Source organism: Rhizobium sp. SRI_017 (assembly GCF_057586295.1).
This window is the reverse complement of record NZ_JBYCZP010000016.1, coordinates 56,277-107,139: the sequence shown is the minus strand read 5'-3', so window position 1 is coordinate 107,139 and position 50,863 is coordinate 56,277. Positions and strand designations below refer to the sequence as shown.

The following is a 50,863-nucleotide window of genomic DNA, read 5'->3' as shown; positions in this document are numbered from 1 at the left end:
CGCCCTCAGGTGAGCGCATGGTTGTCATGTCGGAGGCGAACTATTCCGCTCTGATCGAGAGGCTCGAAGATGCGGAGGATATCGCGTCTGCCACCGCCGTCCTGGAACGGATCAAACGTGGCGATGAAGAGCTTGTGCCGGCCGATGTCGTCAAGAGGCTGCTTGGGGGCGAAAGCCCGATCACGGTCTGGCGAGAGCATCGCGGCATGACGCTCTCGGCGCTCGCAGTAAGGGCTGGACTATCGCAGTCCTATCTGTCGCAGATCGAGTCCGGGAAGCGGGAGGGCAAGGTTGGTATTCTTGCGAGCCTCGCGCGCGCTCTGTCCGTCGATCTCGATGACCTGGTCACCAGCGACGCCAAATGAAAGGGCCGGTCGAGCCGGCCCTTGTAAAGCTTGCCGCAGCGCTGACGCTTACTTGCAGTTCTCGATCTTCTTCAGCGCGGCCGAGATGCCCTGGAGCGAGAAGACGTAGCCGGTCTTGGTGCCCTTCTTGGAAACGGCGCCCATGCTCATCGCCTTGCCCGAGCGCATGGAGGCGACCAATGCAGGTTCTTCGGCGGCGTTTTCCAGCCAGGCGGACCTGCCCTTGGTGAACATCACGAACGGCCGGCCGTCAATTGTAACGGTCACCTTGGAGCCCGCCTGCAGCTCGTAGCCGAGCATTGCCTGCGGCTCATAGGAGATATTCTGGCCCGGACGCTGCGTCACGAGAAAGAACACGTCGCCGTGGTCGACCTTGGCCGGGGTGAGCTGCTTGGGATCCGGAACGGTCAGCACGTAGCAGACCTTGCCGGCGCCGGCGGTATAAAAATACGCGCCCCATGCCTTGAACTGTTCGATACGGGTCGGGGATTGCGCATATGCCGACGTAGCAAAAGCCGAGACGGCCAGAAGGGCGGCAGCCAGTTTCTTCGCGAACATGTTTTCCTTCCGGTTTTCCATAAGACCGCGCGCGCTGGGTTTAGCAGAACTTGGGCGCAGCATGAGTTTGCATTCATTCTGACTTAATTCAGGTTACCAAAGTGTCAACGTGGTTTCCTACCGCGACAATATTGCCCCATTCCGGAACGGAGAAACATCGGCTGTCAGGTGTCAAGAGATTTTCCGACGCCTGTCAAGCAATTGATGGATTCTATGGAAAGATAAATCAGGCAGCATTGGGGCGTTGCAGATACGGCATTTTCAAAATACCGGCAACGCCTCCTGCCGCGAGCCCGGCCAAGGCCGGATATTAACCGGCGGTGTCGGTATCGGCGAGCGCCTTGTCCGCACGCTCGTAGTGTCGGGGTTCGAGATGCACCCGCACCGCGCTGATCGCCGCGGCGAGCACTGCAATATCATCCGAAAAGCCGACAAACGCCAGCAGATCGGGGACGACATCGAAGGGCAGAATGAAATAAGCGAGTGCCGCCAGCAATATGCCCCTTACACGGCGCGGAGATGCCGGGTCGATCGCGCAGTAGTAGCCGGCGACCACGTCGCGCGAAAAAGGAAGCTGCCGGACGGCCCGGCGGAAGGTCGGCCAGAAGCCGGCCTCAACCTTGCGGGCGCGCTTTTCCTGTTCGGATTCTTCGCCCGGCAGAAGAATTTCGCCAATCTTGACGTCGTCCATCATTCTCCAACGCTCCATCGCCACATCACGATATGGTGAGGCTCAACAGCATTTCAATGCTTGGAGGCCTTCTCCATCTTCTTGGCCAGGTTGAAATCCAATTCGGTCAGGCCCTTGGCGGAATGCGTCGTCAGCTTGACCTCGACCGTCTTATAGACGTTCGACCATTCCGGATGATGGTCGAGCTTTTCGGCCTGGATCGCGCACTCGGTCATGAAGCCGAAGGCCTCGACAAAGTTCCCGAACTTGAAGGTCTTGTTGATCGAAAGCGCGTCATCCGAAAGGATCCAGCCATCGAGTTCTTGAAGCCGCTTCGCGATCTCTGTAGTGGGAAGTTTCTCTGCTGCCATCCGGTTCCTCCTTTTTGCGACTCAAATCTTAGCATGGAAAAACGACGAATCCTCTTCGTCTGCCTCGGCAATATCTGCCGCTCCCCTCTTGGCGAGGGCTTGCTGCGGTATCATGCCGCCGAGCGTGGCTTGTCGCATCTGATCGAGACCGCTTCGGCGGGAACCGGAGGATGGCATCATGGCCATCCCCCCGACCATCGTTCGATCGCCGTCGCACGCGGCTACGGCGTCAATATTTCCGCCCAGCGCGCACGACAACTGACCGAGGACGATTTCAACAGTTTCGACCTGATCTTTGCGATGGACCGGAGCAATTTGCGGGACATCGTAAGGCGCGCGCCGCACAATTCCTCGGCCGACATCCATCTCTTCATGGATTTCGTCGGCGGTACATCACGTGACGTTCCCGATCCCTATTATGGCGATGCAGGCGATTTCGAGAATGTCTATGCGATGCTGGATGAAGGATGCCGCAAACTGCTCGACATCCTTTTCCGAAAGCAAGTATCGGCGGGTTGATCAGCCGGCAGCACAGCTCTTGGACTGGTAGGCGGAATTGATCGCCTGGATCTCGCCCTTGACGCGCGCGATTTCCGGCTCCTTGTCGTTACCCGACATCGAGCCGACGGGAACGTGAATCACTGCCATTGCCGCTGCGTCCTGGTCGGCCGTCTCTTTCTGCTCTTTGGCGAGGTTGGAGAGTTCCATGTCTTTCTGCGTCTTCAGATGCGCGAGCTGCGGGCACTGCATCTGCATATAGGTGTCGACGGGGACAGCGCTTGCAGCGATTTCTTCCGGCCGCTTGGCACAGCCGGCGGCAAGCAGCATTGCCGCACAAATGATGATCTTCTTCATGTTACCTACCAGCCTGGATCGCAGCCTCTTTTGGGCCGCTTTTTGAACGCTTGCCATATGCCTTCAAAGGTTCATTCGAGGCAAGGGCTCTTGCATATACGCAGCCATGACCCCGCAAGTTTTGCCGCAGGCGTAACAATTTCCACGCAATGGCGGATGTCAGGGTCGGAGTTTAGGGGCGAAGTTCGGCGGGCGTAATGCGCGTGGGCGCCGGCTGCAGCAGGGGATATTCCTCCTCTACCACGTAAGGACCGCCGCCGACGGAGTCGCGGGACGACATCAGCACGAACTTGGTGACGGGGAAGGGCAGCGCCTGAAAGTCTCCACGCCCGGTCAGATAGTGCACGACGTCGTCGACGCGGGCATTCTTAAGGCGGGCAAGCGTCACATGCGGGGTGAATTTCCGCGGCTCCGCCGGCAGGCCCATGCGCTGGCAGGCCCGTTCGAGATCGGCTTGCAGCGTATTGAGTTCTGCGACAGGCTGGACGCCGGCCCAGATCGAATGCGGCTTCTTGTTGCCGAAGAAGCCGGTACCGGACAGCGTGAGCATGAATTGCTGACGGCGTACCCTGTCGAGCGCTTCGACGACCTCGTCCGCCGTCCTATGATCGACGTCACCGATAAAGCGCAGGGTAATGTGGAAATTCTCGCGGTCGATCCACCTCGCCCCGGGGACGCCGCCGCGCAGAAGCGAAAGGCTAAGCGCCGCGCTCTGCGGGATTTCGAGGGCAGTGAAAAGTCTCGGCATGGCGAGCTCCCCGAATCGAACTTACAGCTTCAACGAATCATCGATCAGTCAGTGCTGCAATCCCCAAATATTGTTATCCCATATTGCATAACAAATTATTGCGGCAGGGTTTTGAGGAATTTTTCGAAGGCGGGGAAGAACTTTTCCGCCATCACTTTTGTGCCTGCACCATTTGGGTGCATGCCATCTTCGAGCTTGAGGTTGCTGTCGAGAACCACGCCATCGAGCAGGAAGGGGTAGAGCGGGACGGTGTATTTCTTGGCGAGTTCGCCATAGATCGCGTTGAAGCGGGCTTCGTAATCTCCACCCATATTGGGCGGTGCCAGAATGCCGGTCAGCACGACGGCGATCTTGCGCTCCTTCAACCGCGCGAGCATGGCATCGAGGTTTTTTGCGCTGTCTTCGGGTGACAATCCCCGCAATGCGTCGTTCGCGCCAAGTGCCAGTATCACACCATCAGTGCCGTCGGGAATCGACCAGTCGAGGCGGGCGAGACCGTCGGCGGTGGTGTCGCCGGAGACGCCGGCATTGGTGATCGCAACTTCGAGACCCTTCGATTTGGAGAGCGTTTCGAGCTGCGCGGGGAAGGCCTCGTTCGGCGGCAGCTGATAGCCGGCCGTCAGCGAATCGCCAAAGGCGACGATGTTGAAAGTGCGGGCCTGGGAGGCGGAGACAGATAAAAATAGCGTGAAGGCGGCACATAAAGCAGTTGCGAGAGCTTTAAATGTCATCCGGAGCCTCCTAAGTTGCAGCCGGCGCGTAGAACCGGTGGGCGAGATATAGGATCCGTTATTCGTGGATGAAACCATCATTGAACTGAAAAAGGCCGATCTCACGCTCGGCCAGGGTGCAAGCGCTGTCCATGTCCTCAAATCCATAGACCTCAATGTCGAAAAAGGCTCCTCAAACGGCATAACCGGCCCGTCCGGGTCGGGCAAGTCGACGCTGCTGATGGTGCTGGCCGGCCTCGAGCGGCTCGATCGTGGTGAGATTCGCATTGCCAATACGCCGCTGCATGATGCGGATGAAGACAGCCTCGCCGCTTTCCGTGGGCGCAATATCGGCATCGTCTTCCAGTCTTTCCATCTCATTCCGAACATGACGGCGCTCGAAAATGTCGCAGTGCCGCTGGAGCTCGCCGGCAACCGCGACGCCTTCAGGATAGCCGAAAAGGAACTCGTCGCCGTCGGGCTGGGGGAGCGTATGAGTCACTATCCGGGCCAGCTCTCGGGCGGCGAGCAGCAGCGCGTGGCCATCGCGCGGGCGCTTGCGCCGCAACCGAAGCTACTCATCGCCGACGAACCGACCGGCAATCTCGATGCGGAGACCGGGCGGCATATTGCCGACCTGCTCTTCGCCGAACAGGCCGGGCGCGGCATGACGCTTCTGCTGGTCACCCATGATTCGTCGCTTGCGGCGCGCTGCGGCCGGCAGATCAAGATCAGGTCCGGCGAAATCATCGATACGGGGCTCTGATATGCGGAGCGCCCGGGTTTTCTTCGGCCATCTGCCGCTGGCCTTTCGTCTTGCGCTGCGCGAAATGCGCGGCGGCTTGCGCGGCTTCTACATTTTCATGCTTTGCATCCTGCTCGGCACGGCGGCGATCGCAGGCGTGAATTCGGTCGCGCGTTCGATGACCAGTGCGATCGACGCCCAGGGCCGCGACATTCTCGCCGCCGACATCCGCTTCGGGCTGAAGAACCGCGAGGCGAGCGCCGAGGAACGCGCCTATATGCAGAGCCTTGGCACGGTGCAGCTCTCGACCAACCTGCGCTCGATGATCCGCAGCGAGGACAAGTCGGTGCAGGCGCTGGCGGAACTCAAGGCGGTCGATGGCGGCTATCCGCTTTATGGTACCTTCACCGCAGAGCCTCCTCAGCCAATTCAGCAACTGCTCGCCGAGAAGGACGGCAGTTTCGGCGCGATCGCGGCGCCCTTGCTGCTCGACCGGCTGGGGCTGAAGGTCGGCGACACGATCCTGCTTTCGGAGATGCCGCTGACGATCCGGGCAACCATTGTCAGCGAGCCGGATGCCCTCTCCGACGGATTCTCCTTCGCGCCGCGGCTGATCGTGTCGCATGACGCGCTCGTCAAGAGCGGGCTGATCAAGATCGGCAGCCTGGTCGACAATTTCTATCGGGTAAAGCTCAACGATGCCTCGCTCGGCCGCCGCGAGTTGCGCAAGGAGGCGGAGGAAAAGTTTCCGCAGGCCGGGTGGTCCGTGCGCGGTGCGTCCAATGCCGCGCCGGGGCTGACCGAGAATATCGAGCGCTTCTCCGAATTCCTTATGCTTGTCGGCCTCGCGGCGCTTGCTGCAGGCGGCGTGGGCGTGGCCAATGCAGTCAGCGCCTTCCTCGACCAGAAGCGCCAGGTGATCGCGAGCTTCAAGGGCCTCGGCGCGCCGGGGCATCTGATCGTGATGATCTACATGATCCAGATCCTTGCGATCGCGGCCGTCGCCATCCTCGGAGGCCTGATCATCGGCGCGGCGGTGACGCCGATCGCGGCGCATTTTCTCGAAGGCTATGTACCGGTACCCAAGGGTTTCCATCTCTATCCCGACGCCCTCGGCATCGCAGCCTTGTTCGGGCTGCTCACGACGGTCGCCTTCTCCATCCTGCCGCTCGGCCGCTCGCGGCTGATCCGGGCGACGGAACTGTTCCGTTCGCAATCCTATGATGGCTGGCGGCTGGTGCCGTGGCGCTACTATGTCGCGGCGGTGCTGGCTTTTCTCGCCGTGGCATTGCTCGCCGTTTTCTCCTCGGAGAACCGCTTCATCGCCTTCGTCTTCATCGTGGCCACGGCTGGCGCCTTTCTCGTGCTCCGGCTGGTCGCAGCGGGCGTCGCCGCACTTGCCAGACGGGCGCCGAAAGTCAACTCGCCGGCGCTGCGGCTCGCCATCGGCAATATCCATCGGCCGGGTGCGCTGACCTCGTCGGTGGTGCTGTCGCTTGGCCTCGGCCTGACACTGCTTGCGACACTCGCGCTGATCGAGGGCAATCTGCGCAGCAACCTTTCAGGCGCCATGGCCGAGAAAGCGCCGAACTTCTTCTTCATCGACATCCAGGGCCGCGACCTTGAGAGCTTCCGCACCGTGCTGAAACAAACCGCGCCCAAGGGCGCCGTTGTCGAGGTGCCGATGCTGCGCGGCCGCATCCTCGAGTTCAATGGCGAGGATGTGCAGAAGCGCGAGATCGATCCCAATGCGAAATGGGTGCTGCAGGGTGATCGCGGCATCACCTATGCGGAGGCAACGCCCGCCAATTCGTCGATCAAGGAAGGCAAATGGTGGCCGAAGGACTATTCCGGCGAACCGCTCGTGTCCTTCTCGGCGGAAGAGGGTGCTGAGCTTCGGCTCAAGCTCGGCGATACCGTGACGGTCAATGTGCTCGGCCGCAACATCACCGCCCGTATCGCGAATTTCCGCACCGTCGAATGGCGGTCGATGTCGATCAATTTCGTCATGGTCTTCTCACCCAACACGTTCAAGGGCGCGCCACATGCCTGGCTCGCGACGCTCACCGATCCTGGCGCCTCGCTGGCGGAGGATGCCAGGGTGATGCGCGATGTGACGAATGCCTTTCCCGGCATCACCTCGGTGCGGATCAAGGATGCACTCGACGTCGCCTCCGCCATCGTCGCGCAGATCGCGGTGGCGATCCGCGCGGCCGCCTCGATCGCCATCGTTGTGTCGGTTTTGGTGCTCGCCGGTGCAATCGCCGCTGGCAACCGGGCCCGCATCCATGATGCCGTGGTGCTCAAGACTTTGGGCGCACGGCGGATGATGCTGGCGCGCGCCTATCTCTACGAATATTTCCTGCTCGGCGTGTCGGCTTCCGTCTTCGCGCTCGCGGCGGCGACGGCGGCCGCGTGGTATGTGATGATCGAGATCATGGACCTGCCATTCCAATTCCTGCCCGGCACGGCCGTTTCGACCGTCATCGTAGCGCTGCTGGTCACCGCCGGAACGGGTCTGATCGGCACATGGTCCGTTCTGGGACAGAAGGCGGCGCCGGTGCTCAGGGAGCTTTGAAAAAGGTGACCGCATTTCACATTTGCGATGCTCACGAGGTCGTGATGACGCAAAAGTCATCGCAGACCCTCTTGCCTCCGATTGAAAGGTTCCCCATATTCTCTGTTAGCTTGCTGAAGCTCCGCAGCGGCGCACGGGCAATGACCGCTCTTTCGGCCTATGGTCCGACACCGTGATTTTCCAAAAAAACCGGAGCTTTGATAGAGGAAACTATGTCTGACATCAGAGACTTTCAAACCCGAACGGCGAGTGTCGCCGGCGTCCGTACCGATGCCGACATCGACCAGGGCCTCCGCGCATATATGCTCAAGGTGTACAACCTTATGGCATTGGGTGTCGCGCTCACGGGTCTCGTCGCCTACTTCGTGGCGGAAGCCGCCTTCACCAACGGCCAGATCAACGGCCTCGGCCAGGCGATCTACGCCAGCCCGCTCCGCTGGGTCGTGATCCTTGCTCCCCTTGCTCCGGTGCTCTTCCTGAGCTTCGGCATCGAGCGGATGAGCGCGTTCACCGCGCAGTTGCTGTTCTGGGTCTATGCCGGCCTCGTTGGCCTGTCGCTGTCGACCGTGTTCGTCGTCTATACGAACGCGTCGATCGTGCAGACTTTCGCGGTGACCGCCGCATCCTTTGCCGCCCTCTCGCTCTACGGCTACACGACGAAGCGCAGCCTGTCGGCAATGGGTTCGTTCATGATGATGGGCCTGTTCGGCCTGATCATCGCCTCGCTGGTGAACCTGTTCCTGCAGTCTTCAGCCCTTGACTTCGCCATCTCGGCGATCGGCGTTCTGGTCTTCGCCGGCCTGACCGCCTGGGACACACAGAAGATCAAGGAAATGTACCTCGAAAGCGCCGGCGGTGAAGCCATCAACAAGATGGCGATCATGGGTGCGTTGAACCTGTACATGGACTTCATCAACCTGTTCCTGTTCCTGCTCCGTTTCATGGGCAATCGCGAATAGAACTGGTTTCTGATAGTGATACGAGGGCGGCTTTCGAGCCGCCCTTTTTCTTTGTCTTGATACCGAGAGCCTGAGATGAAAATCCGCATTCGCGATGCCGTTGCCACCGATCTTCCCGTCATCATCGAGATCTACCGCGAGTCCGTTCTGACCGGAACGTCGAGCTACGAGCTTGAGCCGCCGTCGGATGAGGAAATGGCGTCCCGTTTCGCCACCATCACCGGCCAGAACTATCCCTACATCATTGCCGAGGACGAGAAGGGGAGGGTGCTCGGCTATGCCTATGCCTCCGCCTTCCGGACACGGCCGGCCTACCGATATCTCGCCGAGGATTCGGTCTATGTCGCGCCGGACGCGCGCGGCATGGGCGTCGGTGGCACGTTGCTCGATGCGCTGATGAGCGCCACGGCGAGCATCGGCATCCGTCAGATGGTGGCCGTCATCGGCGGCGCCAGCCCTGCCTCGATCGCGGTGCACGAGAAGGCCGGCTTCAAGCATGTCGGCCGCCTCCCGGCGAGCGGTTTCAAGTTTGGGAAGTGGCTAGATACGGTGCTGATGCAGATCGACCTCGGCGAAGGCGCCGATACGGTGCCGACCGCGGAGCCGGGGTTGAAGAAGTTGGCGTAGAGGTATGTAGCCAAGACCCCTCCCCATCCCTCCCCACAAGGGGGAGGGCTAATTTGGGGCGCCCGAGCCAGCCTGTGGAAGCGCTGCTGCAAGTGGCGCCTGTCCGATCAAGCCAAGTGCGGGTCAGCACGTTAAGCCCTCCCCCTTGTGGGGAGGGTTTGGGAGGGGTCCTACTAAGTTGGTGCCTACTGCTCGCCCAGCTTCATCTCCGGATCGTAGTCCTTCCCCGGCACTTCCTTGACCACTGCCTGACCTGCGATCACAACGCCTGTTTGCCCGTTGAAAGTCAGCGAGGGCGAGCCATGCAGGTCCCAGCCTTTGTTGAGCGCTGCGGTGACGCGATGGCAGAAGGCTGCGTCGTCGGGGCCGGTGATGAAGCGATAGACCTTCATTTTATTGTTCTTTCCTTGATCATGCTGGCGCGGGCGGCGAGCCGTCCGGCCTGTTCCAAATGCAGCCGCTCCACCATGCGGCCATTGATGCTGATGGCGTTTCGGCCCGCTGTGTCCGGCGCGGAGAAGGCGGCGATGATCTCCTCTGCCTCGGCGATCTCGGCCGCCGAGGGCGCGTAAGCGCGGTTTGCGCCGTCGATCTGTGCCGGATGGATCAGCATCTTGCCGTCGAAGCCCATGGCGCGGCCCTGCAGGCATTCGGCCTCGAAGCCCTGGAGCTCGCGGAATTCATTCGAGACGGAGTCGATGACGGAGAGGCCGAAGGCGCGTGCCGCCAGCACGACCTGCATCATCCAAGGGACGAGATAGGTTCGCGCAGGATCGAAGGGCACGCCGGCATCCTTGCGGAGATCATTGAGGCCGATCACGAAGCAGTCGAGGCGTCCGCCATGGGTGCGTCCGACCTCGGCGATCGAGCCGGCGTTCAGGATGGCGAGCGGCGTCTCGATCATCGCCCAGATGCGGATTCCATCCGGTGCGTCGCTTTCCGAAAGCTGCGTCGCAAGATCGAGAACATCGTCCTGCGCCCGCACCTTCGGCAGCAGCACGGCATCCGGTTCGCATTCGAGAACCAGCGCGATATCCTCGGCGAAATGGGACGAGCTTGTCTCATTGACGCGGATCACGACCTCGCGGCCGGGCGTGCGGTCGCCGGCGAGATAGGCGCGGATATTGTCGCGCGCTTCCTGCTTCATTTCCTCGGCCACGGCGTCCTCGAGATCGAGGATCACGACATCCGCATCGAGGCTCGCGAGCTTGTCGATCGCCCGCCGGTTGGAGGCCGGAAGGCAGAGGACGGATCGCCGGAGATGGGTCGGATGGTGATCGAAGGACAGGCTCATCGCGCTTCTATGGCCCGAATTCAGCCCCGTTTCAAGGATATGTGAGTCCTTGATGTGCTCGAACCTCTTGCATTTGACGGGTTCCTGCCCCACATTGTCTTTAAAGGACGGTGACCATCATGCGAAGCATTCGCGCATTCTTCATCACTCTGGCTGGGCTCACTTTCGTGGCCATCATTACGGTGTTTACCGCGTCGATCGGTATTGCGCTGGCCGGCGTGGCGACGGTGCTTCTGTTTGGCCAATGGTTGTCCTCGGTCCTTTCCAGCCACGAGCGTCAGCCGCAACCGGCACGAGCCTATACCCGCGCCGAGCAGCGCGCGAAGGAACAGCGTGATCGCGAGATGCGCGTCTGGAACGACGGCAAGGGCACCATTATCGACATGTGACGGCACGGCCGGGCGACGCGCCACGGCCGAAGCAAGGCGGACGATTTCGTGCCGCCTTTTTTGTTGTCTTGAGTTCGGGAAGTGACGGACGGGCATGCAGTTCACGGGTACGGATCATTACATCGCCGACAAGGACCTGATGGTCGCGGTCAATGCCGCGATCCGTCTGGAAAGGCCATTGCTCGTCAAGGGCGAGCCCGGCACCGGCAAGACCGAACTTGCACGCCAGGTCGCCCGTAGCCTGGGCCTCGATCTCATTGAATGGAACGTGAAGTCTACCACCAAGGCGCAGCAGGGGCTCTACGAGTATGATGCAGTCTCGCGCCTGCGCGACAGCCAGCTCGGCGACATCAGGGTGCACGACATCAAGAACTATATCCGCAAGGGCAAGCTCTGGAATGCCTTTGAGGCCGGCCAGAAAGTCGGGGGCCGGAAGGTCGTGCTGTTGATCGACGAGATCGACAAGGCCGATATAGAGTTCCCCAACGACCTCCTGCAGGAACTCGACCGCATGGAGTTCCATGTCTACGAGACCGACGAGACGATCCGCGCCTCGGTCCGGCCAATCGTCATCATCACCTCGAACAACGAGAAGGAACTGCCGGACGCCTTCCTGCGACGCTGCTTCTTTCACTATATCCGCTTCCCCGATGCCGACACTTTGGCTGCGATTGTCGAGGTCCATTATCCCGGCATCAAGAAGAAGCTTCTGTCGGAGGCGCTGACGCGTTTCTTCGAAATCCGCGAGACGCCGGGGCTCAAGAAGAAGCCTTCGACCTCGGAGGCGCTCGACTGGATCCGCCTGCTGGTGACCGACGATGTCGAGCCCGAGACGCTGGCAGCAAGCGACAAGAACGCCCTGCCGAAACTCCACGGCGCGCTGCTCAAGAACGAGCAGGACGTGCATCTCTTCGAACGGCTGGCCTTCATGGCCAGACGCGAGATGCGATAGGGCGCTTGGCCCGCCGTCAGGCTGCTCTGCGCCCGCCAAAAACAACCGAATTTCCACCCGATTGAAAATCTGCGTCGCCCGGTATAAGAGAAAACCGTGGTGATTTGCCGGCCGGCTTGCAGCCACGTTAAACAACTCGCTAAACAGGGCCACCCGCACTCGGGGACCGTCAGCGATTGTTTATCCGCCGGCGTTAGGAGTGCCCGAAAATGCCGATCAAGATTCCAGACCAGTTGCCTGCCTTCCAGACCCTCGTTCAGGAGGGTGTCTCGGTGATGTCGGATTCCGCCGCCATCCGGCAGGATATCCGCCCGCTGCAGATCGGCCTGCTCAACCTGATGCCCAACAAGATCAAGACCGAGCTGCAGATCGCCCGTCTGGTAGGCGCTTCGCCGCTGCAGGTAGAATTCTCTCTGGTCCGGATCGGCAATCACAAGTCCAAGAACACGTCCGAGGACCATCTGCTCGCCTTCTACAACACCTGGGACGAGATCAAGCACCGCAAGTTCGACGGTTTCATCATCACCGGCGCGCCGGTCGAGATGCTTGACTACGAGGACGTGACCTATTGGGACGAGATGAAGGCGATCCTCGACTGGACCGAGACCAATGTCCATTCGACGCTCAACATCTGCTGGGGCGCGATGGCGGCGATCTATCACTTCCACAAGGTGCCGAAATATATCCTGGCCGAAAAGGCCTTCGGCGTGTACCAGCACCGCAATCTCAATCCGTCCTCGCCCTACCTGCTCGGCTTTTCGGATGACTTTGCCGTGCCCGTATCGCGCTGGACCGAGGTGCTGCAGAAGGACATCGACCCATCTTCCGGCCTCGAAGCGCTGATGACCTCGCCCGACGCCGGCCTTTGCCTCGTTGCCGAGAAGCGGGGCAACCGGCTCTACATGTTCAACCATGTGGAATATGACTCGACGTCACTCGCCGACGAATATTTCCGCGACCAGGCGGCCGGAATCCCGATCAAGATGCCCGCCAACTATTTTGCCCATAACGACCCGACCCAGGTGCCGCTCAACCGCTGGCGCAGCCATGCGCATCTGCTGTTCGGCAACTGGATCAACCAGGTCTACCAGACGACGGAATTCGATCTCTCCAAGGTCGGGATTCCGGCCAGGGTGCTGGAGGAGGCGTAAGGCGCAGTGTTCATTCCCTTCTTCCTCGAGCTCAAGGCAGCCAAGGTCCCGGTGACGCTCCGGGAATTTCTGACGCTGATGGAGGGGATGGACCAGCACATAGCCGACTATGATGTGGAGGGGTTCTATTTCCTCGCGCGTGCGGCACTGGTGAAGGATGAGCGCTTCATCGATCGCTTCGACCAGGTCTTTGCGCATTATTTCAAGGGTGTGGGGGCCGTGTCGGGCCAGCCCGTGATCGACGTCCGCGATCTGCCCGAGGAATGGCTGCGGCGGCTGGCCGACAAGCATCTGACCGAGGAGGAGAAGAAGCTGGTCGAGGCGCTCGGCGGCTTCGACAAGCTGATGCAGACGCTGAAAGAGCGGCTTGAGGATCAGAAAGGCCGGCATCAGGGCGGCTCGAAATGGATCGGCACGGGCGGCACGTCGCCCTTCGGCGCCGGCGGCTACAATCCCGAAGGCGTGCGGATCGGACAGAACGAGTCGCGCCATCGCCGGGCGGTGAAGGTATGGGACGAGCGCGCCTTCAAAAACCTCGACGATTCCGTCGAACTCGGCACGCGCAATATCAAGGTGGCACTCAAGCGTCTCCGGCGCTGGGTGCGCGACGGCGCCGACGAGGAACTCGATCTCGACGACACGATCCGCTCGACCGCCGAACATGGCTGGCTCGACGTCAAGACTCGGCCGGAGCGCAAGAACCGGCTGAAACTGCTGATGTTCTTCGATATCGGCGGGTCGATGGACGACCATCTGAAGGTCGCCGAGGAGCTGTTCTCGGCGGCGAAGTCGGAGTTCCGCCAGCTCGAATATTTCTACTTCCACAATTGCCTCTACGAAGGCGTCTGGAAGGACAACTATCGCCGCAAGACCTCCATGATCGACACGCTGGACGTGATCCGCACCTATGGGCCGGACTACAAGGTGATCTTCGCTGGCGACGCCTCCATGAGCCCCTATGAGATCACCATGCCCGGCGGGTCCGTCGAGCACTGGAACAAGGAAGCGGGCATGGTCTGGCTCGAACGCGTGACCAGCCATTTCCGCAAGGCCGTGTGGCTCAATCCGGTCAAGGAACAGTATTGGGGTTACACCCATTCGATCGGACTGGTCCGCCAGCTCTTCGGCGACCGGATGTATCCGCTGACGCTGGGCGGCCTGGAGGCTGCGGCAAAAGAATTGTCGCGATAGGCTGCCAAGCCCTATATATCCTAGGTCAATCTCGTAATTCCGGAGCAAGACCATGACCGAAGCGGCCAAGACCACCATCGACCAGGCCGAAGTGGACCGCTTCTCCGCCATGGCGGCGGAGTGGTGGGATCCGACGGGCAAGTTCAAGCCGCTGCACAAGTTCAATCCCGTCAGGCTGCAATATATCCGTGATCGCGCCTGCCACCAGTTCGGCCGGGACGCGAAGGCGCATCGTTCGCTCGAAGGATTGCGCGTGCTCGATATCGGCTGCGGCGGCGGGTTGCTCTCCGAGCCGGTGTCGCGGATGGGCGCCAATGTGCTGGGTGCCGATGCGTCGGAGAAGAATATCCGCATTGCGCAGACACATGCCGAGCAGTCGGGCGCCATCGTCGATTATCGCGCCGTGACGGCCGAGGCGCTCGCGGCCGATGGCGAGAAGTTCGATATCGTGCTCAACATGGAAGTGGTCGAGCATGTCTCCGACGTGCCCTTCTTCATCGAGACCTGCGCCGCGATGGTGAAGCCCGGCGGGCTGATGTTCGTCGCCACGATCAATCGCACCCTCAAGGCTGCGGCGCTTGCCATCGTCGCAGCCGAGAATATCCTGCGCTGGCTGCCGCGCGGAACGCATCAATATGAGAAACTCGTCCGTCCTGAGGAGATCGAAGCACCGCTCAACGCCTCCGGCATGGCTGTGACCGACCGCACCGGCGTGTTCTTCAATCCATTCCAGAACCAGTGGAACCTGTCGAAGGACATGGATGTGAACTATATGATCGTGGCCGAGAGGCCGTAATTCCGGCTATTGGGAAGCCCCTCATTCCTCGCCATAAGCCAGTGATGTGCCGGGCAGATAGAGCGAAATCGGCCTGATTTCATAGACTGCGGTGGGATTGGCGCTGCGCAGCTCGCGCGCTGCGGCGACCGCCTGATCGATATCGGGAAAGTCCACGACGTAGAATCCGAGCAGGTGCTCCCTGGTCTCGGCAAACGGGCCGTCGGTGACGACGCCGGCTCCGACACCTCGCAGCGTCTTGGCGCGCGCGGTCGGGCCCAGCCGTGCGGCCGGTCCCAAATGCCTTTCCCGGACGAGACGGTCGTTGATCGCAAGCAGATCGGTCATCAGCGCCGCATCTTCGTCCGGCGTCCAGGATTCCACGACGCCTTCCGCGTGATAGGCGAGGATTGCAAAATACATCTATGACTTTCCTCATCGACATAGCCGTCCGGGCACGGAAGCGGCCGTGCAGGACGGCCCTTCTGGGCCAGGTCAGCAGTCGACGGGTTCAGTCGTCGATCCGGAATCCGACCTTCATCACCACCTGATAATGTTCTATCTCGCCGTCCTTGATATGACCCCGGATCTGCTCCACTTCGAACCAGTCAAGGTTTCTCATCGTCTTGGACGCGCGCGAGATCGCGGTTTCGATCGCATCGGTGACCGAGGTTTGGGAACTGCCGACAAGTTCCACTTTCTTGTAGACATGATTGCTCATCTTGACCTCCCCGGCTGGTCCGGCAAGGCGCCGCAGCCTGCTGCCACGATCAGCCAATCGTCGGCCGTTGTCAAACGGCCGATGGCGCGCGAGCCTCAGCCTCGACAAGGTCAGAACATCGTGTAGCCGTAGCGCTCGATGATAAACCGGTCGCGTTCTGCGACCAGCTTGTAGGTCTCGTCGTCGTAATAGGTGTCGTATTTGCGGTGGCTCGACGCATTGGTCTTGCCGATCGCCTCGAGGTCTTCCATCGTCACGTTCTTGCCGATCGACTGCAGAAGATCGAGCAGTTCCTCGTTCAGAGCCTCCATCCTGAGGATGCGGTTGGTGACCGTATGGGCGTCGACGAAGGCGTTGAGCGCGTCGTAGCTCCGCACCTGCGTGCCTTCGGCGTTCCACTTGTCGTAGGCCGTCGTCAGCGCCAGGAAGCGGAAGGTCATGAAGCCGATGACGTCCTTCACGGGGCTAATTGAGTAGCCTTCCTTGGCGATGTGGCGGCCCTCGGGCCCAAGCAACAGCTTCAGCCAGGCACGGAAATTCGCCTCGTTCTTCACGTCGGTATAGAGGGCCTTCCAGTCCGGCCGGCGGCCGGTCTGGCTTACGAGGCGTACCAGCGAACTCGCAACCGCGCCGGGCTTGCGATATTTCAGCGCGTGCCGCACCTCGCTCCAGGGATTGTGGATGACATATTTGTGGAATCCGCCGCTGCCGGCGCATCCGAAGGACCAGAGCGATACGTACCAATCCCAGGGATTACGGATGGATGAGATGATCGGCCGGTCCTTGAAGGCGTCATAGTCTTCCAGTTGCTCGTGCCGCTCGCGGGTCTTTCCCTTGAGGTTCTGCTTCAGCACCTTGGTGACATGGGTGCTGCCGGTCTTCTGCATCTGGAGATAAACGAGTTTCTTGCCGACGAACATTCTGCCTCCGTTCCAATTCGAGGACAGAGGTTATGCCATGTGCGTCGCCTGGCTGGCAATGCGCCAAACGAAAAGCCCTCCGCCAATGGCGAAGGGCTTCGGTGTGCCAGGGTTTGGATGCGTCAGTGTCGACCGGAGGTCGGCGGTTTATGGCAACCGGTCACCGTCGTAACGGTGATGGATACCGGGTCGCTTGCGGGGAAGGAGTCATAGAGGCCTGCATCAAGCTGCTCCTCCATGGCTTCCAAGTCGCCGAGCGCGCGGGCGCTGCGACGATGCCCCGGATGGTCGTCGAGATTGCCATTGCTCTGCGCCTCGTAGAGCGAAGCGCCGTCCTGGCCTTCGATGGCTGCGGCTTCGACAAGAAGCTCGCGGGCCTTCTCGACCGCATTCAAGCGGTTGAGCATGTTCTTGGCATCCTGACGGAGCTGAACCGAGATCACTTCGCCGGCATTACCGACGAACTCGACCGTGAAGCCCAACTTGCCGCCCATTTCGGGGTGAACAAGTGTATCAAAGCTCTGCATGACCATTACTCCTCGTTTGGCACGTCCGCCGTAAACCTAAGGCGGCGTTGGTTGTTCCGATTTTCTTTGCAATATTGTCTGGAACCTTCTTAACTGTCGGAAATTCAAGGAATTGAAGCCATGATATCAAGGAGTTAGGAAATGATCTTCAAACCGCAGACTTTTCATCAAATCCCGCCGCAAATCGAACTGGACAATCCGGCCGATGCCCAGCTCGAGGTGGCTGTCGCCGCTGCTCTGGGCCGCGCCGGTCTGGTGGATGCGACCCGCGTCAGCGTGACTACAAGCGACGCCGTCGTCATCCTGGATGGATTCGTCGGTTCGCCCCTCGAAGTCGAGGCAGCGGGTGAAGTCGCTGCAAGGGTCGAGGGCATCAGCCGTGTCGACAACAGGTTGCAGGTTCAGGGGGCAGTGGTCTGAACCCGCCAACACTCGGTGCAAACGAAAGAGGCCCGACTGTCCAAGTCGGGCCTCTCGCATTCGCATCTTGTCGCTGTGTCAGGAGGCAAGATAAACGGCTTCTTCGTCATCACGCTGGCGTCCGCCAAGGGCAGCGGCTGCGCAGGCGATGAAGGCACCGATAAACAGCGACAGCGCGCCAAGCAATGCCGTGGTCGCGGCAGACTTGCGTGCCGTGTCGGCAGCCTCTTGAGCAGCCACCTTGGCGTCTTCGATCTCCTTTAGCACCGTGTCGACCCGGGCCTTGGCATCAGCTTCCGACAGGCCGGTGCGGGCGGCGATGAGCTGCTCGACATAGGTCCGGTCTGCGGCCGCAAGTTCGCCATTCGCTGCGCTGCGCATCAGGATACGCGACAGTTCGGTCGCCGCTGCCTCATTGCTGCCAGCCGCCGTTGCAGGCGCGGCCGTCCGCGGATCGGCTGGACGCAACAGCGCGTCGGTGAAGTAGGAGGTCGATAGATCCGGTAGGTTCTGGGCTGCGGCATTGGCTGCGACCGCCGTTGTCGAGACCGCCGCTTGCGTGACCGTACTCGCGGTGCCTGAGACGATCGACGAAACGGTGGAGCCCAGGAAGATCGCCACGACGACAGTCGCGACCGCCCAGGACAAAAAGCCATGGGTGGTGTCACGGAAGAAGACCTCATCCGTATGCACACCAACCCACTTGGTGCGGAGCCGACCGGCCAGATAGCCACCGACGCCGGATGAAACCCATTGAACGATCACGAGCCAAATGGCGGCATAGACCGATAGGGTCGCCGCAGAGCTGCTCTCGGACGGGAAGGGCGAGACTAGCGTGAGGCCGAGGCCGGCACCGGCAAGCATGAGGATGAGGGTTACGACCGTAGCGACGAAGGCGCCGGCAATTACGGGTCCCCAGCTCATGGCTGAAGAGGACGATTCAACCGGGGGATCGACCATGATGGATGAGGTTGGGATGGCCATTCCGCTCTCCTATCGGAAGAACAGGAGAATGAGAATGATAATCGGAATCGGAATGCCGAGCAGCCAGAGCAAAATACCGCGTCCCATGATGGAATCCTCCAATGTTTCAAGAGCTTGAGCCACGTCGCGGGTGTTGCGATCGTGTCGGCATCCAAACGTTTCCAGTCCGTCTTGGTTCCTGGTCGCTAACGTTTTTCACCCGCGAGCTCCGACTTTTTCGGATTTCAGCCATGCCGCCAACGCAGAGGAACAGCGGGTGCGTCCCGCGCGTTGATCAGCTAATGTTCGATACCCTCGACTGGAAGGAGCGCAACTGGAATGACAGTGCATGTTGCCGGGCATGACAGGCACGACCTGTCTCAGGATCAGATCTTCGTGCGTGCGGTCCGGATTGCCACGAATGCGCATCGCGGTCAGACGGGGAAAGACGGCCGACCCTATATCGAGCATTGCGAGCGTGTGGCGATGCGGGTCGAACCGGCGTTGCGGCCGATTGCCTATCTCCATGATGTTGTCGAGAAGTCTGCGGGCTGGACCCTTGATCGCCTTTCCCTCGATGGCTTCCCGGAAGCGATGATCGAAGCCGTCGACGCTCTGACTCGACGGGACGGCGAGGATGAAAAAGCCTTCGTCTCCCGGGCCGCTGCCAATCCGCTGGCCCTGCCAGTCAAGCGAGCCGATCTCGAGGACAATCTGCAGCAGGCACTGGCGAATGGCGGAGATGCGGAACGCTATCGTCACGGCCTCGCCCTTCTCGAAAAGGCGGTCATGACGTCGGCCTGACGCGCTGCGCCGTCAGTGCAGCAACCGCCGCCCCCGTTCCTCGTTGGCCCTTTCCAATAGTGTAAGAAGCCAGTCCTCGATCGTCAGTCTGAGCGAACGATTGCCGACGACAGAAATCGCGTGCTCCAGTGTGCTTTCGACCAGCCGGTCTGCATCTTCGTGATTGCTTGCCAATCCGCGTGCGCGGTTCCTCAGCGCTGGCAATGCCGCCTCGACTCCATCGCGAAAACTGCCGATCCCCGTCCGAAGCATGCGCTCACGCGCGCTCGCCAGGCCCTTCTTCAACTCTCGCCAGCTTGCGGGCTTGGCGATTCGGGGTATGGCGATGAAGCGATCGGGAATGGAGATGCTGCAGTAGCCTGTGAAGAAGACGAACGGCAGCCCCGCCTCCATCAGCGCATCCGCCAAGCCGAAGGACGTTATGCCTCCGACATTGACGTCGAGAATGACCCCGGCAATGTCCGTACTCTTCTGCAACTCCTGCTCGGCTGCTTCGACCGACAATGCGAGGCGCGCGACCTTGCCGCCGTCATCGCGGATCTGGGATTCCAGGTCGGCTGCGATAAGATATTCGTCCTCGACGATGAGAATAGGTTTAGCGGAGCTCGACGCCCTCTTGATGTGGAAGGTTTCGCCTGTCTCCTCAGCGCCGATCGCCCTTGATTGGACTGACTGAGGCGCCTTGTCGCTTGGCGTGTTCGTCGTCATCTGGTTCATGACGGTAGAACTGCGGGCAGCTGAAAATTGTTCCGGCCGGTCAGTGTTCGGCTTCGATAGTCGGCCAATAATTGTCGGATTGAAAATCCTGCGGAATCGGCTTGAGCATGGTCAGTTTCTCGACCACGAAATTCACCTGCAGGGCAAAGTGCCTGATCGTATCCGGTATATCCGTACCCGTCGCGAGCGACCGAGCCCGGTGGCGGGTGTAGCCGGAGGCATTCAGCCGGCGCTGGGCTTCCAGCCGGACATCTTCCCGGCAGGGCCAACGCCGCGCTTCAACCGTCGAATTTCCTCCGACAATACGAAAACGTACATGCTGCATCATGAGCACCTCTATGAGTTGCTCAATGATTGGGCATCTAACCTTGCTTGGAGCTTTCGCTCACGGACCAAAACGGGCCGGCCGACCCGCTTTGGTCCTACCAGTGTGGCGGTTAGGCCACTTTCTTCTGTGCGGCGGCGTTGACAGCCGTTTCGGCGAGCTTGCTCAGCGTCGCATCGGTCTGGCTTTCTTCCTTCAACGTCGCTTCGAGCAGCGGCACTGCGTCCTTGTAGCCGAGCTGTTTGGCCCACGAAGCCAGCGTGCCGTAGCGCGCAATCTCGTAATGCTCGACCGCCTGTGCCGACGAAATCAGGCCGGCATCGAGGGCGACAGTGCCCTTGAACTCCTCGATGATTTCCTCGCCCTCGGCGATGATGCCCTGGATGGCTTCGCAGGTCTTTCCCTGGGCGCGTTTGCCGATGATCTCGAAGACCTGCTGCAGGCGCTCGATCTGGCCCTCGGTTTGTTCCTTGTGCTTCTGGAAACCTTGCTTGAGTTGTTCAGACTGTGCGGCGCGTGCCATCTTCGGCAGCGCCTTCAGGATCTGCCGCTCGGCAAAATAGATGTCCTTCAATGTGTCATAGAACAGGTCGTTGAGTGTCATTTCCTTGGCCATGGATGCCTCCTTGAGAATGGTTGTTTGTCGGGGAAACCGGAAATCCGGCATGCACTGTTTTGCGCAATGAGAAGGGCCCCTGGAAAGGGACCCTTCGAATACCTGGAGGCGACTTAGCCCTTATATTCAGGCTGGGCCTTCAGGGTGGCCTGGTTCGAGTCGACGTAGACGCGGAACTCGCTACCGTCGTCGGTACGGACGATATTGAGCTCGTCCGGAGTCACGGCGATCTGGCGCTCGCCGACGCCGAGGAAGCCGCCGACATCGAGCACGATGAGCTGCACCTGACCATTGTTGTCGAGGATGATGCGATTGACTTCGCCGACATCCTCATCTTTCGGGCCGTAGACGCGGGCGCCTTCCAGCTTGTCCGCGGTCAGTTCGGCAACCTCGGCGGCCTTGTAGCCCTCGCGATTGACTTCCGGACGGACGAGGCGCGCGCGATTGTCGTCGGTCATGGTCTGCGTCGCGCTCTTGTTGGTGGTGGACGCTGTGGTGGTGGCGTCGGTGGTGGCGGTATTGTCCGCCGGCTTTGCCGTGGTCGTATCGTTCATGGCAGTGCTGGTATCGGCCGGCTTTTCTTCTGTTGCCGTAGCGGTCGCAGTATCAGCCGGCGTCTTCGCGGTGGTGTCGGCCGCTGTCGTCGTATCGGCCGGAGCCGTCATTGTCGTGTCGGCTGCCGTATCGGCCGGCGTTGTTAAGGTGGTGTCAGCCGGAGCCGCAGCATCATTGGCGGCAGCCTGCTGGGCAGCCTTCTCTTCCAGCGAGACGTAGGCCGGCGCGTTTGTCAGTACGTCCTTGTTGGCGTTCACGACGAGGAAGTAGTCGTCCGGACCGTCGCCGTTCTTGACGAACTTCACGTCCTGCATCGGAATGGCGACACTCTTTTCGCCCATTCCCAGGAAGCCGCCGACGCCAAGCACGACAGCCTTGATCTGCCCGTCGCGGCCGAGGATCACGTCGTTGATTTCGCCGACATCATCCCAATCCTTCTCTGCGCCGACCTTCACGGTATCGGTGGTGGGCATTGTTTCTGCCGCATAGATGCGCGCGCCGATGAAGTCGGACGCTTCGACGTCCTGGGGCTGAGCTGTGTAGTTGCCCATCTGGGCGGAATAGGCGCCACCGGCCATAATCAGGACGAGCGCGGTCGTAGCAAGAATGCGTTTCATGGGTTGGTCTCCTCGTTGAAATCTTAAGCCGGACGATGCCCGGTTGCCCCATCCAACGGGTCATTTCAGGAATGGTTCCAAGCGATGCGCGAAATGCGGGCGTCGCCTCCGCTGCCTTCTCCCGGTCAAATCTCGCGAAAAAAGCGTTGTTCCGCGCGGAACAACGGTAGCCGGCGGGCCATGCAATAAAGGGGTCAATGGATGACGGAAATCATCCTCCATGTAAGGGACAGAAACCGAAGCAACTCTTTCAGGAGAAAGACCATGACGACCATGAAGACCATGATCATCGGTGCAGCGGCTGCCCTCATCGCAACCGTTTCGCTTGCATCCACCGCCGAAGCCGGCTGGAAGTGGAAGAAGCATCACCACAACCACCATTGGAAGCACCGCCATCACCACGGCGTCTACATCTACGGCCATCGCAACTATTGCTTCATCAAGAAGGTGAGGCACTATGACGACTGGGGCAACGTGTACATCAAGCGCATGAAGGTTTGCCCCTGGTAATAACGAAGGCTCGCCGCATTGAGCAGCGAGCCTCTCGATAACCGGCTTCCCTCCCCCGGGCCCGGCTTCCCTCGGAAGCCGGGTTTTGTCGTTTGGGGAACGCCTGGCAAAGCCTTTGGGTATCGTGGAATTTGCACGTGTTGAGAAACCTCAACCGCAGGCCGGGGAAATGTTCCGGGAACAAACTCGTTTCGTGCGCTGTTGCTTTGGCAAGTCCAATCAGAAGAAGGAGCAACCGATGACAGCCAAAGCACCACCTGTTCCCCAGCAGAATTTGAGCGACAAAGGCCCCGGCGAGGATCCGCATTCGCACGATCAGAAGGCGGGCAGTATCCGTCCCGGCGTACCCGACCCCGCCAAGCAGGGCCAGCAGGGCAACACCAAGATCAACCTGACCCCACAACTCTCCACCCAGGATCGATAGGAGCCACCATGTCGACCTCGACGAAAACACCAGCGAGCATTCGGCAGGGCGGCCCAGGCGCATCCCATGAAAACGCCAAGGCGCCGCTGAAAATCGTCAAGCCGCCAGCCGACACCGACAACCGAACGAAGAGCCGCGTCTCTGGCGGCGGTGGTGAGCGTGACAGCCATCACACCCGCGAACCGGAGAAGAAGGGCGGCGGTAGCCATCCGGCCCGATGATCGGCCGGCTTGAACGCACGGCAACGTCCCGCTCGCCCGCGGGGCGCTGTGATTCGTCTATAAGATATTGATATTTAATAATTATTTTCCATTTTAAGGAACTTGTTCCCAGCGTCAGTACTTGTGTCGATCGAAGCCGGGGTACGGCCCGGTGAACCACACGAGGTTGACATGAAGACGCATTTCATTGCCCTCATCACTCTTCGCGCATCGACCCCTGCCGGTGCTTCGATCAACACATCGGAAGCCACGCCGCTCGATATCACACCGCAGCCCGTGGCCTATGACAACACACAGATCGTCCAGCCGGACAAATGCGGAAAACCGCAGCAGATGCTTTTCATCCTGCGCGATCCCAGTGGCGCGATCGTAGCTATGGGCGTCGCCGAAATGCCGGCTACCTGTTGAACCGCTTCCGCTCGTTCGATGGAAACCGCCCGGGAACAAAGCCGAAGTCTACCGGTTTCTGGGCTGCGTTCAGGAGTGAAAGCAGACGATGCAGCAAAACGATAGGCAATGGACCGTGGGCGAAACGGTGCGAGTCAGGGGCGAGGAGCGCCTGATGACCGTGGTCCGGTGCCATGACGATGGCTTTGTTTCGGTGGCATGGTTCGAGCAGCGCAAAATGCATCTCGAACGCGTGCCGTCGGACGACCTAGAATCCGTCCTCAGTGAAGTCGCCACTCCCGAAGCTCACCGCAAATCTTGACGAATTCTCCACAGCAGGACTGGAAAGTCATGTTCCGCCTGATAATCATAGCGAACAGGTCGTCGCTGTCGGCGGCCGTAAAAGGGAGTGGAACATGCTTGGAATCGAAAGCATCATCGTATTTTTGATCGTCGGCGCCATTGCGGGCTGGCTGGCCGGCGTGATCGTCAAGGGTTTCGGTTTTGGGCTTCTCGGCAATATCGTCGTGGGCATCGTCGGTGCCTTCATTGCCGGCTGGCTTTTCCCTCAACTAGGCTGGGGTGTCGGCGGCGGCTTTCTCTGGGCGATCGTGCACGCAACGATCGGCGCCGTCATCCTGCTGGTGCTGTTGAGGATCGTCCGGACCGGGACCTGATGCGCGCCATTGCGGCTGCTGCGGCGCTCGTCATCGGCTTGTTGGCGACGCCGTCTCTTCTTCTTGCTGGCGAGTTGCCTGACGGCTTCGTTTATCTCGCTGACGTGGCACCGCATGTGAGACAGGACATGCGGTATGCCGGCGAGCATAATTTCACCAAGGCTGTGGTGCCGGGCTACAAGGCAGCCGAATGCATCCTTGCCGAACCGGCAGCGCAGGCACTGAGCGCGGTCGCGGACGACCTCGCAGAACAAGGCTATGGGCTGAAAGTCCTCGACTGCTACCGGCCGGCCAAGGCGGTGCGCCACTTCACGGTCTGGGCCAATAGCGGCAGTGGGTTCGACCCGGACTATTATCCCCGCCTCGACCGGAAGCGACTGATCGCCGATGGCTACATTGCCGGCCGGTCCGGTCATTCCAACGGCTATACGATCGATCTGACGCTGACCGACGCCAAGGGCGCAGACCTCGATATGGGCACGCCCTTCGATTTCTTCGACCCACTGGCACACACCGCGAGCAAGCATATCGACAAGGCGGCAGCCGAGCGCCGTCGCAGGCTGGTGAGTGCAATGATAAGGGGCGGCTTCGTGAGCTATCGGCGAGAATGGTGGCATTTCAGCCTGAAGCAGCAGCCGAAGAAGGCGCGGGTCCATGACTTCGACATCGTTCCGCGCGGCGACTGAAACGCCCTCGCAAAACTGATGCGAGCGCTCTATATAGGGCGCGAACAGGAGCAGACATGGCGAGTATCGACCAGACCGACGATTGGCGGGACAAGTTTTCCCCCTCGCTCGAAGCGATCGAGCAATTGGCGCGCGAGGCCTACGGACAGTTGCCGGAAGATTTCCGTGCGCTCTGTCAGGACTTGATCATCGAGATCTCCGATTTCCCGAGCGACGAAGTGTTCGAGGACATGGCTCTCGAGACTCCATTCGATCTTCTCGGCCTGTTTGAGGGTCGTGGCGTTACCGAGCGCTTCTCGGTCGAGAATGGCGAATTCCCCAACCGCATCTCGCTCTACCGCCGGCCGATCCTCGATTACTGGTCGGAGAACGAAGAGACCCTTGGCGACATCATCACCCATGTGCTGATCCACGAAATCGGCCATCACTTCGGCCTCTCCGACGACGACATGGAAAATATTGAGGCGACTGTTTCGGCCTGACCCGATCCGGGAGAGGTGAATGCGATCTTTGAGCCTGGTCATCGCATTCATCTCGCTGGCAACAGCGTTTTCCGGTGATGTCCGTGCCGCCGATCTTGCCGAACTCTACATTTCCAAGGCGATCACGACAGGCACTGGCGAAAAGAACCGCAAGCTCGGCTTCCGCGATTGCCTCGATCGCATTCTGGTCCGTGTTTCCGGCGATCCGCGCCTGCCTGCGCTGCCCGAGGTGGAGGCGCTCCGTGCGCGGGCCGGCGATTTCGTCGCTTCCTTTTCCTATCTCGACCGGCTTGCCGGTCGGCCGATCCATGACGAGCAGGGCACCTATGACCGCCCGCATGACCTGACCTGCCATTACGCTCCCGATGTGCTCGAACCGCTACTCGCCCAGCTCGGCAGCCGCCCCTGGCTCGGCAAGCGCCCGACGCTTGTCGTGTTCCTCGACGTGGAGCGGAACGGCAAGCGGCTGCGCGTCGTCGCCGACGACATGCGCGACCTCGCGATGCGGGATTCCTTTGCGCTCGGCTCGGAGCAGCTTGCGATGCAGGTGACGTTCCCGACGCGGGCAGTCGCTTCAAAACTGCCGGCGGAAGATCTCGATGCGCCGGGGTTTCTGATTGACGCCGCGAGGGCTTCCGGTGGCGACATGGCGCTTTCCGGCCATATAGGATGGAGCGACGCCGATCTCGGCTGGATCGCGACCTGGCACCTCGCGCATGAGGGCCGGACCTATCGCTGGACGGTGCGCGGCGTCAATTTCGACGAGGCTTTCCGGGTCGCGTTGCGGGGCGCGATGCAGATCCTGTCCGGCAACGGGGCGCCGGAATAATCAGTCCTAATCGCGAATGACGATGCTCGACAGCAGACGCCGGACAAAGGGCGCGACAATCAAGACGACGGGGAAGGCCAGCGCCCAGGACGGCAGCCATGCTTTCAGCCATTGCAGCGGGAATTCGGTCGACAGCCCGATCGCGATCAGCGTGGCGAAGCCGGAGACCAGGAACGACATCATGCCCGACAGAAGGAGGCCGAAGGCGATATGCTCGTATTTTCTAGGCAGGAAGGGCTTCATGTCATCATCCCATTGGGCAAAGACCTGGCGCAAAAAGAAACGCATGAACCCTTGCGGGCTCATGCGTCTGTCATTCGTGAGAAAGGCTCAGGCCCAGGGACGCGAACCGGCAGTCTTCTTCTCATAGGTGTCGATCTCGGCGGCCTTCGCCAGTGTCAGGCCGATGTCGTCGAGACCATTCAACATGCAATGCTTCCTGAAGGGGTCGAGATCGAACTTGATCACGCCGCCATCCGGACCGCGGATTTCCTGTGCTTCGAGATCGACGGTCAGCGTGGCGTTTGCGCCGCGGCTCGCGTCATCGAGCAGCTTTTCGAGCTCGTCCGGCTTTACCACGATCGGCAGGACGCCGTTCTTGAAACAGTTGTTGTAGAAGATGTCGGCGAAGCTGGTGGAGATCACGCAGCGGATCCCGAAATCAAGCAGAGCCCAGGGTGCATGTTCGCGCGATGAGCCGCAGCCGAAATTGTCGCCGGCGACCAGGATTTGCGCCTTGCGATAGGCCGGCTTATTGAGCACGAAATCCGGGTTTTCCGAGCCGTCGTCCTTGTAGCGCGCCTCGGCGAAGAGGCCGGTGCCGAGACCGGTGCGCTTGATGGTCTTGAGGTAATCCTTCGGAATGATCATGTCCGTGTCGATATTGATGACCGGATAGGGCGCCGCGATGCCCGTCAGCGTGGTGAACTTGTCCATTGATCAGACCTTTCGGAACCATAGTACTACGAGGGGGGCGCTCTAGCGCAAATTCTCCGTGAATTGAAGGGGATTCTTACTAACAGGCTAGACTTGGGTTAGAAGCCGGGGGTGGTCAGCGAGGAATAGGTCATGATCGACAAGCTGCAATTCTTCCTGGCGCTCGCCCGCGAGCAGCATTTCGGGCGTGCAGCGGAGGAGTGCGGGATCACCCAGCCGACGCTGTCGGCAGCGATCCGCCAACTCGAGAACGAGCTCGGTGTCATGCTGGTCAATCGCGGCTCGCGATACCAGGGCCTGACGCCCGAGGGCCAGCGCGTGCTGGAATGGGCGCGACGCATTGTCGGTGATTACAGGACGATGAAGGAGGAGATGCGCGCGGCCCATAAGGGCCTCACCGGCCATCTCCGCATCAGCGCCATCCCGACCGCCCTTTCTTTGGTGCCAAGGCTCACCGCACCCTTCCAGGCACGCCATCCGGGCGTGACCTTCTCGATCCAATCGGCGACATCGCTGCATATCATGAGCCAGCTCGACAATCTCGAGACCGATATCGGCATCACCTATCTCGACAATGAACCGCTCGGCCGCGTCGTCACCGTCCCCCTGATTGAGGAACGCTATTATCTGGTGACGGGGAAGGCTTCCGAGCTCGCCGATCGGGCGTCGGTGACTTGGAAGGAGATCAGCGAACTCCCCCTCTGCCTTCTGACTTCGGACATGCAGAACCGGCGTATCATCAACAAGCATCTCGCCGAAGCCGGTGCAACGATCGTTCCGCGTCTTGAGTCCAATTCGATGATCGTGCTCTTCACCCATGTCCTGACCGGCAAATGGGCCTCGATCATGCCGCTCGACGCCGCACGTTCGTTTGGATTTGCCGAGGAGGTGGCGGTAGTCCCGTTGACTGAGCCTGAGACAAGCCATTCGGTGGGCGTGGTCGCGCTGGAGCGGGAACCGAACACGCCGCTGGTCTCGGCGATGCTGAACTTGGCGCGGGGGGTGAGGGAGCGGGGTTAGGTGCGCTTGGTGATCTTCGATCTGACCTGTTCCACGAAACGCGAGCGCACGAGGCGGAAGAACGTCGGAGGCAACATCCCATAGACAGGACTGCCGGTCCGGCCGATCGGTCTCAAATCATGACCAGGCCAGACAAAGTCGTTTATCTCATTGATGACGATCCACGAACGATCGCTGTCCAAACCCAGATGCGCTTTCACAGGTCCGGGAATCTCCAATGCGTTCTTGGGGTCTCGTGGCGGACGGTGGGTGATCGGAAGAACATAGGTCTGGATGCCTGTTTCCACGCTACCGGCCGTCACAACGACTGCGCAGGGCCTGTCTTTGTCGCCTTCTTCGTAACCTCGCTCCTTCTCGCTCGACCAGAGGAAGGAGTACCTGATGACCATACCTGGAACGGGTAACGGCCAACTCATTATTCGGGCTTCCAGTCTTTGAGAAGTTCGTCGAGATACGCGTATTCTGCCGGCACTTCCGATTTCGAAATGAGTTCGATTTCTTCATCCGTGAGTTCCTCGACACGCCGAGCACGGCGATAGCTCGCTCTCATGCGTGCATACTCCTCGCTCGAAATCAGCACGAGCCGATCACGCCCGTTCTTGGTAATCGTCACAGCCTCCTGCAGCGCCTTGTCGGCGAGCGTGCCATAGTTCTTGATGAAATCGGCAGATGACACTTTCACAGTCGTATTCCTCGAAAGTTTCGAATGTTCTGAATATTACGAGTTTTGCGAATATCTCACAAGTTGCTTCTCGATAGAAAAAATCTATCGAGCGACGAAACCCGGTTATTGACCTTGTCGCAGCTGATCCGCATGATTGGCGCAGCGGCGGCATCGACAGAGTTCCGGTTCTGCCATCAATTTTCCCGAGACTGTGATAGACTGCTGGCGTGCCGGGAACGGACGCAAGGCGTGACTGTCACATCGGTGGTGTGGGTGGAGGCCTTTATGAATGTCCATGTGAAGGGCGATTTGAGCGTGGAAGTGCTCGCTATCGTCAACAGACTTAAATCACTGGAAGGGCCGCTGCTTCCCATCCTGCACGCGGTGCAGGAAGAGTTCGGCTATGTGCCCGAACAGAGCCTGCCGTTGATCGCAAGCGAGCTCAACCTGTCGCGCGCGGAAGTCCATGGCGTCGTCACCTTCTATCATGAATTCCGCAGCCATCCGGCCGGCCAGCATGTGGTGCGCATCTGTCGCGCCGAGGCCTGCCAGTCGATGGGCGGTCGTGACATTGCCGATCATGCCTGCAAGATCCTCGAACTCGACTGGCATGGCACGACGCCCGATGGCCGGGTGACGCTCGAACCCGTCTATTGCCTGGGGCTCTGTTCCACCGCTCCCTCGGCGCAGATCGATGGGGAGCTGCACGGACGCCTCGACACGGAAACACTCTCTGCCCTCATCAAGGAGGTGCGCCAGTGACCGTCCGCATCTTTGTTCCCCGTGATTCCGCAGCATTGGCCGTCGGCGCCGAGCGTGTCGTCAAGGCCTTCCAGGCCGAAATCATGTCCCGCAAGCTCGATGCCGTCATCGTCCGCAACGGCTCGCGCGGCATGCACTGGCTCGAAGTGCTGGTCGAGGTCGAGACGTCGCATGGCCGTATCGCCTACGGCCCGGTCACAGCCAAGGACGTCTCCGGGCTTCTGAGCGCCGGCATGCTCGACGGGATGCCGCATCCGCTCTGCCAGGGACTGACCGAGGAAATTCCCTTCCTCAAGAACCAGACGCGCCTGACCTTTTCCCGCTGCGGCATCACCGATCCGCTTTCGCTCGACGACTACAAGGCGCTCGGCGGCCTCGTCGGCCTCGAACGCGCGCTCGGCATGAGCGGCGCCGATGTCGTCAAGGAAGTCACCGATTCCGGCCTGCGCGGCCGCGGCGGCGCGGGCTTCCCCACCGGCATCAAGTGGAAGACCGTGCATGATGCCGCCGGCCCGCAGAAATATATTGTCTGCAATGCCGACGAGGGCGACAGCGCGACCTTTGCCGACCGGATGATCATGGAAGGCGACCCCTTCGTGCTGATCGAGGGCATGGCGAGTGCGGGCATCGCGGTCGGCGCGACCAAGGGCTATGTCTATCTGCGCTCGGAATATCCGAATGCCATCCTGATCATGAACGAGGCGGTCGAGATTGCCCGCAATGCAGGCGTGCTCGGCGCTTCGGTGCTCGGTTCCGGCAAGGCCTTCGACATGGAAATCCGCGCCGGCGCCGGCGCCTATGTCTGCGGCGAGGAAACCGCGCTGCTCAATTCGCTCGAAGGCAAGCGCGGCATCGTCCGCGCCAAGCCGCCGCTCCCGGCTCTCCAGGGATTCTTGGGTCGCCCGACGGTGGTCAACAACGTGATTTCGCTCGCCTCCGTGCCCGTGATCATGGAAAAGGGTGCGGCCTTCTACAAGGATTTCGGCATGGGCCGCTCGCGCGGCACGATCCCGATCCAGATCGCCGGCAACGTCAAGCATGGTGGCCTCTACGAAGTCGCCTTCGGCCTGACGCTGGGCGAGATCGTCAACCAGATCGGCGGCGGCACGGCAACCGGCCGTCCGGTCAAGGCGGTGCAGGTCGGCGGCCCGCTCGGCGCCTATTTCCCGACCTCGCTGTTCGACACACCGTTCGACTACGAGGCCTTTGCGGCTCGAGACGGCCTGATCGGCCATGCCGGCATCACCGTCTTCGACGATACCGCCGACATGCTGGCCCAGGCGCGCTTCGCCTTCGAATTCTGCGCCATCGAATCCTGCGGCAAGTGCACGCCCTGCCGCATCGGCTCGACGCGCGGCGTCGAGACCATCGACAAGATCGCGGCTGGCATTGAGCCGGAGAAGAACCTGGCGCTGGTCACCGATCTCTCGAACACGATGAAGTTCGGATCGCTCTGTGCGCTGGGCGGGTTCACGCCCTATCCGGTCATGAGCGCCATCAACCATTTCCCGGACGACTTCCGTCCGGCAGCCACCCTTCAGGCAGCGGAGTAAGATCATGGGTCTCGTTCACGAACACGATTTCGGCACCCCCGCTTCGAAATCCGAGAAGATGGTGACGTTGACCATCGACGGCCGCGAGATCACCGTGCCCGAAGGCACCTCGATCATGCGCGCGTCGCGCGAGGCCGGCATCGATGTGCCAAAACTCTGCGCCACCGACATGGTCGACGCTTTCGGCTCCTGCCGCCTCTGTCTCGTCGAGATCGAGGGCCGCAACGGTACGCCCGCCTCCTGCACGACGCCGGTCGCCCAGGGCATCAGCGTTCACACCCAGACCGCGCGGCTCAAGGATATCCGCAAGGGCGTGATGGAGCTCTACATCTCCGACCACCCGCTCGACTGTCTGACCTGCGCGGCCAATGGCGACTGCGAATTGCAGGACATGGCCGGCGCTGTCGGCCTGCGCGACGTGCGCTACGGCTATGAAGGCGACAACCATGTCAAGGCGCGCAGCGATGGCGCTGTCAACATGAAGTGGATGCCGAAGGACGAGTCGAACCCGTACTTCACCTACGATCCGTCGAAATGCATCGTCTGCTCGCGCTGCGTCCGCGCCTGCGAGGAGGTGCAGGGTACCTTCGCGCTGACCATCGAGGGCCGCGGCTTCGAATCCCGCGTCTCGCCCGGCATGCATGAAAGCTTCCTGTCCTCGGAATGCGTCTCCTGCGGCGCCTGCGTCCAGGCCTGCCCAACCGCGACACTGACCGAGAAGTCGGTGATCGAGATCGGCCAGCCCGAACATTCCGAGGTCACCACCTGCGCTTATTGCGGTGTCGGCTGCTCGTTCAAGGCCGAGATGCGTGGCGAGGAACTCGTCCGCATGGTGCCGTGGAAGGACGGCAAGGCCAATCGCGGCCATTCCTGCGTCAAGGGCCGTTTCGCCTATGGCTATGCCACCCACAAGGACCGCATCCTCAATCCGATGATCCGCGAGAAGATTTCGGATCCGTGGCGCGAAGTGAGCTGGGAAGAGGCGCTGGAGTATACCGCCAACGAATTCCGCCGCATCCAGTACCAGTATGGCCGCGACTCGATCGGCGGCATCACCTCCTCGCGCTGTACCAATGAAGAGACCTATCTGGTGCAGAAGCTGATCCGTTCGGGCTTCCGCAACAACAATGTCGACACCTGCGCCCGCGTCTGCCATTCGCCGACCGGCTATGGCCTCGGTCAGACCTTCGGCACGTCCGCCGGCACGCAGGATTTCGACTCGGTCGAGGATACCGATGTCGTGATCGTCATCGGAGCCAACCCGACCGAGGGCCATCCGGTTTTCGCCTCGCGGCTCAAGAAGCGCCTGCGCCAGGGCGCCAAGCTGATCGTCATCGATCCGCGCAAGACCGATATCGTCTCCTCGCCCCACATCAAGGCCGACTACCATCTGCCGCTGATGCCGGGTACCAATGTCGCCGTCGTCACCGCGCTGGCCCATGTCATTGTTACCGAAGGCCTCTATGACGAAGCCTTTATCCGCGAGCGTTGCGACTGGTCGGAATTCCAGGATTGGGCCGAATTCGTCTCCGAAGAGCGTCACAGCCCGGAAGCGATCCAGATGTATTCCAGGGTCGAGCCGGAACTGATCCGCGGTGCGGCGCGGCTGTTCGCCCGCGGCGGCAATGGCGCGATCTATTACGGCCTCGGCGTCACCGAGCACAGCCAGGGTTCGACGACCGTCATCGCCATCGCCAACCTCGCCATGGCGACCGGCAATATCGGCCGCCGCGGCGTCGGCGTGAACCCGCTGCGCGGCCAGAACAACGTGCAGGGCTCGTGCGACATGGGCTCGTTCCCGCATGAACTGCCGGGCTACCGCCACATTTCCGACGACGCCACCCGCGCGATCTTCGAAAAGCTCTGGGGCGTCGAGCTCAACAAGGAGCCCGGCCTGCGCATCCCCAACATGCTGGACGCCGCCGTTGATGGTTCCTTCAAGGGCATCTATATCCAGGGCGAGGACATCCTCCAGTCCGACCCCGATACCAAGCATGTCTCGGCCGGCCTTGCTGCCATGGAATGTGTCGTCGTGCAGGACCTGTTCCTCAACGAGACCGCCAACTACGCCCATGTCTTCCTGCCGGGCTCGACCTTCCTCGAAAAGGACGGCACGTTCACCAATGCCGAGCGCCGCATCAACCGCGTCCGCAAGGTCATGACCCCGAAGAACGGCTATGCCGACTGGGAAGTCACGCAGAACCTCGCCAATGCCATGGGCCTGAACTGGGCCTATACCCATCCGTCCGAGATCATGGACGAGATCGCGGCGACGACACCCGCCTTCGCACTCGTCTCCTACGACTATCTCGAAAAGATGGGCTCGGTTCAGTGGCCGTGCAACGAGAAGGCGCCCGAGGGTTCGCCGATCATGCATGTCAACGGCTTCGTGCGCGGCAAGGGCAAGTTCATCCGCACCGAATATGTCGCGACCGACGAGAAGACCGGTCCGCGCTTCCCGCTGCTGCTCACCACCGGCCGCGTGCTCAGCCAGTACAATGTCGGCGCCCAGACCCGTCGCACGGGCAATGTCGCCTGGCATGCGGAGGACCGCCTCGAAATCCATCCGCACGATGCCGAACTTCGCGGCATCCGCGACGGCGACTGGGTGCGGTTGCAGAGCCGCGCCGGCGAGACGTCGCTGCGCGCGCTGATCACCGAGAAGGTCGCGACCGGCGTGGTCTACACGACCTTCCACCATCCGGACACGCAGGCCAATGTCATCACCACCGACTTCTCGGACTGGGCGACCAACTGCCCGGAATACAAGGTGACGGCCGTGCAGATTTCGCCCTCGAACGGTCCGTCGCATTGGCAGGAAGAGTATGATGAGCTCAGCCGCCGTTCTCGCCGGATCATGGGCAAGCTGGAAGCTGCGGAGTAAGCTATTGTTTGCGAATGGCGTGCACCCCCCTCTGCCCTGCCGGGCATCTCCCCCTCAAGGGGGGAGATTCGATTGGGGCGTGCGCCGTCATTCCCTCTTGATAGCTCTAGGTGGCGCCCCTCGTTCGGGACGAGGGCGTCGCTTGGGTCGAATCTCCCCCCTTGAGGGGGAGATGCCCGGCAGGGCAGAGGGGGGTACGCCTCATGGCTGAAACCTCCCGCCGCGTTCCCGAAATCATCTTCCGCAACCGTGCCCTCTCCCAAGGCCAGCGCACGGTCGCCGAAGAATCCGCCATCGCGCTGTCCTATGGCGGCTCGACCGAAGCCGTCATGATGGCCACCCCCGGCGATCTCGAAGACTTCGCCATCGGCTTCTCCCTCTCCGAAGGCATCATCGACACCCTCGCTGAAGTCGCCGGCATCGAAGTCCTCGACGCCTCCGGCGGCATCGATCTCCAGATCAGCCTGACCGACGATGTCGATCGTGCGCTGCGCGTCCGCCGCCGCGCCAAGGCCGGACCGGTCGGCTGCGGCCTCTGCGGCGTCGAGTCGATCGAGGAAGCGCTGAAACCAGCGGCGGATGTTTCGCAAGTTTCCGTTCACTTTACAGCCGGCGATATATCGTCGGCGATGCGTGAGCTCTCGGCAAACCAGCCTCTCAACGCCGAGACGCGCGCGGTACATGCAGCCGGCTTTTACATCCCCGGCCGCGGCATGATCGCCGTCCGCGAAGATGTCGGCCGCCATAATGCGCTCGACAAGCTGATCGGCCATCTCGCGCGCAACGGCATTTCCGGCAGCGACGGCGCCGTGGTCATGACGTCGCGGCTCTCGGTCGAGCTGATCCAGAAGACCGCCAAGCTCGGCAGCGGCATGCTGATCGGCATTTCCGCGCCGACCGCAATGGCGATCGACATGGCCACCCGTGCGGGCATGACGCTGGTCGCCCTGGCGCGCGGCGAGGATTACGAGATTTTCACCGGTTCCGACCGGATCACGTTAGGGACAGACGCCGATGCAGCATGACGCCAAGATTATCAGGATGGCGAACCAGATCGCGACCTTCTTCCTGTCTCAGCCGGAGAATGTCCGGGCCGCCGGCGTCGCCAACCACATTAACAAATTCTGGGAACCGCGCATGCGCCGCCAGTTCTTCGAGGTGGTCGACAATGGCGGCGGCGATCTGTTGCCGCTGGTGATCGAGGCGGCCAAGCAGATCAACCGCCCGGAAGCACCCGCCAAGGTCTCCTGACAAAGGCTGCAATTTTCTCAACACCCTTTGCGACACCCGATAGCTTTCAGGATAGACGTTCTGCGCGTCCGCCGTGGCGCAAAACGGCTTGAAATTGTCGCAAATCGCGGGCAGTTATGCGCACGCGGCAAGGTCCCGGGGACCTGTCGGGAACCTGGCGGGCACGACGGCGTTTGAGTCCGCCGCATCCGTGAAATTGTATCAGTCGTGGTGAGGAGGGTTGGTGGACATGGGGTTGAAGCAGCGTCTCGAGCGGAAGTTCGATGAGGAAATCCGTTTCTTCAAGGGCTGGCAGCGGGACAAGAAGGGCGTCGGTGCATTGCTGCCGACCTCGTCGGTCACGGCCCGACGCATGGCGAGCGTGATCGACATGTCCTCCGGTCTCCCTGTTCTGGAACTCGGCGCGGGAACCGGCGTCATCACCAAGGCCATCCTCGAACGCGGCGTAAAGCCCACTGATCTGATTTCGATTGAATATGCATCGCATTTTTGCGACCTGCTTCGCCGCCGGTTCCCGGAGGTCGACATACGCAACGGTGACGTGTTCGAGCTCGATACAGTGCTCGGTAACCAGCGCGATCAAACTTTCGACTGCGTCATCTCCGCCGTGCCCATGCTGAGCTTTGCCCTGGAGCGACGGGTTGCGTTGATGAAGAACCTGCTGTCGCGGCTGCCGCCCGGGCGGCCGGTCATCCAGATCACGCACGGGCCGATGTCGCCGCTTCCCGCCATGCCCGAGCTCTATTCGATCACGCATTTCGATTTTGTCGTCCGCAATCTGCCGCCGGCGCAGCTCTGGATATATCGAAGGCCGTAGCGACGCCGGCAGTCCCGGTTGCCATGTGCCCCAAGGCCGTTGATACGGATTTGGAATGGTGATATGGACCCTGCATGAGCAAACGCGCATCAAAGAAGTTCTTCTACGTGCTGCAGGACCGCAAGCGCCTGCCGCAGCGTTTCTTTGCTGCCCTGTCCGGCCGCGCCACCGCCCATCTCTGAGGATGCCGCTCCGGCCGTTCGTGCCGGCCCGCATCCATGCCTTCCTTCCTTCATTTTGTAATCCGGTGAACTACCATGAGCGCACCCCGCACCCTCTATGACAAGATCTGGGACGACCACGTCGTCGACCAGCAGGACGATGGCACCTGTCTTCTCTACATCGATCGCCATCTGGTCCACGAAGTGACCAGCCCGCAGGCGTTCGAAGGCCTCCGCATGACCCACCGTAAGGTGCGCGCGCCGGAAAGGACGCTCGCCGTCGTCGACCACAATGTGCCGACCACGCTCGACCGCTATGAAGGCATCAAGAACGAGGAGAGCCGCATCCAAGTCGAGGCGCTCGCCAACAACGCCGCCGAGTTCGGCGTCGAATATTATTCCGAGCATGACAAGCGCCAGGGCATCGTCCACATCGTCGGTCCCGAACAGGGCTTCACCCTGCCGGGCATGACCATCGTCTGCGGCGACAGCCACACCTCGACGCATGGTGCTTTCGGCGCGTTGGCGCATGGCATCGGCACGTCAGAGGTCGAGCATGTGCTCGCCACCCAGACGCTGATCCAGAAGAAGGCCAAGAACATGCTGGTCCGGGTCGATGGCGTCCTGCCCGACCATGTGACCGCCAAGGATATCATCCTGGCGATCATCGGCGAGATCGGCACCGCAGGCGGCACCGGCAGCGTCATCGAATTCGCCGGCGAAGCGATCCGCGCGCTCTCCATGGAAGGCCGCATGACGGTCTGCAACATGACGATCGAAGGCGGCGCGCGCGCCGGCCTGATCGCGCCGGATGAAAAGACCTTCGAATATATCAAGGGCCGCCCGCGCGCGCCAAAGGGTGCGCAGCTCGAACAGGCGCTCGAATACTGGAAGACGCTGAAGTCGGACGAAGGCGCCCATTATGATCGCGTCGTGGTGCTCAACGCCGCCGAACTGCCACCGATCGTCTCCTGGGGCTCCTCGCCCGAAGACGTGATCTCGGTTCAGGGCGTCGTGCCGAACCCGGACGAAATCCAGGACGAAAACAAGCGCACCTCGAAATGGCGCGCGCTCGACTATATGGGCCTCAAGCCCGGCACGCCGATTACCGACATCAAGCTCGACCGCGTCTTCATCGGCTCCTGCACCAACGGCCGCATCGAGGACCTGCGCGAAGTTGCCAAGGTCGTCGAGGGCAAGACGGTGGCCTCGACGGTCAGTGCAATGATCGTCCCGGGTTCCGGCCTGGTGAAGGAACAGGCTGAAAAGGAAGGCCTCGACAAGATCTTCCTCGCTGCCGGTTTCGAATGGCGCGAGCCGGGCTGCTCGATGTGCCTTGCGATGAACGACGACCGGCTGAAGCCGGGCGAGCGCTGCGCCTCGACCTCGAACCGCAATTTCGAGGGCCGCCAGGGCTTCAAGGGCCGCACCCATCTCGTCTCGCCCGCCATGGCAGCCGCAGCGGCGATCGCCGGCCATTTCGTCGATATCCGCGAGTGGAAATAAGCGCCAGCTTGCGCTGATCCTTCCGAATGGCCGTCCTCCGGGGCGGCCATTTTTGCTTCTGCGCTGGCCGCGATAGGCATATGGTAGAGCTCCTGCGAGGGGAGGAACACGATGACGGACGCAGACAAAGTCTTCACCGGTGGCATTCCGGCCATCTACGAAAAGTTCCTGGTGCCGATGATCTTCGCGCCCTATGCCGACGAGGTCGCCGGGCGACTGGCAAAACTCGCGCCAAAATCGGTGCTGGAGATTGCGGCCGGCACCGGCGTCGTCACGCGGGCGATGGCCAAAGCACTGGGTCCGGATGCCGATATCGTCGCCACCGATCTCAACCAGCCCATGCTGGATGCCGCATCCGGTCTGCAGCCCGGTGGCAGCCAAGTCACCTTCCGGCAGGCTGATGCGCTCGAATTGCCGTTCGCGGACAGCAGCTTCGATGCCGCCGTCTGTCAGTTCGGCGTCATGTTCTTCCCTGACAAGATCAAGGGCTATGCTGAAGCCCACCGTGTGTTGAAGCCGGGCGGAACCTATATCGTTGCGGTCTGGGACAAGGTCGCCAGCAATGAATTCATCAGCGTGGCCACGGAGGAACTGGCGCGGTGCTTCCCGGATGACCCGCCGCGCTTCATGGAACGCAGTCCGCACGGCTATCACGACCCCGCCCAACTGGCTGCCGACGCCAAGGCTGGCGGCTTCGCCACTGTCACCGTGGAAACCGTCGACAAGATCAGCCGGACGCCATCGGCCCTTTCGGCCGCAACCGGCTATTGCCAGGGCAACCCTTTGCGCGGCGAGATCGAAGCGCGTGCGCCGGGCGAATTGCAGGCGGTGACCGAACAAGTCGCTGCGGCGCTGGCGAAGCGGTTCGGCGAGGGACCGATCGAGGGGCGCATCCGCGCGATTATTGTCACGGCAACGCGCTGAACGCTGATGTCCGCCCTTGAAGAATAGCGTTCGACGCTATCACCTGCTGCCCGCCACCAGGCGTGCTCAGCCCACGTGAAGATGCGCTTCGATCGCCGCGTCGATGAACGCTTTGCGTGCCTTGTCGGTCTCGGTCTCGCCGTGCATCGCGCTATCGCAAGCCGCTTCCGCGGCGCGATAGCGGCTGCCCGACGTGTCCGGCCAATGCTCGTGAAGCACAGATTGCGCCTGGCGGACCGTCTTGATGGTCCGCGGCGCTCCGGTCTCGGGATCCTCGACGTTAACAGGGAGATTCCATGTCATTTTTCTCATGACACCCGCCTCCTATCACGGGAAGAGATAGTCTTCCCATTCCTGAATGATGTCAGCAGCCATCTGGAATCATGGCTGAGAGATCATTGCCATCAGAGGATCCCTGTCCCGTTCCGGCACGTCAGAACTTTGCCGTCGCCGGATCCGGTCCGATGCGTGCGCTTGCCGAATCCAGCGCATTGAGCGCATCCATCGCGGCGCCATCCAGCTCGAAATCAAAGACCTGGAAGTTTTCGACGATCCGCGACGGCGTCACCGATTTCGGGATCACGACGAGACCGTTCTGGATATGCCAGCGGACGATGACCTGCGCCGGGCTGCGGTCGAGTTTCTTGGCGAGGTCGGCGATGACAGGATTGGTCAGGAGATGGCCCTGGCCGAGCGGGCTCCAGCTCTGGGTGATGATCCCGAGCTTCTCATGGGTCGCTCGCAGCGCCTTCTGCTGGAAATCGGGATGGAGCTCGACTTGGTTGATGACGGGGGTGACGCCGGTATCGCCGATGATCGCTTCGAGATGGTCGGCATTGAAGTTCGATACGCCGATCGAGCGGACGCGACCTTCTTCCTTCAGCCGCGTGAAAGCTCTCCAGGTGTCGCGATACTTGCCGCGATGTGGCGAGGGCCAATGGATGAGGTAGAGGTCGAGATAGTCGGTGCCGAGTTCTTTCAGGCTCTTCTCGAAAGCGCGCAGCGTCGAATCGAAACCTTGATCGTCGTTCCAGAGTTTGGTGGTGAGGAAGATGTCCCTGCGGTCGAGGCCGGAGGCACGCATGCCTTCGCCGACGCCCTGTTCATTGTGATAGGCGGCCGCGGTGTCGATGTGGCGATAGCCGGCGTCCAATGCAGCCTTGACGGCCGTGACCGCGGTGTCGTTGGGCGTCTGCCAGACGCCGAGGCCGACTTGAGGGATAGATTTGCCGTCATTGAATGAAATATGCGGTTGGTCGGACATGAATGTCTCCATATCGGAATGCGCTGAGGTCGCGCGGAAATGGGAAATAGGCGCAGCGAGGAGGGACTGTTGGCCGCGCACAGTTTTCATATAGGACAGAAATCGCCGATTGTTACCGCAGCGAGTCGAAAATCTGCTAACCCGCTTTGAGAATTACGGATTGGCCGCATGACAAAGACGCTCATCCTCTTCCGCCACGCCAAATCGACCTGGGCGGACAATGTCGAGGACCATGAACGGCCGCTTGCCGAGCGTGGCCGCAAGGCCGCGCCCGTCATGGCGAAATGGCTGGCCGGCAAGGGATTGAAGCCGACAGTCGCGCTGGTCTCCACCGCCAAGCGGACGCAGGAGACCTGGGCGCTGATCGCGCCGGAGCTCGGCAAGGTCACGAAGCGGGATGTGGCCGAGATTTACGAAGCGCCGGCAGAGCGCATTCTCGACGCGATCCATGCGGTGGAACACACGGTCGAAAGCCTTGTCATCGTTGGGCACAATCCCGGCATGGAGGATCTGGCAAAGCTGCTGATGAAGGGTGACGGCGGCAAATCCGGTGCGGAGATGCGGAAGAAGTTTCCGACGGCCGCCATCGCTGTTCTTGATCTTCCGGTCGACGACTGGACCGAGGTCAAGTCGCATATCGCCGGTCTCAGGGACTTTGTAACACCGAAAACCCTCACATCACCCTGACGATCGTCTCCGGCCCGATCAGCGGCAGCAGCCTCCGCATGTCGCGAATGTGGATCGCGACGCATCCTTGTGTCGGTGGATAACCCGGCTTGGCGCAATGGAAGAAGATAGCCGAACCGAGATTGCGACGCCGGCTGGACATGTTCCAATCCATGACGAGGCAGACATCGTAGAGCTCGTCCTTGCGCTTCATCTTCTCGTGGCTCGGCTTGAAGGGTGCGCGGACCGGGCGGTTATAGCTCGCATCTGCAGGTTCATCGCACCACAGCATGGTGCCATCGATCGCCACCATCGACAGCCGGGTGCGAAGCGGACCTGAAACCTTCTCGCGCCGATAATAGCCGTAAAGGACGCGCATCGGCGCGATCGGAGTCGCGCCATCGCCTTCGCGCTTGCGGCTGCTACGGCCGGATCGGCCCAGCGCCGCGGGGAACGTCAGGATGCCTGCCTGGACGATCGCCCGGCGCGGATCGCCGGGTGCCGGCCGCACGATGATTTCCTTGAGGGTCTGCTGTTTCATGTCAGAAGATCGGGTGCTCCGGATATACGGCATGCTGTGGAATCAGGGTGCAACCCTTGTGTTGTCTCGCAAATCTGGCATACCAATCTTTGAAATAATTAAAAATTGGAAGATTTGGCACGATGACAGCCCGCACCATTCTGCTTGTGGACGACGATGCGGACTTGCGCGAGACATTGGTCGAACAGCTTCGTCTCTATGACGAGTTCAATGTGATCGAAGGCGAGAATGCCAGCAAGGGTATAGCGACTGTCCGCGGCGAACATGTCGATCTCCTGATCATGGATGTTGGCCTGCCCGACATGGATGGACGCGAAGCGGTGAAGCTTCTGCGCAAGGGTGGTTTCAAGTCGCCGATCATCATGCTGACCGGCCACGACACGGATGCCGATACCATTCTCGGCCTCGAAGCCGGGGCCAATGACTATGTCACCAAGCCGTTCCGCTTCGCCGTCCTGCTCGCCCGCATCCGGGCGCAGCTCCGGCAATATGAGCAGAGCGAGGACGCCACGTTCAATGTCGGGCCCTATGTTTTCAAACCGGCGCAGAAGCTGCTCACCGATGCCGACGGCAAGAAGATCCGGCTGACCGAGAAGGAAGCGGCGATCATCCGCTATCTCTTCCGTGCCGGCCAGAAAGCCGTCACGCGCGACGAATTGCTGGAAGAAGTCTGGGGTTACAATTCCGGCGTCACCACGCATACGCTCGAAACGCATGTCTATCGCTTGCGGCAGAAAATCGAGAAAGATCCTTCCAATGCCGAGATTCTCGTGACTGAGAACGGCGGCTACAAGATCATCCCCTAGGACAACGGATGGGACTCCGCGAAGATATTGCGCTCCTGCAGGGACTGTCGATCTTCGACGGGCTGTCCGATGAATATCTGCGCCTGCTCGCCTTCGGTGCCGAGCGGCGCAGGCTGGAGCGTGGTCATGTCCTGTTCCGGGAGGGCGCGGCAGCGGACTGTGCCTTCGTGGTGCTGAGCGGGCAGCTCAAGCTGACGCGCGATCTGCCGTCGGGCAAGGATCGCGATATCGGCGAGGCCGGTCCCGGCTCGATGCTGACCGAGATCGCCATGATTTCCGATGCGACCAGGCACTTTACCGCGACAGCCGCGACCGAAAGTGAAGTAATGCGTATCAGCCGCGTCCTCTTCCACCGCATGCTGCAGGAATATCCTGAAGTTGCGATGGCCACCGAACGGCGGCTGCGCGAGAACTTTTCGCGCCTCACCGGCGCGCTGTCGGCGGCGACCGACCGTTTGGATCGTTGAAGACGTCGTGAAATCAAGGCCCCTCCTAAACCTTCCCCACAAGGGGGAGGGCTTAACCTCGCCGCTGCCTCGCATCCAACGCTACGTTTCAGCGGGCTGTGAGTTCTCGACGGGGCGAAAGACGCGCCGCCAATTAAGCCCTCCCGTTGTGGGTGGGGTTTGGGAGGGGTTTCTTGCGCAGCCGCTCCGCTTGCAATTCCACTGAAATTTGACAATGTTTCCTGTTATTCAACACTCAGGAGCCTTCATGGCGAAGAGCGACGGCAAAGGCCCAGCGAAAACCTCGGGCAAGGTCATTCCTTACCAGGATCCCCATGCCGTGCGCGACGTCAGGGTCAACAATCTCGAAATGGCGATCGGCCACGAGGTTCGCACCTTGCGAAAGAAGCTCGGCATTACTGGCTCCGACCTCGCCAATGCCACCGGCATCTCGCTCGGCATGCTGTCGAAGATCGAAAACGGCAATACCTCGCCCTCGCTCACCACGCTGCAGGCGCTGGCGCAGGCACTCGGCGTGCCGGTGACCGCCTTCTTCCGCCGCTTCGAGGAGGTGCGCAATGCGAGCTTTGTCAAGGCGGGGCAGGGCGTGGAGCTCGAACGCCGCGGCACCCGATCCGGCCATCAATACAATCTGCTCGGCCATATCGGCCAGAATGCCGCCGGCGTCGTGGTCGAGCCCTATCTCATCACGCTGACCGCCGATTCCGATGTGTTTCCGACCTTCCAGCACGAGGGCCTCGAATTTCTCTATATGCTCGAAGGCTCCGTTCAGTACCGCCACGGCGACCGGCTTTATCTGATGGAGCCAGGTGACAGCCTGTTCTTCGATGCCGATGCGCCGCATGGACCGGAGGTGCTGGAAAAGCTCCCGGCGCGCTACCTTTCCATCATTTGCTACCCGGACAAGGGTCAGCGCCGATAGGCCGCTCCCGGAAATTTTCTTTCATCACAGTTGAAAGTCTTTCTTGAGAGTGATAGCTGTGGAATGCGCAACAGGGGCATTTCATGGCCAGACGGCTGATCTCGACCGGATCTCCTTTCGAAAAGACCGCCGGCTATTCCCGTGCGGTCTCGGACGGCGATTTCTGTTGGGTGGCGGGCACGACCGGCTATGACTATGCGACCATGTCGATGTCTGAAAGCGTCGAGGATCAGACGCGCAACATCATGAAGACGATCGCGGCGGCGCTGGCCGAAGCCGACTTCTCCCTCACCGATGTCGTGCGCGCCAATTACTACATCACCGATGCCGCCTATGTTGACCGGGTCTTCCCGATCCTTGGCGAGTATTTCGGCGAGATCCGCCCGGCGGCCACCATGGTCGTCTGCGGCCTCAACAAGCCGGAAATGAAAATCGAAATCGAAGTCACGGCGCGCAAGCGCCCAGCCTGAAGGAGGCAAACCATGTGCGGAATTGCAGGCCTGTTCCTGAAGGACAAATCGCTGGAGCCCGAACTCGGCTCCATGCTGTCGGACATGCTGGTGACGCTGACCGACCGCGGACCGGACAGTGCCGGCATCGCCATCTATGGCAATAGCGGCGCCGGCGGCACGAAGATCACGGTCCAGTCGGCCAAGCCGGTGCGCGACTTCGCCCAGATCGGCTCCGCGCTTGCTGGCGTCGGCATCAAGAGTGACGTGCTAGTCAAGGATACCCATGCTGTTGTCACCGTGCCGCGCGACCGGGTCGATGCGGCGCGCGACGCGCTCTCCGCAATCAGCCCGCAGATCCGCATCATGGGCACCGGCGACGCTATCGAGATCTACAAGGAGACCGGCCTGCCGAAGGATGTCGTTTCCCGCTTCTCGATCCGGCAGATGTCCGGCACCCATGGCATCGCGCATAGCCGCATGGCGACGGAATCGGCCGTGACCACGCTCGGCGCGCATCCCTTCTCCACGGGCGCCGACCAGTGCCTGGTGCACAATGGCTCGCTGTCCAATCACAACAATCTGCGCCGTGAGCTGATCCGATCAGGCATGACCTTCGAGACCGAGAACGACACCGAGGTGGCCGCTGCCTACCTCACGGCCGAGATGGCCAAGGGCAAGAGCCTGGGCCAAGCGCTCGAAGGCACGATCCGCGATCTCGACGGCTTCTTCACCTTCGTCGTCGGCACCAAGAACGGTTTCGGCGTTGTCAGAGACCCGATCGCCTGCAAGCCCGCCGTCATGGCGGAGACAGACCGCTATGTCGCTTTTGGCTCAGAATATCGCGCGCTGGTCGGCCTGCCCGGCATCGCCAATGCCCGCGTCTGGGAGCCCGAGCCCGCCACCGTCTATTTCTGGGAACATTGAGCATGCCGGTCATCGACCTCTTGGAAACCACGCTTCGCGACCTCAACAGCCAGCTCCACAAGGTCGGGCCGGGCGCCAATGACCTGCATTTCGAAGTCACCAATCCCGGCGGCAGCCATTCGGTCGCTGTCGGCGTTGACCAGCCGGTCACGATCGATGTGCGCGGCTCGGTTGGCTACTATTGCGCCGGCATGAATGACGGCGCGACGATCAACGTCCACGGCTCCGCCGGCCCCGGCGTCGGCGAGAACATGATGAGCGGCACTGTTCGTATCAAGGGCGACGCCAGTCAATATGCCGGCGCAACCGGCCGTGGCGGCCTGCTGGTCATCGAAGGCAATGCAGCGTCGCGCTGCGGTATCTCGATGAAGGGCATCGATATCGTCGTCCATGGCAATATTGGCCATATGTCGGCTTTCATGGCGCAATCCGGCAATCTCGTCGTGCTCGGCGAAGCCGGCGATGCGCTGGGTGACTCGCTCTACGAAGCCCGCCTTTTCGTGCGCGGCCCGGTGAAGAGCCTCGGCGCCGATTGCGTGAAGAAGGAGATGCGGCCGGAGCATATCGAACTGCTCAAGGGCCTGCTCGCCCGTGCCGGCGTCGAGGGCGTCAGGCCGGAAGAGTTCACCCGCTACGGCTCGGCACGAAAGCTCTACAACTTCAACATCGACAATGCCGACCAGTATTGAGGGCGCGATGCCGAGAAACGCGTTACCCCACACCAAGCACGCCCAGGCATTCGCCTTTGGCTCATGCGGGCTTGCTATCCTCTCCCACAGGGGGAGAGGTAGGGTGCCAAGATCTCCGCCCTTCCTTGAGGCAAGGCGGTTGCTGCGAGTTTACCTCTCCCTTTGTGGGAGAGGATACGAAGGCCGGGTGAGCATAGCGAACCTCTGGCCGAAGTTGGTGAGGGGTGAACCCCGCCTGCACTCTGTTCTAGCAAAGGCCGGTTCATGACCTACCACAATCCGCCGACCACGCCGCGCAAGTCCGCCACCTTCGACGACTATACGCTGTCGGAAATCCGCCGCGCCGCGGCAACCGGCATCTATGATATCCGGGGCGCCGGCGCCAAGCGGAAGGTTCCGCATTTCGACGACCTGTTGTTCCTGGGTGCCTCGATCTCGCGCTATCCGCTGGAAGGCTACCGCGAAAGCTGCGGCACCAATGTCGTGCTCGGCTCTCGCTTCGCCAAGAAGCCGATCGAGCTGAAAATCCCGATCACGGTCGCCGGCATGAGCTTCGGCTCGCTGTCCGGCCCCGCCAAGGAAGCGCTGGGCCGTGGCGCCTCGCTCTCGGGCACCTCGACCACGACGGGCGACGGCGGCATGACCGAGGAAGAGCGCGGCCATTCCTCGATCCTGGTCTATCAGTATCTGCCCTCGCGCTATGGCATGAACCCGCGCGATCTCCGCCGCGCCGATGCGATCGAGGTCGTGGTCGGCCAGGGTGCCAAGCCAGGTGGCGGCGGAATGCTGCTCGGCCAGAAGATCTCTGACCGCGTCGCCGAAATGCGCACGCTGCCCAAGGGCATCGACCAGCGCTCGGCCTGCCGTCATCCCGACTGGACAGGTCCTGACGATCTTGAGATCAAGATCGGCGAACTCCGCGAAATCACTGATTGGGAAAAGCCGATCTATGTGAAGGTCGGCGGCGCACGCCCCTATTACGACACGGCTCTTGCCGTGAAATCCGGCGCCGATGTCGTCGTGCTCGATGGCATGCAGGGCGGCACGGCCGCCACGCAGGAAGTGTTCATCGAGAATGTCGGCCTGCCGACGCTCGCCTGCATTCGTCCGGCCGTTCAGGCGCTGCAGGATCTCGGCATGCATCGCAAGGTGCAGCTCATCGTCTCCGGCGGCATCCGCTCCGGCGCCGATGTCGCGAAAGCCTTGGCGCTCGGTGCCGACGCTGTGTCGATCGGCACCGCGGCGCTGGTCGCCATCGGCGACAATGATCCGCGCTGGGAGGCCGAATACAATGCGCTCGGCACGACCTCGGGCGCCTATGACGACTGGCACGAAGGCAAGGATCCGGCGGGTATCACGACGCAGGATCCGGAGCTCTCGAAGCGGCTCGATCCCGTCGCCGCCGGTCGCCGCCTCGCCAACTATCTCAAGGTGATGACGCTTGAGGCGCAGACCATCGCGCGCGCCTGCGGCAAGAACCATGTCCACAATCTCGAACCCGAAGACCTCTGCGCGCTGACCATCGAAGCATCGGCCATGGCGCAGGTGCCTCTCGCCGGCACGAACTGGATACCCGGGAAGGGCGGCTTCTGAGATGGGGCATCACACGGCCACGGTTGTTTGGGAGCGGGCGCCCGGCGATCCGTTCACCGGCAACCGTTTCGGCCGTGGCCATCAATGGTCCTTCGATGGCGGGCTCACGATCCGGGCGTCTTCGTCGCCCAGCGTGGTGCCACGCTTTTCAGATCCTGCTGGCGTCGATCCGGAAGAGGCTTTCGTTGCCAGCCTTTCTTCCTGTCATATGATGACGTTTCTCTATCTCGCCGCCAAGCGCGGCCTCGTCGTCAATCGCTACGAGGACGCCGCGGAAGGCGAGCTCACCAAGAATGAATCCGGCCGCTTCTGGCTGAGTCGGGTCACGCTGAGGCCACGCATCGACTGGGATGGTGCGCTGCCTGATGCGACGACCCGGGACGAATTGCATCACCTGGCGCATGAGGAATGCTTCATCGCCAATTCGGTCCGCACCGAGGTGAGGTGCGAACCGATCGAAGAATAAGAAGGGATACCCTTCGCATCGATAAAAGGGGAACTGCCATGACGATCGACCTCGAAGCCTGGGCCAAGGAACGGGCCGTCAAATATTTCATGATCAGCTTTACCGATCTCTTCGGTGCGCAGCGGGCGAAGCTCGTTCCGACCGCCGCGATCAAGGGCATGCAGGAAGAAGGTGCCGGCTTTGCCGGTTTCGCGACCTGGCTCGACATGAGTCCGGCCCATCCGGATCTATTCGCCCGGCCGGATGCGTCCTCGGTCATCCAGCTTCCATGGAAGAAGGAAACCGCCTGGGTCGCCGCCGATTGCTGGATGGACGACAAGCTCGTCAGCCAGGCCCCGCGCAATACGCTCAAGCGCCTCGTCGGCGAGGCCGCGGCCAAGGGGCTCCGGGTCAAGACCGGCGTCGAGCCGGAATTCTTCCTGATCTCGCCCGACGGCTCGAAAATATCAGACGAATACGACAATGCCGAAAAGCCCTGCTACGACCAGCAGGCGCTGCTGCGCCGCTACGATGTGATATCAGAGATCTGCGACCATATGCTGTCGCTCGGCTGGAAGCCCTACCAGAACGACCATGAAGACGCGAACGGCCAGTTCGAAATGAACTGGGAATATGACGACGCGCTCGAAACCGCCGACAAGCACTCGTTCTTCAAGTTCATGGTCAAATCCGTGGCCGAGAAGCATGGCCTGCGCGCGACCTTCATGCCCAAACCCTTCAAGGGCCTGACCGGCAACGGTTGCCACGCCCATATCTCGGTCTGGAACACCGACGGCACCAGGAACGCGTTCGCCGACAGCGCCGCCCATTTCGGCCTCTCCGGCGACGGCCGCAACTTCCTCGGCGGTATCATGAAGCATGCCGCGGCGCTGGCCGCGATCACCAATCCGACGGTCAATTCCTACAAGCGCATCAACGCGCCGCGCACCATCTCCGGTGCCACCTGGTCGCCGAACACGGTCACCTGGACCGGCAACAATCGCACCCACATGGTGCGCGTGCCCGGCCCCGGCCGCTTCGAGCTCCGCCTGCCCGACGGCGCGGTCAACCCCTACCTGCTGCAGTCCGTCATCATCGCCGCCGGCCTCGACGGTCTCAACACCAAGGCCGATCCCGGCCCGCATTCCGATGTCGACATGTATGCCGAGGGTCACACCGTCAAGAACGCTATCCGCCTGCCGCTCAACCTGCTCGATGCGCTCAGGGAATACGACAAGGACGAGTTCCTGAAAGAGGCGATGGGCACGGAATTCTCCACGGCTTATCTCAAGCTCAAGCACATCGAGTGGAATGCCTATGCGGCGCATTTCACCGAGTGGGAGCGGTCGACGACGCTGGATATTTGAGTCATTGATCCCATATTGGGAGCATGATATCATATAGCGATGAGAATTATTGCCCGCCGGACCCTGCGCGAATTCGTCGATGGTCTTGCGGGCCATAAGGACCAGCGGGCGGCAAAGGCGGCGCTGGATGCCTGGTTCGATGAAGTCATCAAGGCAAGCTGGCGGGCGTCAGCCGATGTGACGCGCCTCTATGCCACCGCGAGCATCGTGAGCGCTGATCGTATGGTCTTCAACATCAAGGGCAACGACTATCGATTGGTCGTTGCCGTGGACTACGAGAAGGCCATCGTCTGGATCGAGTGGATCGGTACTCACAAGGCATATGACAGGATCAATGTGATTGAGGTCGAACATGGCAACTGAGTTGAAGCCCATCCGGACCGAAGCTGACTATGAGGCTGCACTCGAAGAGGTCGGACGCCTTTGGGGCTCGAAATCTGGCAGTGCCGAAGGCGACCGTCTCGATGTGCTGGCAACTCTCGTTGACGTCTACGAGGCGCAGCACTACCCGATGGATCCACCCGATCCGATCGAGGCGATTCGCTTTCGCATGGAACAGCAGGGCCTTACGCGCAAGGATCTCGAGCCGCTGATTGGCAATCGCGGCCGCGTCGCAGAGGTCATGAACCGCAAGCGGGGGCTCTCCATCGAGATGATCCGGAATCTGCACGAGCAACTGGGAATATCGGCCGAAATTCTGATCCGTTCAACACGCGGTGCCGCAGCGTGATCACATCATTTGACGCAGTGCACAAATGCATGTCGTTTCCGGACGCGCGATCCCGAAACACATCATGAAACATCACGGACGCCCGGGATCGCTGCGGTCCAATGATATTTTTGCGACTTTTTTCATCCAAGGGGCGACCGCCCCTTGTCATGCTTTCTAGCCGGAGATAAGGGCGCTTTGGACTTCTATTTCGCAACGCAAAACGCATAGGCACATCCATGACCACTCCCGAGAAGAGCTTCGTTCTGACCGTTAGCTGTACGTCGACCCGCGGCATCGTTGCGGCGATCTCGGGTTTCCTCGCGGAAAAGGGTTGTTACATCATCGACTCCAGCCAGTTCGATGACGTCGAGACCGGCTTGTTCTTCATGCGCATCACCTTCACCAGCCAGGAAGGCGCCACGATCGAGGACATCAGCAAGGCCTTCGAGCCCGTGAAGGCGAAGTTCGCCATGACCCATGAATTCCACGACAGCGATCAAAAGATGAAAGTGCTGTTGATGGTCTCGCGTTTCGGCCATTGCCTCAACGACCTGCTCTACCGCTGGAAGATCGGCGCGCTGCCGATCGATATTGTCGGCGTCGTCTCGAACCACTTCGATTACCAGAAGGTCGTCGTCAACCACGACATCCCCTTCCACCACGTCAATGTCACCAAGGCCAACAAGCCGCAGGCCGAAGCGCGGCTGATGGACATCGTCGTGAGCTCCGGCGCCGACCTGATCGTGCTGGCGCGCTACATGCAGGTTCTTTCCGACGACGTCTGCAAGAGGATGAGCGGCCGGATCATCAACATCCACCACTCCTTCCTGCCCTCCTTCAAGGGTGCGAACCCCTACAAGCAGGCCTATGAGCGCGGCGTGAAGCTGATCGGTGCCACCGCACACTATGTCACCGAGGATCTTGACGAAGGTCCGATCATCGAACAGGACGTCGCCCGCATCACCCATGCGCAGTCAGCCGCGGACTATGTCTCGATCGGCCGCGACGTCGAGAGCCAGGTGCTGGCCCGTGCTGTGCATGCCCATATCCATCACCGTGTGTTCATGAACGGCAACAAGACAATCGTCTTCCCGGCCAGCCCCGGTTCCTACGCCTCCGAGCGCATGGGTTGATTCGCGTCACAAGATCAGGCGTTTCCGCTTTGTTTCTTCATCGGCTGGCTCGGCCAGCCGATGGG

General features: G+C 61.1%; 67 protein-coding genes, 1 pseudogene and 1 riboswitch (1 of these 69 running past the window's edge). Of the genes and pseudogenes, 44 read left to right on the top strand and 24 right to left on the bottom strand.

Annotated elements, in window-relative coordinates:
- Positions 1 to 365, top strand: the 3' portion of a protein-coding gene (locus AC2YI2_RS27500) for a helix-turn-helix domain-containing protein (RefSeq protein WP_487389722.1). The gene continues 34 nt to the left of window position 1, outside the view; 365 of the gene's 399 nt are visible here — the last part of the coding sequence; its start codon lies off the left edge, out of view; it ends in the stop codon at positions 363 to 365.
- A gap of 48 nt (positions 366 to 413) precedes the next feature.
- Here AC2YI2_RS27500 and AC2YI2_RS27495 read toward each other — a convergent pair whose 3' ends face one another.
- From AC2YI2_RS27495 to AC2YI2_RS27485, 3 genes are all read right to left on the bottom strand, one after another.
- Positions 414 to 923 carry an invasion associated locus B family protein gene (locus AC2YI2_RS27495; RefSeq protein ID WP_487389721.1) on the bottom strand — a complete coding sequence of 170 codons (510 nt, stop codon included), beginning with the start codon at positions 921 to 923 and terminating at the stop codon, positions 414 to 416.
- A gap of 310 nt (positions 924 to 1,233) precedes the next feature.
- On the bottom strand, positions 1,234 to 1,614 hold the full coding sequence (locus AC2YI2_RS27490) for a YkvA family protein (protein ID WP_487389781.1): 381 nt from the start codon (positions 1,612 to 1,614) through the stop codon (positions 1,234 to 1,236).
- A 53-nt stretch (positions 1,615 to 1,667) separates the two neighbouring features.
- On the bottom strand, positions 1,668 to 1,964 hold the full coding sequence (locus AC2YI2_RS27485) for a 4a-hydroxytetrahydrobiopterin dehydratase (protein ID WP_487389720.1): 297 nt from the start codon (positions 1,962 to 1,964) through the stop codon (positions 1,668 to 1,670).
- Between the two features lie 33 nt (positions 1,965 to 1,997).
- Here AC2YI2_RS27485 and AC2YI2_RS27480 point away from each other — a divergent pair, with 33 nt between their 5' ends.
- Positions 1,998 to 2,483 (top strand): low molecular weight protein-tyrosine-phosphatase, encoded by a 486-nt coding sequence (locus AC2YI2_RS27480; RefSeq protein WP_487389719.1) that lies wholly within the window; start codon positions 1,998 to 2,000, stop codon positions 2,481 to 2,483.
- Here the strand turns inward: AC2YI2_RS27480 and AC2YI2_RS27475 are convergent, their stop codons facing one another.
- The 3 genes from AC2YI2_RS27475 to AC2YI2_RS27465 form a co-directional block, all read right to left on the bottom strand.
- A complete protein-coding gene (locus AC2YI2_RS27475) occupies positions 2,484 to 2,819 on the bottom strand; it encodes a hypothetical protein (protein WP_487389718.1) in 336 nt (111 codons plus the stop codon).
- 172 nt (positions 2,820 to 2,991) lie between these two features.
- Complete coding sequence (gene thpR / locus AC2YI2_RS27470; RefSeq protein ID WP_487389717.1) at positions 2,992 to 3,567, bottom strand: RNA 2',3'-cyclic phosphodiesterase; 576 nt, start codon at positions 3,565 to 3,567, stop codon at positions 2,992 to 2,994.
- A 95-nt stretch (positions 3,568 to 3,662) separates the two neighbouring features.
- Positions 3,663 to 4,298: an arylesterase gene (locus AC2YI2_RS27465; RefSeq protein ID WP_487389716.1), complete on the bottom strand. Its 636-nt coding sequence runs from the start codon at positions 4,296 to 4,298 to the stop codon at positions 3,663 to 3,665.
- A gap of 64 nt (positions 4,299 to 4,362) precedes the next feature.
- Between AC2YI2_RS27465 and AC2YI2_RS27460 the strand changes: the two genes are divergently transcribed.
- From AC2YI2_RS27460 to AC2YI2_RS27445, 4 genes are all read left to right on the top strand, one after another.
- Complete coding sequence (locus AC2YI2_RS27460) at positions 4,363 to 5,043, top strand: ABC transporter ATP-binding protein (protein WP_487389715.1); 681 nt, start codon at positions 4,363 to 4,365, stop codon at positions 5,041 to 5,043.
- A 1-nt stretch (position 5,044) separates the two neighbouring features.
- Positions 5,045 to 7,600 carry an ABC transporter permease gene (locus AC2YI2_RS27455; RefSeq protein WP_487389714.1) on the top strand — a complete coding sequence of 852 codons (2,556 nt, stop codon included), beginning with the start codon at positions 5,045 to 5,047 and terminating at the stop codon, positions 7,598 to 7,600.
- 212 nt (positions 7,601 to 7,812) lie between these two features.
- Positions 7,813 to 8,559 carry a Bax inhibitor-1/YccA family protein gene (locus tag AC2YI2_RS27450; protein ID WP_487389713.1) on the top strand — a complete coding sequence of 249 codons (747 nt, stop codon included), beginning with the start codon at positions 7,813 to 7,815 and terminating at the stop codon, positions 8,557 to 8,559.
- A 75-nt stretch (positions 8,560 to 8,634) separates the two neighbouring features.
- The gene (locus AC2YI2_RS27445; protein WP_487389712.1) at positions 8,635 to 9,186 is read left to right on the top strand and encodes an N-acetyltransferase family protein; all 552 of its coding nucleotides are present in this window, start codon (positions 8,635 to 8,637) and stop codon (positions 9,184 to 9,186) included.
- A 185-nt stretch (positions 9,187 to 9,371) separates the two neighbouring features.
- Here the strand turns inward: AC2YI2_RS27445 and AC2YI2_RS27440 are convergent, their stop codons facing one another.
- Both AC2YI2_RS27440 and AC2YI2_RS27435 read right to left on the bottom strand, forming a co-directional pair.
- Positions 9,372 to 9,578, bottom strand: a complete 207-nt coding sequence (locus AC2YI2_RS27440; protein ID WP_487389711.1) for a DUF1737 domain-containing protein — start codon at positions 9,576 to 9,578, stop codon at positions 9,372 to 9,374.
- Positions 9,575 to 10,480, bottom strand: coding sequence for an HpcH/HpaI aldolase/citrate lyase family protein (locus tag AC2YI2_RS27435; protein WP_487389710.1), 906 nt, complete (start codon positions 10,478 to 10,480; stop codon positions 9,575 to 9,577). The genes AC2YI2_RS27440 and AC2YI2_RS27435 overlap by 4 nt, the downstream gene beginning before the upstream one ends.
- A 119-nt stretch (positions 10,481 to 10,599) precedes the next feature.
- On the opposite strand from AC2YI2_RS27435, the gene AC2YI2_RS27430 reads away from it, so the two are divergent.
- The 5 genes from AC2YI2_RS27430 to ubiG all read left to right on the top strand — a co-directional run bounded on the left by AC2YI2_RS27430 (position 10,600) and on the right by ubiG (position 14,959).
- Positions 10,600 to 10,869 (top strand): hypothetical protein, encoded by a 270-nt coding sequence (locus AC2YI2_RS27430; protein ID WP_487389709.1) that lies wholly within the window; start codon positions 10,600 to 10,602, stop codon positions 10,867 to 10,869.
- A 94-nt stretch (positions 10,870 to 10,963) separates the two neighbouring features.
- On the top strand, positions 10,964 to 11,821 hold the full coding sequence (locus tag AC2YI2_RS27425; protein WP_487389708.1) for an AAA family ATPase: 858 nt from the start codon (positions 10,964 to 10,966) through the stop codon (positions 11,819 to 11,821).
- 86 nt (positions 11,822 to 11,907) lie between these two features.
- Positions 11,908 to 11,985: riboswitch (SAM riboswitch) on the top strand.
- Positions 11,986 to 12,030: 45 nt separating this feature from the next.
- Complete coding sequence (gene metA / locus AC2YI2_RS27420; protein ID WP_487389707.1) at positions 12,031 to 12,972, top strand: homoserine O-acetyltransferase MetA; 942 nt, start codon at positions 12,031 to 12,033, stop codon at positions 12,970 to 12,972.
- A gap of 6 nt (positions 12,973 to 12,978) precedes the next feature.
- Positions 12,979 to 14,163 carry a vWA domain-containing protein gene (locus AC2YI2_RS27415; protein WP_487389706.1) on the top strand — a complete coding sequence of 395 codons (1,185 nt, stop codon included), beginning with the start codon at positions 12,979 to 12,981 and terminating at the stop codon, positions 14,161 to 14,163.
- A 52-nt stretch (positions 14,164 to 14,215) separates the two neighbouring features.
- Positions 14,216 to 14,959 (top strand): bifunctional 2-polyprenyl-6-hydroxyphenol methylase/3-demethylubiquinol 3-O-methyltransferase UbiG, encoded by a 744-nt coding sequence (ubiG, locus tag AC2YI2_RS27410; RefSeq protein ID WP_487389705.1) that lies wholly within the window; start codon positions 14,216 to 14,218, stop codon positions 14,957 to 14,959.
- 21 nt (positions 14,960 to 14,980) lie between these two features.
- Here ubiG and AC2YI2_RS27405 read toward each other — a convergent pair whose 3' ends face one another.
- The 4 genes from AC2YI2_RS27405 to AC2YI2_RS27390 form a co-directional block, all read right to left on the bottom strand.
- Complete coding sequence (locus tag AC2YI2_RS27405; protein ID WP_487389704.1) at positions 14,981 to 15,361, bottom strand: YciI family protein; 381 nt, start codon at positions 15,359 to 15,361, stop codon at positions 14,981 to 14,983.
- Positions 15,362 to 15,449: 88 nt separating this feature from the next.
- Positions 15,450 to 15,659, bottom strand: a complete 210-nt coding sequence (locus AC2YI2_RS27400; RefSeq protein WP_487389703.1) for a dodecin — start codon at positions 15,657 to 15,659, stop codon at positions 15,450 to 15,452.
- 110 nt (positions 15,660 to 15,769) lie between these two features.
- Entirely contained in the window at positions 15,770 to 16,579 is an 810-nt protein-coding gene (locus AC2YI2_RS27395) for a hypothetical protein (protein ID WP_487389702.1), read from the bottom strand.
- A 122-nt stretch (positions 16,580 to 16,701) separates the two neighbouring features.
- Positions 16,702 to 17,106, bottom strand: coding sequence for a hypothetical protein (locus AC2YI2_RS27390; RefSeq protein ID WP_487389701.1), 405 nt, complete (start codon positions 17,104 to 17,106; stop codon positions 16,702 to 16,704).
- A gap of 141 nt (positions 17,107 to 17,247) precedes the next feature.
- Between AC2YI2_RS27390 and AC2YI2_RS27385 the strand changes: the two genes are divergently transcribed.
- The gene (locus AC2YI2_RS27385; protein WP_487389700.1) at positions 17,248 to 17,526 is read left to right on the top strand and encodes a BON domain-containing protein; all 279 of its coding nucleotides are present in this window, start codon (positions 17,248 to 17,250) and stop codon (positions 17,524 to 17,526) included.
- Between the two features lie 78 nt (positions 17,527 to 17,604).
- Here the strand turns inward: AC2YI2_RS27385 and AC2YI2_RS27380 are convergent, their stop codons facing one another.
- Complete coding sequence (locus tag AC2YI2_RS27380) at positions 17,605 to 18,510, bottom strand: hypothetical protein (protein ID WP_487389699.1); 906 nt, start codon at positions 18,508 to 18,510, stop codon at positions 17,605 to 17,607.
- 318 nt (positions 18,511 to 18,828) lie between these two features.
- Here AC2YI2_RS27380 and AC2YI2_RS27375 point away from each other — a divergent pair, with 318 nt between their 5' ends.
- Positions 18,829 to 19,293 carry an HD domain-containing protein gene (locus tag AC2YI2_RS27375; RefSeq protein WP_487389698.1) on the top strand — a complete coding sequence of 155 codons (465 nt, stop codon included), beginning with the start codon at positions 18,829 to 18,831 and terminating at the stop codon, positions 19,291 to 19,293.
- 12 nt (positions 19,294 to 19,305) lie between these two features.
- Here the strand turns inward: AC2YI2_RS27375 and AC2YI2_RS27370 are convergent, their stop codons facing one another.
- The 4 genes from AC2YI2_RS27370 to AC2YI2_RS27355 form a co-directional block, all read right to left on the bottom strand.
- Complete coding sequence (locus AC2YI2_RS27370; RefSeq protein WP_487389697.1) at positions 19,306 to 20,010, bottom strand: hypothetical protein; 705 nt, start codon at positions 20,008 to 20,010, stop codon at positions 19,306 to 19,308.
- A 40-nt stretch (positions 20,011 to 20,050) separates the two neighbouring features.
- Positions 20,051 to 20,338, bottom strand: a complete 288-nt coding sequence (locus AC2YI2_RS27365) for a hypothetical protein (RefSeq protein WP_487389696.1) — start codon at positions 20,336 to 20,338, stop codon at positions 20,051 to 20,053.
- Positions 20,339 to 20,447: 109 nt separating this feature from the next.
- Entirely contained in the window at positions 20,448 to 20,951 is a 504-nt protein-coding gene (locus tag AC2YI2_RS27360; protein ID WP_487389695.1) for a YciE/YciF ferroxidase family protein, read from the bottom strand.
- 113 nt (positions 20,952 to 21,064) lie between these two features.
- Positions 21,065 to 22,123: a PRC-barrel domain-containing protein gene (locus AC2YI2_RS27355; RefSeq protein WP_487389694.1), complete on the bottom strand. Its 1,059-nt coding sequence runs from the start codon at positions 22,121 to 22,123 to the stop codon at positions 21,065 to 21,067.
- Positions 22,124 to 22,387: 264 nt separating this feature from the next.
- Between AC2YI2_RS27355 and AC2YI2_RS27350 the strand changes: the two genes are divergently transcribed.
- From AC2YI2_RS27350 to AC2YI2_RS27310, 9 genes are all read left to right on the top strand, one after another.
- On the top strand, positions 22,388 to 22,633 hold the full coding sequence (locus AC2YI2_RS27350; RefSeq protein ID WP_487389693.1) for a hypothetical protein: 246 nt from the start codon (positions 22,388 to 22,390) through the stop codon (positions 22,631 to 22,633).
- A 238-nt stretch (positions 22,634 to 22,871) separates the two neighbouring features.
- Complete coding sequence (locus tag AC2YI2_RS27345) at positions 22,872 to 23,057, top strand: hypothetical protein (protein ID WP_487389692.1); 186 nt, start codon at positions 22,872 to 22,874, stop codon at positions 23,055 to 23,057.
- An 8-nt stretch (positions 23,058 to 23,065) separates the two neighbouring features.
- Positions 23,066 to 23,278, top strand: a complete 213-nt coding sequence (locus tag AC2YI2_RS27340; RefSeq protein ID WP_487389691.1) for a hypothetical protein — start codon at positions 23,066 to 23,068, stop codon at positions 23,276 to 23,278.
- A gap of 171 nt (positions 23,279 to 23,449) precedes the next feature.
- Positions 23,450 to 23,686, top strand: a complete 237-nt coding sequence (locus AC2YI2_RS27335) for a hypothetical protein (protein ID WP_487389690.1) — start codon at positions 23,450 to 23,452, stop codon at positions 23,684 to 23,686.
- An 88-nt stretch (positions 23,687 to 23,774) separates the two neighbouring features.
- The gene (locus AC2YI2_RS27330) at positions 23,775 to 23,987 is read left to right on the top strand and encodes a YodC family protein (protein ID WP_487389689.1); all 213 of its coding nucleotides are present in this window, start codon (positions 23,775 to 23,777) and stop codon (positions 23,985 to 23,987) included.
- 94 nt (positions 23,988 to 24,081) lie between these two features.
- Positions 24,082 to 24,342, top strand: coding sequence for a GlsB/YeaQ/YmgE family stress response membrane protein (locus tag AC2YI2_RS27325; protein ID WP_487389688.1), 261 nt, complete (start codon positions 24,082 to 24,084; stop codon positions 24,340 to 24,342).
- Positions 24,342 to 25,028: a M15 family metallopeptidase gene (locus AC2YI2_RS27320; RefSeq protein WP_487389687.1), complete on the top strand. Its 687-nt coding sequence runs from the start codon at positions 24,342 to 24,344 to the stop codon at positions 25,026 to 25,028. The genes AC2YI2_RS27325 and AC2YI2_RS27320 overlap by 1 nt, the downstream gene beginning before the upstream one ends.
- A 56-nt stretch (positions 25,029 to 25,084) precedes the next feature.
- Entirely contained in the window at positions 25,085 to 25,510 is a 426-nt protein-coding gene (locus AC2YI2_RS27315) for a metallopeptidase family protein (RefSeq protein ID WP_487389686.1), read from the top strand.
- A 19-nt stretch (positions 25,511 to 25,529) separates the two neighbouring features.
- A complete protein-coding gene (locus tag AC2YI2_RS27310; protein WP_487389685.1) occupies positions 25,530 to 26,339 on the top strand; it encodes a DUF2066 domain-containing protein in 810 nt (269 codons plus the stop codon).
- 6 nt (positions 26,340 to 26,345) lie between these two features.
- Here the strand turns inward: AC2YI2_RS27310 and AC2YI2_RS27305 are convergent, their stop codons facing one another.
- Positions 26,346 to 26,627, bottom strand: coding sequence for a DUF2798 domain-containing protein (locus AC2YI2_RS27305; RefSeq protein WP_487389684.1), 282 nt, complete (start codon positions 26,625 to 26,627; stop codon positions 26,346 to 26,348).
- Positions 26,628 to 26,669: 42 nt separating this feature from the next.
- Positions 26,670 to 27,275, bottom strand: coding sequence for a 3-isopropylmalate dehydratase small subunit (leuD, locus tag AC2YI2_RS27300; RefSeq protein WP_487389683.1), 606 nt, complete (start codon positions 27,273 to 27,275; stop codon positions 26,670 to 26,672).
- A gap of 132 nt (positions 27,276 to 27,407) precedes the next feature.
- Between leuD and AC2YI2_RS27295 the strand changes: the two genes are divergently transcribed.
- Positions 27,408 to 28,295: a LysR family transcriptional regulator gene (locus AC2YI2_RS27295; RefSeq protein WP_487389682.1), complete on the top strand. Its 888-nt coding sequence runs from the start codon at positions 27,408 to 27,410 to the stop codon at positions 28,293 to 28,295.
- On the opposite strand, the gene AC2YI2_RS27290 is transcribed toward AC2YI2_RS27295, so the two are convergent.
- Entirely contained in the window at positions 28,292 to 28,711 is a 420-nt protein-coding gene (locus tag AC2YI2_RS27290) for a hypothetical protein (RefSeq protein ID WP_487389681.1), read from the bottom strand. The two genes, AC2YI2_RS27295 and AC2YI2_RS27290, sit on opposite strands and share 4 nt — an antisense overlap.
- Positions 28,711 to 28,977: a type II toxin-antitoxin system Phd/YefM family antitoxin gene (locus AC2YI2_RS27285; protein WP_487389680.1), complete on the bottom strand. Its 267-nt coding sequence runs from the start codon at positions 28,975 to 28,977 to the stop codon at positions 28,711 to 28,713. The genes AC2YI2_RS27290 and AC2YI2_RS27285 overlap by 1 nt, the downstream gene beginning before the upstream one ends.
- A gap of 267 nt (positions 28,978 to 29,244) precedes the next feature.
- Between AC2YI2_RS27285 and AC2YI2_RS27280 the strand changes: the two genes are divergently transcribed.
- The 8 genes and pseudogenes from AC2YI2_RS27280 (at position 29,245) to AC2YI2_RS27245 (ending at position 38,817) form a co-directional block, all read left to right on the top strand.
- A complete protein-coding gene (locus AC2YI2_RS27280) occupies positions 29,245 to 29,721 on the top strand; it encodes a formate dehydrogenase subunit gamma (protein ID WP_487389780.1) in 477 nt (158 codons plus the stop codon).
- Positions 29,718 to 31,274, top strand: a complete 1,557-nt coding sequence (locus AC2YI2_RS27275; RefSeq protein ID WP_487389679.1) for a formate dehydrogenase beta subunit — start codon at positions 29,718 to 29,720, stop codon at positions 31,272 to 31,274. The genes AC2YI2_RS27280 and AC2YI2_RS27275 overlap by 4 nt, the downstream gene beginning before the upstream one ends.
- 4 nt (positions 31,275 to 31,278) lie before the next feature.
- Positions 31,279 to 34,158, top strand: a complete 2,880-nt coding sequence (fdhF, locus tag AC2YI2_RS27270) for a formate dehydrogenase subunit alpha (protein WP_487389678.1) — start codon at positions 31,279 to 31,281, stop codon at positions 34,156 to 34,158.
- A 203-nt stretch (positions 34,159 to 34,361) separates the two neighbouring features.
- Positions 34,362 to 35,183, top strand: coding sequence for a formate dehydrogenase accessory sulfurtransferase FdhD (gene fdhD / locus AC2YI2_RS27265; protein WP_487389677.1), 822 nt, complete (start codon positions 34,362 to 34,364; stop codon positions 35,181 to 35,183).
- A pseudogene (locus tag AC2YI2_RS27260) lies at positions 35,173 to 35,397 on the top strand (formate dehydrogenase subunit delta); the annotation flags it as partial. The gene fdhD and the pseudogene AC2YI2_RS27260, both read left to right, overlap by 11 nt.
- A 241-nt stretch (positions 35,398 to 35,638) precedes the next feature.
- Positions 35,639 to 36,226 (top strand): phospholipid N-methyltransferase PmtA, encoded by a 588-nt coding sequence (gene pmtA / locus AC2YI2_RS27255; RefSeq protein ID WP_487389676.1) that lies wholly within the window; start codon positions 35,639 to 35,641, stop codon positions 36,224 to 36,226.
- Between the two features lie 257 nt (positions 36,227 to 36,483).
- On the top strand, positions 36,484 to 37,893 hold the full coding sequence (gene leuC / locus AC2YI2_RS27250) for a 3-isopropylmalate dehydratase large subunit (protein WP_487389675.1): 1,410 nt from the start codon (positions 36,484 to 36,486) through the stop codon (positions 37,891 to 37,893).
- A 111-nt stretch (positions 37,894 to 38,004) separates the two neighbouring features.
- A complete protein-coding gene (locus AC2YI2_RS27245; protein WP_487389674.1) occupies positions 38,005 to 38,817 on the top strand; it encodes a class I SAM-dependent methyltransferase in 813 nt (270 codons plus the stop codon).
- A gap of 66 nt (positions 38,818 to 38,883) precedes the next feature.
- Here the strand turns inward: AC2YI2_RS27245 and AC2YI2_RS27240 are convergent, their stop codons facing one another.
- Together AC2YI2_RS27240 and AC2YI2_RS27235 are read right to left on the bottom strand one after the other, a co-directional pair.
- On the bottom strand, positions 38,884 to 39,129 hold the full coding sequence (locus AC2YI2_RS27240) for a DUF982 domain-containing protein (protein ID WP_487389673.1): 246 nt from the start codon (positions 39,127 to 39,129) through the stop codon (positions 38,884 to 38,886).
- Between the two features lie 121 nt (positions 39,130 to 39,250).
- Positions 39,251 to 40,081 (bottom strand): aldo/keto reductase, encoded by an 831-nt coding sequence (locus AC2YI2_RS27235; protein ID WP_487389672.1) that lies wholly within the window; start codon positions 40,079 to 40,081, stop codon positions 39,251 to 39,253.
- A gap of 168 nt (positions 40,082 to 40,249) precedes the next feature.
- Between AC2YI2_RS27235 and AC2YI2_RS27230 the strand changes: the two genes are divergently transcribed.
- Positions 40,250 to 40,768 (top strand): SixA phosphatase family protein, encoded by a 519-nt coding sequence (locus AC2YI2_RS27230; RefSeq protein ID WP_487389671.1) that lies wholly within the window; start codon positions 40,250 to 40,252, stop codon positions 40,766 to 40,768.
- Here the strand turns inward: AC2YI2_RS27230 and AC2YI2_RS27225 are convergent.
- Positions 40,755 to 41,288, bottom strand: a complete 534-nt coding sequence (locus AC2YI2_RS27225) for a L,D-transpeptidase family protein (RefSeq protein WP_487389670.1) — start codon at positions 41,286 to 41,288, stop codon at positions 40,755 to 40,757. The genes AC2YI2_RS27230 and AC2YI2_RS27225 overlap by 14 nt on opposite strands.
- 122 nt (positions 41,289 to 41,410) lie before the next feature.
- On the opposite strand from AC2YI2_RS27225, the gene AC2YI2_RS27220 reads away from it, so the two are divergent.
- The 12 genes from AC2YI2_RS27220 to purU all read left to right on the top strand — a co-directional run bounded on the left by AC2YI2_RS27220 (position 41,411) and on the right by purU (position 50,798).
- On the top strand, positions 41,411 to 42,094 hold the full coding sequence (locus tag AC2YI2_RS27220) for a response regulator transcription factor (protein ID WP_487389669.1): 684 nt from the start codon (positions 41,411 to 41,413) through the stop codon (positions 42,092 to 42,094).
- A gap of 8 nt (positions 42,095 to 42,102) precedes the next feature.
- Complete coding sequence (locus tag AC2YI2_RS27215) at positions 42,103 to 42,561, top strand: cyclic nucleotide-binding domain-containing protein (RefSeq protein WP_487389668.1); 459 nt, start codon at positions 42,103 to 42,105, stop codon at positions 42,559 to 42,561.
- 247 nt (positions 42,562 to 42,808) lie between these two features.
- Positions 42,809 to 43,483, top strand: coding sequence for a helix-turn-helix domain-containing protein (locus tag AC2YI2_RS27210; protein ID WP_487389667.1), 675 nt, complete (start codon positions 42,809 to 42,811; stop codon positions 43,481 to 43,483).
- Positions 43,484 to 43,566: 83 nt separating this feature from the next.
- Positions 43,567 to 43,953 (top strand): RidA family protein, encoded by a 387-nt coding sequence (locus AC2YI2_RS27205; RefSeq protein WP_487389666.1) that lies wholly within the window; start codon positions 43,567 to 43,569, stop codon positions 43,951 to 43,953.
- A 12-nt stretch (positions 43,954 to 43,965) separates the two neighbouring features.
- Positions 43,966 to 44,859: a class II glutamine amidotransferase gene (locus AC2YI2_RS27200; protein ID WP_487389665.1), complete on the top strand. Its 894-nt coding sequence runs from the start codon at positions 43,966 to 43,968 to the stop codon at positions 44,857 to 44,859.
- Between the two features lie 2 nt (positions 44,860 to 44,861).
- A complete protein-coding gene (locus AC2YI2_RS27195; protein WP_487389664.1) occupies positions 44,862 to 45,548 on the top strand; it encodes a GltB/FmdC/FwdC-like GXGXG domain-containing protein in 687 nt (228 codons plus the stop codon).
- 264 nt (positions 45,549 to 45,812) lie between these two features.
- Positions 45,813 to 47,141 (top strand): FMN-binding glutamate synthase family protein, encoded by a 1,329-nt coding sequence (locus AC2YI2_RS27190; protein WP_487389663.1) that lies wholly within the window; start codon positions 45,813 to 45,815, stop codon positions 47,139 to 47,141.
- 1 nt (position 47,142) lies between these two features.
- The gene (locus tag AC2YI2_RS27185) at positions 47,143 to 47,607 is read left to right on the top strand and encodes an OsmC family protein (RefSeq protein WP_487389662.1); all 465 of its coding nucleotides are present in this window, start codon (positions 47,143 to 47,145) and stop codon (positions 47,605 to 47,607) included.
- A gap of 38 nt (positions 47,608 to 47,645) precedes the next feature.
- A complete protein-coding gene (gene glnT / locus AC2YI2_RS27180; RefSeq protein WP_487389661.1) occupies positions 47,646 to 48,953 on the top strand; it encodes a type III glutamate--ammonia ligase in 1,308 nt (435 codons plus the stop codon).
- Positions 48,954 to 48,992: 39 nt separating this feature from the next.
- Entirely contained in the window at positions 48,993 to 49,316 is a 324-nt protein-coding gene (locus AC2YI2_RS27175; RefSeq protein WP_487389660.1) for a type II toxin-antitoxin system HigB family toxin, read from the top strand.
- Complete coding sequence (locus AC2YI2_RS27170) at positions 49,306 to 49,683, top strand: helix-turn-helix domain-containing protein (protein WP_487389659.1); 378 nt, start codon at positions 49,306 to 49,308, stop codon at positions 49,681 to 49,683. The genes AC2YI2_RS27175 and AC2YI2_RS27170 overlap by 11 nt, the downstream gene beginning before the upstream one ends.
- Before the next feature lie 218 nt (positions 49,684 to 49,901).
- Entirely contained in the window at positions 49,902 to 50,798 is an 897-nt protein-coding gene (gene purU / locus AC2YI2_RS27165; RefSeq protein ID WP_487389658.1) for a formyltetrahydrofolate deformylase, read from the top strand.
- Positions 50,799 to 50,863: the final 65 nt, after the last annotated feature.

What these genes read in the sequence shown, in the direction of transcription:
- AC2YI2_RS27465 (WP_487389716.1), bottom strand. Translation starts at nt 4,298, where the DNA reads ATGACATTTAAAGCTCTCGCAACTGCTTTATGTGCCGCCTTCACGCTA.
- AC2YI2_RS27190 (WP_487389663.1), top strand. Translation starts at nt 45,813, where the DNA reads ATGACCTACCACAATCCGCCGACCACGCCGCGCAAGTCCGCCACCTTC.
- AC2YI2_RS27195 (WP_487389664.1), top strand. Translation starts at nt 44,862, where the DNA reads ATGCCGGTCATCGACCTCTTGGAAACCACGCTTCGCGACCTCAACAGC.
- glnT (WP_487389661.1), top strand. Translation starts at nt 47,646, where the DNA reads ATGACGATCGACCTCGAAGCCTGGGCCAAGGAACGGGCCGTCAAATAT.
- AC2YI2_RS27390 (WP_487389701.1), bottom strand. Translation starts at nt 17,106, where the DNA reads ATGCAGAGCTTTGATACACTTGTTCACCCCGAAATGGGCGGCAAGTTG.
- thpR (WP_487389717.1), bottom strand. Translation starts at nt 3,567, where the DNA reads ATGCCGAGACTTTTCACTGCCCTCGAAATCCCGCAGAGCGCGGCGCTT.
- AC2YI2_RS27230 (WP_487389671.1), top strand. Translation starts at nt 40,250, where the DNA reads ATGACAAAGACGCTCATCCTCTTCCGCCACGCCAAATCGACCTGGGCG.
- ubiG (WP_487389705.1), top strand. Translation starts at nt 14,216, where the DNA reads ATGACCGAAGCGGCCAAGACCACCATCGACCAGGCCGAAGTGGACCGC.
- AC2YI2_RS27320 (WP_487389687.1), top strand. Translation starts at nt 24,342, where the DNA reads ATGCGCGCCATTGCGGCTGCTGCGGCGCTCGTCATCGGCTTGTTGGCG.
- AC2YI2_RS27380 (WP_487389699.1), bottom strand. Translation starts at nt 18,510, where the DNA reads ATGGCCATCCCAACCTCATCCATCATGGTCGATCCCCCGGTTGAATCG.
- AC2YI2_RS27475 (WP_487389718.1), bottom strand. Translation starts at nt 2,819, where the DNA reads ATGAAGAAGATCATCATTTGTGCGGCAATGCTGCTTGCCGCCGGCTGT.
- AC2YI2_RS27480 (WP_487389719.1), top strand. Translation starts at nt 1,998, where the DNA reads ATGGAAAAACGACGAATCCTCTTCGTCTGCCTCGGCAATATCTGCCGC.
- leuD (WP_487389683.1), bottom strand. Translation starts at nt 27,275, where the DNA reads ATGGACAAGTTCACCACGCTGACGGGCATCGCGGCGCCCTATCCGGTC.
- metA (WP_487389707.1), top strand. Translation starts at nt 12,031, where the DNA reads ATGCCGATCAAGATTCCAGACCAGTTGCCTGCCTTCCAGACCCTCGTT.
- AC2YI2_RS27240 (WP_487389673.1), bottom strand. Translation starts at nt 39,129, where the DNA reads ATGAGAAAAATGACATGGAATCTCCCTGTTAACGTCGAGGATCCCGAG.
- AC2YI2_RS27370 (WP_487389697.1), bottom strand. Translation starts at nt 20,010, where the DNA reads ATGAACCAGATGACGACGAACACGCCAAGCGACAAGGCGCCTCAGTCA.
- AC2YI2_RS27280 (WP_487389780.1), top strand. Translation starts at nt 29,245, where the DNA reads ATGAATGTCCATGTGAAGGGCGATTTGAGCGTGGAAGTGCTCGCTATC.
- AC2YI2_RS27455 (WP_487389714.1), top strand. Translation starts at nt 5,045, where the DNA reads ATGCGGAGCGCCCGGGTTTTCTTCGGCCATCTGCCGCTGGCCTTTCGT.
- fdhF (WP_487389678.1), top strand. Translation starts at nt 31,279, where the DNA reads ATGGGTCTCGTTCACGAACACGATTTCGGCACCCCCGCTTCGAAATCC.
- AC2YI2_RS27185 (WP_487389662.1), top strand. Translation starts at nt 47,143, where the DNA reads ATGGGGCATCACACGGCCACGGTTGTTTGGGAGCGGGCGCCCGGCGAT.
- AC2YI2_RS27350 (WP_487389693.1), top strand. Translation starts at nt 22,388, where the DNA reads ATGACGACCATGAAGACCATGATCATCGGTGCAGCGGCTGCCCTCATC.
- AC2YI2_RS27170 (WP_487389659.1), top strand. Translation starts at nt 49,306, where the DNA reads ATGGCAACTGAGTTGAAGCCCATCCGGACCGAAGCTGACTATGAGGCT.
- AC2YI2_RS27450 (WP_487389713.1), top strand. Translation starts at nt 7,813, where the DNA reads ATGTCTGACATCAGAGACTTTCAAACCCGAACGGCGAGTGTCGCCGGC.
- AC2YI2_RS27440 (WP_487389711.1), bottom strand. Translation starts at nt 9,578, where the DNA reads ATGAAGGTCTATCGCTTCATCACCGGCCCCGACGACGCAGCCTTCTGC.
- AC2YI2_RS27315 (WP_487389686.1), top strand. Translation starts at nt 25,085, where the DNA reads ATGGCGAGTATCGACCAGACCGACGATTGGCGGGACAAGTTTTCCCCC.
- AC2YI2_RS27405 (WP_487389704.1), bottom strand. Translation starts at nt 15,361, where the DNA reads ATGTATTTTGCAATCCTCGCCTATCACGCGGAAGGCGTCGTGGAATCC.
- AC2YI2_RS27430 (WP_487389709.1), top strand. Translation starts at nt 10,600, where the DNA reads ATGCGAAGCATTCGCGCATTCTTCATCACTCTGGCTGGGCTCACTTTC.
- fdhD (WP_487389677.1), top strand. Translation starts at nt 34,362, where the DNA reads ATGGCTGAAACCTCCCGCCGCGTTCCCGAAATCATCTTCCGCAACCGT.
- AC2YI2_RS27490 (WP_487389781.1), bottom strand. Translation starts at nt 1,614, where the DNA reads ATGGACGACGTCAAGATTGGCGAAATTCTTCTGCCGGGCGAAGAATCC.
- AC2YI2_RS27225 (WP_487389670.1), bottom strand. Translation starts at nt 41,288, where the DNA reads ATGAAACAGCAGACCCTCAAGGAAATCATCGTGCGGCCGGCACCCGGC.
- AC2YI2_RS27495 (WP_487389721.1), bottom strand. Translation starts at nt 923, where the DNA reads ATGTTCGCGAAGAAACTGGCTGCCGCCCTTCTGGCCGTCTCGGCTTTT.
- AC2YI2_RS27220 (WP_487389669.1), top strand. Translation starts at nt 41,411, where the DNA reads ATGACAGCCCGCACCATTCTGCTTGTGGACGACGATGCGGACTTGCGC.
- pmtA (WP_487389676.1), top strand. Translation starts at nt 35,639, where the DNA reads ATGGGGTTGAAGCAGCGTCTCGAGCGGAAGTTCGATGAGGAAATCCGT.
- AC2YI2_RS27175 (WP_487389660.1), top strand. Translation starts at nt 48,993, where the DNA reads ATGAGAATTATTGCCCGCCGGACCCTGCGCGAATTCGTCGATGGTCTT.
- AC2YI2_RS27375 (WP_487389698.1), top strand. Translation starts at nt 18,829, where the DNA reads ATGACAGTGCATGTTGCCGGGCATGACAGGCACGACCTGTCTCAGGAT.
- AC2YI2_RS27335 (WP_487389690.1), top strand. Translation starts at nt 23,450, where the DNA reads ATGAAGACGCATTTCATTGCCCTCATCACTCTTCGCGCATCGACCCCT.
- AC2YI2_RS27325 (WP_487389688.1), top strand. Translation starts at nt 24,082, where the DNA reads ATGCTTGGAATCGAAAGCATCATCGTATTTTTGATCGTCGGCGCCATT.
- AC2YI2_RS27290 (WP_487389681.1), bottom strand. Translation starts at nt 28,711, where the DNA reads ATGAGTTGGCCGTTACCCGTTCCAGGTATGGTCATCAGGTACTCCTTC.
- AC2YI2_RS27330 (WP_487389689.1), top strand. Translation starts at nt 23,775, where the DNA reads ATGCAGCAAAACGATAGGCAATGGACCGTGGGCGAAACGGTGCGAGTC.
- AC2YI2_RS27360 (WP_487389695.1), bottom strand. Translation starts at nt 20,951, where the DNA reads ATGGCCAAGGAAATGACACTCAACGACCTGTTCTATGACACATTGAAG.
- AC2YI2_RS27365 (WP_487389696.1), bottom strand. Translation starts at nt 20,338, where the DNA reads ATGATGCAGCATGTACGTTTTCGTATTGTCGGAGGAAATTCGACGGTT.
- leuC (WP_487389675.1), top strand. Translation starts at nt 36,484, where the DNA reads ATGAGCGCACCCCGCACCCTCTATGACAAGATCTGGGACGACCACGTC.
- AC2YI2_RS27400 (WP_487389703.1), bottom strand. Translation starts at nt 15,659, where the DNA reads ATGAGCAATCATGTCTACAAGAAAGTGGAACTTGTCGGCAGTTCCCAA.
- AC2YI2_RS27355 (WP_487389694.1), bottom strand. Translation starts at nt 22,123, where the DNA reads ATGAAACGCATTCTTGCTACGACCGCGCTCGTCCTGATTATGGCCGGT.
- AC2YI2_RS27485 (WP_487389720.1), bottom strand. Translation starts at nt 1,964, where the DNA reads ATGGCAGCAGAGAAACTTCCCACTACAGAGATCGCGAAGCGGCTTCAA.
- AC2YI2_RS27340 (WP_487389691.1), top strand. Translation starts at nt 23,066, where the DNA reads ATGTCGACCTCGACGAAAACACCAGCGAGCATTCGGCAGGGCGGCCCA.
- AC2YI2_RS27235 (WP_487389672.1), bottom strand. Translation starts at nt 40,081, where the DNA reads ATGTCCGACCAACCGCATATTTCATTCAATGACGGCAAATCTATCCCT.
- AC2YI2_RS27435 (WP_487389710.1), bottom strand. Translation starts at nt 10,480, where the DNA reads ATGAGCCTGTCCTTCGATCACCATCCGACCCATCTCCGGCGATCCGTC.
- AC2YI2_RS27385 (WP_487389700.1), top strand. Translation starts at nt 17,248, where the DNA reads ATGATCTTCAAACCGCAGACTTTTCATCAAATCCCGCCGCAAATCGAA.
- purU (WP_487389658.1), top strand. Translation starts at nt 49,902, where the DNA reads ATGACCACTCCCGAGAAGAGCTTCGTTCTGACCGTTAGCTGTACGTCG.
- AC2YI2_RS27305 (WP_487389684.1), bottom strand. Translation starts at nt 26,627, where the DNA reads ATGCGTTTCTTTTTGCGCCAGGTCTTTGCCCAATGGGATGATGACATG.
- AC2YI2_RS27295 (WP_487389682.1), top strand. Translation starts at nt 27,408, where the DNA reads ATGATCGACAAGCTGCAATTCTTCCTGGCGCTCGCCCGCGAGCAGCAT.
- AC2YI2_RS27425 (WP_487389708.1), top strand. Translation starts at nt 10,964, where the DNA reads ATGCAGTTCACGGGTACGGATCATTACATCGCCGACAAGGACCTGATG.
- AC2YI2_RS27445 (WP_487389712.1), top strand. Translation starts at nt 8,635, where the DNA reads ATGAAAATCCGCATTCGCGATGCCGTTGCCACCGATCTTCCCGTCATC.
- AC2YI2_RS27210 (WP_487389667.1), top strand. Translation starts at nt 42,809, where the DNA reads ATGGCGAAGAGCGACGGCAAAGGCCCAGCGAAAACCTCGGGCAAGGTC.
- AC2YI2_RS27200 (WP_487389665.1), top strand. Translation starts at nt 43,966, where the DNA reads ATGTGCGGAATTGCAGGCCTGTTCCTGAAGGACAAATCGCTGGAGCCC.
- AC2YI2_RS27245 (WP_487389674.1), top strand. Translation starts at nt 38,005, where the DNA reads ATGACGGACGCAGACAAAGTCTTCACCGGTGGCATTCCGGCCATCTAC.
- AC2YI2_RS27215 (WP_487389668.1), top strand. Translation starts at nt 42,103, where the DNA reads ATGGGACTCCGCGAAGATATTGCGCTCCTGCAGGGACTGTCGATCTTC.
- AC2YI2_RS27345 (WP_487389692.1), top strand. Translation starts at nt 22,872, where the DNA reads ATGACAGCCAAAGCACCACCTGTTCCCCAGCAGAATTTGAGCGACAAA.
- AC2YI2_RS27205 (WP_487389666.1), top strand. Translation starts at nt 43,567, where the DNA reads ATGGCCAGACGGCTGATCTCGACCGGATCTCCTTTCGAAAAGACCGCC.
- AC2YI2_RS27310 (WP_487389685.1), top strand. Translation starts at nt 25,530, where the DNA reads ATGCGATCTTTGAGCCTGGTCATCGCATTCATCTCGCTGGCAACAGCG.
- AC2YI2_RS27395 (WP_487389702.1), bottom strand. Translation starts at nt 16,579, where the DNA reads ATGTTCGTCGGCAAGAAACTCGTTTATCTCCAGATGCAGAAGACCGGC.